We start from the raw sequence: 57,262 nt of genomic DNA on the forward strand, positions 1-57,262 counted from the left end.
ATTGACTGCGAGAGCGCAACGCGGCTATATAGTCGCCGAATCAGATTTTTTGCACATCAAATCTACGTTCCGCGTTTCCACACAGCCTCGGTCGAACTGAGCCGCTCATCGTCCGGCTGAGTTCGGTCCTGAGCGGCTCCTCGTCGCCGGTTCGCAAACGTCCACTCGCCGCGCAAAGCTGGCCCTCAGTTCAACAAAGAGGATCGGCATGCCCTCCCTGAGCCGGCTGTTACCAGCAGGCGGCCGGCAACAGCGAACGCAGGCGCGTGCCAAGAAAAAATATTCAGCCTCACTGTAACCGCGCATCCATCCCTGACGAACTACAAAGAGAGCGGGCGATGCATACCCCACCTGCATCGCCCGTTGTTCTTTGCTAACGTTTATCAGGAGGCCTTGCGCATGAACACTGTCCGCTACCTGCTTCGTTTCACCGATCCCACCTGGCTGACGGACCGCTGGAGCCTCGCGCGATGGGCACCCTTGCCATTGCGGCTGATCGTCGGTTCCGGGTTCATGGCGCACGGCTACTCAAAAATCGTCAAGCATCCGGATGCATTTGCTGGAATTTTGCGCGCGCTCGGTGTGCCGGCACCACACTTCATGGCGTGGGCGACCATCGCAATCGAACTGGTCGGGGGTCTCGCGGTCATTGCCGGCGCATTCGTGCCGCTCGTCAGTCTGCCAATGATCGCGGTACTGATGGTTGCGACGCTGACTGTGCATCTTCCATACGGGTTCTTGTCGATCAAGCTGATGGCTGTCACGTCAGCCGGCCCGCAGTTCGGTCCGCCGGGCTACGAGACCGATCTGCTTTATCTTGCGTGCCTTGCCGCGCTAATGATGGGGGGATCGGGACCGTTCTCCGTCGATGGCTGGCTTAGTCGCGGCAGGCGGCAATAGGAAGGGCGATGGAATTTGAGGGCGGCATTGCGGACCAGGTACCTGATCTTCGTCGTTATGCGCGCTAGTGCGACGAAACATACATCGCATCATCGAACGCAGCCGGAACGGCGAAACTCTCACGCATACGCTTCGCCTCCGCCGCTGGCGTCAAGCCAAAAAGCCGCTTGAACTCTCTGCTGAACTGGGACGCGCTCGTGTAACCCACTGCGTGGCTCGCGCCCTCCGCAGTCAAATCCTCACGGACCATCAACAGGCGGGCCTGATGCAAACGCGTTGACTTCACGTACTGCATCGGCGAAACGTGCGTGATCGTCTTGAAGTGGCTGTGGAAACTCGGAAGGCTCATTCCCGCTTCCTCTGCCAACTGCATCACGTCCAGCGGCTGCGCGTAGCCGGCATGGATGAGGCGCAGTGATCTGCCTATCCGGCCGAACTGCCCTTTCATCGCCAAAGCCTCGCGCATCGAGCTTCCCTGCTTTCCGGTGAGCACACGGAAATAGATTTCGCGCAGCAGGCCCGGACCCAATACAGTGGCTTCGAGCGGCCGATGCATCGCCTCCAGGAAGCGCAACACGGACGCCTGCATTGCGTCATCCATCGGCGTCGACATCATGCTCTGAGGCGCCTGCACGTGTTCCGTTGCGCCTTCACGATCGATCTGTACGGCGAGTTCAGCGGCCAATGGGAAATCGAGGTGCAGATACAGCGCGAGCAACGGGCGCTCCGGGCTTGCCTCGGTTTCCATGCTGAACGGTACGGGCACCGACACGGCCAGGTAGTGACGCTCGTCGTACAGATAGAGCTGGTCGCCAAAATAACCTCGCTTGCGGCCCTGACAAACGATCACGATGCCGGGGTCGTAGAGAACCGGCGTGCGTGACAGAGGCCGGTTTGAACGCAAGATCCGCACGCTCGGCAGCGCTGTGAGGTTGTAGCCCTCCTGCGGTGCCAACGCGCGAAGCAACGCAATCATGCGTTTCTGGGTTCCCGAGGAAAGATCCGGATTGTGCGTGGAGGTCCGCTTCATACTCATAGTTTTAGGCAAGAAAAATAGCGGAATATGGCTTAGCCAGCCTCGTCCCTCAGACTAGTATGCATTCTCCAGACACCATTTGGGAGAAGCTTCAATGGCATCCAGCAAAATTCTGCTCATCACCGGCGTCAGCAGTGGCTTCGGCCGTGCACTCGCGGGAGAGGCGTTAGCGGCGGGACACAAAGTCGTCGGTACGGTGAGAAGCGCGGAAGCAAAGCGTGATTTCGAATCTCTGTCCGCGACAGCTGCTTTTGGACGTGTACTTGACGTGACCGACTTCGATGCCATCGACGGCATCGTGGCGGAAATTGAGGCGACCGTCGGACCCGTGGACGTTCTGGTCAACAACGCCGGCTACGGACACGAAGGCGTCATGGAAGAATCGCCCTTATCGGAGATGCGCAGACAGTTCGATGTGAACGTGTTTGGCGCTGTCGCCATGATGAAAGCCGTGCTGCCCTTCATGCGCGAGCGCAGACGTGGCCACATTCTGAATATCACGTCGATGGGCGGCCATATCACCATGCCCGGAATCACCTACTACTGCGGAAGCAAATTCGCTTTGGAGGGCATTTCTGAGGCGCTTGGCAAAGAGGTCAAGTCTTTCGGCATCGCCGTAACAGCCGTCGCGCCAGGCTCGTTCCGCACCGACTGGGCGGGTCGCTCGATGACGCGAACGCCCCGTTCGATCGCGGACTACGACTCGATCTTTGAGCCCATCCGCAAAGCGCGCGAAGAGAAGAGCGGCAAGCAATTGGGGGATCCCCAAAAGGCGGCACGCGCGATGCTGGCAGCAATCGCCGCGGACCACCCTCCCACGCATCTTTTGCTCGGTAGCGATGCACTCGGACTCGTGAGGGACAAGTTGTCCGCGTTGGGAAATGAGATCCGTGACTGGGAGTCTGTCACGGTCTCAACTGATGGCTGAAGACCGCAGGCGCCAGGAGGACATGAGCGCCTGCATCTGCACGCTGGGGCGCCGTGCTCAGCGCTCGAGCAGATCCTGCGGCTCGATGCCCGCCTCGCTGCAGTAGCGTTGATAGTCGGCAAGGCGATCGGCGGTTGTGATGCGGAGTTTGACCTCGCCATTGTGGCCAAGATACTCGACAGTGCCCATCACCACCACCATCACGACCAGTGGTTTGTCACCGACCGCCTCCCACCAGTCGACGTTGCCGGTAGACTCATGCACGTAGTCACCGGGTTCGACAATTTCGCCAGTACAGAGGCGACGCTGCCCTTCAAGGTTGAAAGCGTGCACTTCACCGGTATGACGGTGCAGGCCGAGCTTGATACCAGGTTCCAGACGCATCAGTTCCACCCAGCCGCGGCCATCTTTCAGGAAACGCAGCGGCCGCGACCACTTGCCCGGACCTTCGGGGATCCACAACCCGTCTGCGGACAAGGGGCTGGCACGGGTGACCGTATGTCGTTCATTGATCATGCGATGGCTCCGAATAGATTGTGATGTCGTTGTTCGCGCGGCGTTGTTCGGTTAGCTACGCACCGAGGTGCGTAGAAAAGTCTATCACCCGTGACAGGCAGGCATCTCCGCGAGTTTCCGTAGTCCGGAGATTGAGCAAGAACGGCTAGGCGCGATGTTCCGACCATGAGCGACCATAACGCCAGTCGCACAATCCAGATATCCAGACCATGCGAGCTCATGTTGACGCCACTCATGCTTACACGAAGCGCTTCAATGCCGTACTCGCGTACATCGAAACGAACCTCGATGGCGACCTGTCAGTGGAAGCGCTAAGTCGCATTGCGAACTTCTCGAAGTTCCATTTTCATCGGCAGTTTGCCGCCTATGTGGGGGTGCCGGTCGCACGCTACGTGCAACTGATGCGCTTGCGTCGGGCTGCCCACCGCCTGGCTTCGCGTGAGTTCTGCTCGGTGCTCGACGCCGCGTTCGACGCGGGCTTCGACAGTCCCGAAGCCTTCAGTCGTGCATTCAAGCGCGCATTCGGCACGGCGCCGAGTTCGTTTCGGCAGCATCCGAACTGGCAGATCTGGAGTGCGACTTTTGTCGTCCCCTATCTTTCAAGGAAACTCACCATGCAAGTACAAATTGTCGATTTTTCTGAAACCCGTGTCGCCGCGCTTGAACACTGCGGACCGCCTGGGCTTGTCAACGAGAGCGTGCGCAAGTTCACCGACTGGCGCAAGCAAAGTGGGCAATCTCCGGTTGCGTCGAGCAGAAATTTTGGTATCCCGCGCAATAACCCGGACACGACACCGGCCGATGCATTTCGTTTCGATATCTGCGGAGAAATCGACGAGCCGGTCGCGTCGAACGCCTACGGTATCCGCGAACTCGTCATTCCGGGCGGCCGATGTGCCGTGGTTCGGCATACCGGATCGACCGACCACGTCGGCGAGACTATCTATCCGATCTATCGCGACTGGCTTCCTGCAAGCGGAGAGGAACTTCGGGACCATCCCTTGTTCTTTCACTATCTGAGCATTTTTCCGGAAACGCCGCAGGATCAGTGGCAAACCGACATCTACATTCCCCTCGTGTGACCGGGTGATCTGCGACAGCGACCTTACGGTCGCTGGACCGCTGATCAGAAGTTGGCGACAATGCGACATCCATCGACTTCTACTACCTCAGGTAACGGGTGCGACCGGCTATGCTTATCGACTCTCTCTGGCGCATCGCACTTCGCATCGCATACCCGCTCGCTCGCGCCTGGTGGCACCTTCGGCGGCCTCACCATGAGGGCGCGCTAGTCGCAATCTACGTCGGGCAGTCGCTGTTGCTTGTGAAGTCATCGTACCGGGCCGAGTGGAATTTTCCCGGCGGCAGTGTCCATCCCGGTGAGACGCCTGATGCCGCGGCGCAGCGCGAGATGGAAGAGGAGATTGGTCTGCCGTCGTACACACTACTCCCCGCAGGCAGCGTCTATGGCACCTGGGACGGGCGAAGAGACCGCGTGCATTTCTTTGAACTGCACCTCGATTGCATACCCGAGCTGCGGCTTGATAATCGTGAGATTATCGCCACGCATCTGGCATCGCCTGAGGAATTGCACAGCATCGCGCTGACAGGGGCGGTCATTGCGTATCTCCGCAAAGATTTCTGCAGTTAGTTGGCACCTCTCCTTTCGGGACATCTTGGCTCGAAAACGCTGTGCACACCGTGCTTGACCAACACACACATACGCTCATGTCTTTGCCAAGCCCGACACTGCATACCCCTCGCCTGCTATTGCGCCCTTTCACGGAGGCCGATACGGACTCCATCTACGCACTGCAGAGCAATCTGCGCGTGCTGCGCTACTGGGACGCACCGCCCTGGAAGGAGCACGCGCAAGCAGAGCGCTTCATCGCGGTTTGCAGGCAGATTGAGCAGGAAGGCACCGGCGCGCGGCTGGCCATCGAGCGTGCCGTCGACGGTGTATTCATCGGCTGGTGCTGTTTGATGAAATGGGATCCAAACAACCGCAGCGCGAAGATGGGCTACTGCTTCGATGAAACGGCATGGGGCCAAGGCTTCGCCACCGAAGCCGCAAGCGCTTTGTTGCAGTGGGCCTTCGACACGCTGGACCTGAACCGTGTTCAGGCCGAAACCGACACGCGCAACACGGCGTCGGGCCACGTGCTGGAGAAGCTCCAGTTTGTCCGCGAAGGCACACTGCGAGAAGATTGCATTGTGGACGGCGAGGTATCGGATTCCCGCGTGTATGGGCTTCTCAGGCGGGAATGGAAGCCGTTGCAGTCAGGATCGGCGACAGGCCGAAACGGGCTCCCCTGCCCCCATCCGCACGCGTCGCCACCGACGAGATAGCCAACGCGGTCGGTGCCTTCCTATCCGGGTGGACAGGTCATCGGCTTAACGTGCAAGCTTTGGCAAGGATAGGATTCAGGTAGCTGCGGGTTCTGCGCGGCACTCAAATTTGAGCCGTCGCTGCTCACGGTGCAGCCGGCAAGCATCATTAGCAGACCGGATACCACGGCGACATTACGCCACACGGTAAATTGCATATGTATTCGACACAACGGGAATGGGTTGCGGTACGGGAAACCCGTCGCAAACGCTGTTAGGCATGGAGTTGCAACGCCAATCAACACCGTGTTGACGCGTAGATCACGCATTGCCGGTCGTCAAGGTCAAGGTCCGATCACCGAAAGGTAAGCCGCAGCCGCTTCGATCTGTGCGTCGTTCAGCGTGGCCGCGACGGCTGTCATTGTTCCCGGCGCCGGCGTTTTCCCCTTCGCGCGCGCCTGAAATTCGTGTAGCCGGGCAACGACAAACGCCGCCGGTTCGCCCGCAATGCCAGGAAAGCGCGCGCCGTTGCCTTTGCCGCCGGCCGCGTGGCAGCTGAAACAGGCGGGAATGCCGGATCCCGCACCCATCTCGGCGAGCTGCTTGCCGGCCAGCACTAGGCTTTGTTGCGGCGGCGCACCTTCGGCAAGCGGCGGGTGCTGCTTCGAGAAAAAATTTGCGAGCTCGCGTATCTCGCTATCGGAAAGAGTGAGTGCAACCGTCTGCATGACAGCGCTTGCGCGCGTACCCGCCTTGAACATTGACAATGCGTGCGCGAGATAATCCGGATCTTTGCCGGCGAGCCGCGGCCCACCGGTTACAGTGCCGGCGCCCAATGCGCCGTGGCACGCGACACAGGTTGCGATGGACGGAGCCTCCGTCCCATTGGCAGTGCCATGCACACTCACTGCGGATTGTGCATGACAGGTACTCGCGAAACCGACGAGCGCCGCAACCGAAAGCGGACGCAAGCCGGCGCGCAACATGTTGACAGAACGTGGACCGATCATCGTGATTTTCCCGCTATGCTTTGAACAAGCGTCCCGTGAACGACGCGATGGGACGATTCTGCCGGGATGATTCTGACCGGCGAGCGTCAAGCGGATTACGGATCTGTTATCTAGGGCGATGACCGGCCTGTCTGCAAGCGTCGCCTTACTTCTGCTCGCCGGTCGCTTCGAGGATCAGATTTGCCACTTCAGTCGGATGCGACAGCAGCGACACGTGGCTCGACTTAAGCTCGATCGTATGCGCGTGCATGCGGTTCGCCATGAAGCGCTCCAGATCGGTGTTGATGGTCCGATCTTCAGTCGACACCGCATACCAGGTCGGCTTGTCGTGCCATGCAGCGACGGTCGTCTTCGCCATCGTGATCGCCTTGCCAATCGGCTGCTGAACCGCATAATACTTCTCTGCTTCAGCCCTCGGCAGATCGCCGGCAAAGTCTTTCAAAAATGCCTGCTCGGATAGCTGGCCGTAGCCGTCGGCCGACCACTGAAGCCCCGCCGATGCGGGCGCGGCCGGAAATTTCTTCGTCAGTGCCGGATAGTCCTCGCCGGCATCCGGCGCACGCGCGGCAATGTACACGAGACCGGCCACCTTCGGATCATCGCCAGCCTGGCTGATCACCATCCCGCCGTACGAGTGCGCGACTAGCAGCGTCGGGCCATCCTGTTGCGCAAGTGCGCGCTTGACCGCGTCCACGTCCGCGTCGAGCGAAGTCGTCGGATTCTGCACCGCCGTCACGTGCAGGCCCTTTACCTGCAGTAGCGGAATCACTTTCCCCCAGCTCGAACCATCTGCAAACAGCCCGTGAACCAGCACGACGTTCTTGATCGGTGCGGACGAAGCAGCGGTGCTGTCCTGCGCGAATGACGTCGTTGCACTCAGCAGCGCGGCGCAGGCGAAACCGGCCAGGACAAACGAATTCAACTTCATGAGACTTCTCCGAGGTATGTGAAGGATGAGATTCGCGAATTTCGCTCAGCCGCAATGGCGAGTCGAAAGACGAGCCATACCCAGTCAATCATCCCGTCGATGCGTACGACTGCAAGCGGGCGCTGGATTCTGGTGTACGAAGGTGCAAACACAGTCCCTGCACAAACATTCCGTTCGCTGCAAAGTTTTTTATGAGTCGACGTCTGCAAGGAGCCATGCATCTGGACAAGCACGAACGGCTGATGCAGGTCGAGCTGGGAAGCTGACTTCCTGATCGAACCGTCACGGACTCGTTTTCTGAAAAGTCTGCGGAATAAATTGGGCCGGCGCTCGTTTCGTCCATTGCCTTTGATTTTTCTTTCTTCCGCTTCGGCATTGTCGGACCTGCTTGCGCTCTCCACGCGCTGCGGGCGACGCCGGCATCCTGCGAGTTCGTTAATGAAAAAAGTCCTGGTGACGTGTGCTTTTGTTGTATCTGTCCCTGCCGCGCATGCGCAAAGCAGCATTACGTTGTACGGCATCATTGATGAGGGCTTCGAAGCAATCAGCAACGCGCCTGTTGCCGGCAGCAAAGGCGGCGGCAGGCTGTTTCGGCTCGATGCCAACAACGGTCTGAATGGGTCCCGTTGGGGACTCAAAGGATCCGAAGATCTCGGCGGCGGCCTCAAAGCAATCTTCACGCTCGAGAGCGGCTTTGAACTCAACACCGGAAATCTCGCGCAAGGAGGCGATGAATTTGGCCGACAGGCCTTTGTCGGTTTGTCGAGCGACCGGTATGGCACCGTGACGCTCGGGCGGCAATATGATCCCGTCATCGACTACGTCGGAATATACGAGTTCGGCGATTCAAATCTTGGCTCGGATCACGCCGCACATCCCGGTGACCTCGACAATTTCAACTTCACACGTCGCCAGAACAATTCGATCAAGTATCAAAGCCCCGACTACGGCGGTTTAAGATTCGAAAGTCTCTATAGCTTCGGCGGCGTGCCAGGCTCGCTTGCAACCAACCAGGCCTACTCTTTCGGAGCCCATTTCATGAGGGGTCCGCTCGGCATGTCCGTGGCATATTCACACGTCAACAATCCGGCGGCGTCCTTGTTCGGGAGCAACCCAACCGATACAGCGACGTCGAACGGGCTAACCGCGAGCCCGATCTACAGCGGCTATGCATCGGCAAGAACGTACCAGGTCGTAGCGGCAGGCGGTTCATATACGTTCGGACACGTCGTCGTGGGCGCGACCTATTCGAACATTCGCTATTCGAACATTGCCGCGCTGAGCGAAAGCAGTGCGGATTTCAACGACGCGGAAGTCAGCCTGCAGTATCTGATTGCCCCGGATTGGTCGGTTGGAGCGGCCTACAACTTCCTGAAGGGGAACGCAGTGACTGAAACCATTGGGGGCGCCAAATACAATCAGCTCTCCGCCGGTGTGAATCACAAGCTGTCCAAGCGCACCGATGTCTATATTTCAGGCGCATGGCAGACGGTGAGCGGAGACGACTCGACCGGGCATGCGGCGGTCGCGAACATCGCCGATTTGTCGCCTTCTTCGAATCGTCATCAAGCGGTCGCTCGTGTCGGAATCCGGCATCAGTTCTAGTCTTACTGTGTCAACCCAAGCACACCCTCCCCTGCGCACGCACGCTTTTACAAGCGTGCGTCCGGTCAATTTGCCAGGCCACCTCGTACTACGCGTTCACCTGATCGTGTGACGCGGGGGAAGGGGGCGAGAAACTGGACTCCGGATGGGCCGTAAGAAAAACAGGCAGATCGGTAGCGGGCGGTTTGGCGGGAACGTCGAAGAACATTTCGCAAACCCACCCGCGATGATACGAAGCGTGATTCACGAGATGCATGAACATCGCGCCGCGCGACATTGCCGAACGCTCGCCTGATATGAACGCGAACGACAGCACTTCAGCCAGCGACGCGTCGGTCTGTTCATCCGCCCAGCGTTCGAACCACGCGTTCATGTCCTGTTGCGCGCGACGCAGGTCGCGCAGATCGGCATGCACGACCACGTTGCGCGCCGTGAAGCCGTGCTCCTTGCGTTCGAGGTGCGCCTTCCAGATCAGATCGACCACGTAAATGTGATTCAGCGTGCCGATCATCGACTTGAACAATGTCTGCCGCGTTTTGACGGCTTCATCCGGCGGCAGTGCTTCGATGCAATCGAATAGCACATTGTCGGCCCAGGTTTTATAGCGCGAAAGAATGCGGGTGGTTTGCGTATTAAGCATGACTCGTTTCCTTGACTATTCGCTCGCGTCGTTCAGCACGTCCAGCGCCGCACGACACGCGCCGGCCAGCTGTTCGCGCATCAACTCCTGCACGTTCGACGAGCGGTTAACAATGGCATCGCGAATTTTGACCGATTGACTGAACGACGCCTGCATACGGCCGCCACGCGCCATCGCAATGCGCCGCAAGCGGCGCACAGGTCCGATCAATCCTGCGTGACTGTCCTGCAGCGTGCGGTTGTCGGCGATCGTCATCACGATTGTGTAGAAGCGGTCTAGCGCTTCGACGTAACCCACCGGATCGCCGGCATCGACGCTCATTCGCATCGCCTCGATCACGTCGTCGAGTTGCGCGGTGCCGAGCGTCGTGATGCGCTCCAACGCGAGTTGTACGGCAAGACATTCGAGCGCCGCGCGCACCGTGTAAATCTCCTCGACGTCACGCAGCGTCACGGCACGCACGTACGCGCCGACACGCGGCAGCACCGTCACCAGTCCCTCGCGTTCGAGTTGCGCGAACGCCTCGCGCATCGGCGTGCGGCTTACGTTCAACTGCTTCGCGACCTGCACTTCTGAAAGACGGCTGCCCGGCGCAAGCACGCCCTCGATGATCGCCTCGCGCAACGCGGGCACCACGACGCCTTCGCTCAATGAGTCACTAGTTGCATCGACGGTGCGCATGCGCGAGTGATATTTGCTCGCGATCTTGTCAAGCGAATGTGCGCCTGCGTGTGCCCCTTTCGCCTGCTTCGGTGCGGCGGCTTCGGCGGTTTTCATTGCAGTTTTACTGGAAGGCATTGACACCTCGTGATCATGTGAATACGCTGTATACAGATTATACACCCGCAATGACTTGCACGACACAGGCGTAAGCGCTGAAGCGTCCACGCCGGTCGATACAGGAGAAGCTATGGATCGCAGTTCATTCCCGCAGCCGGTTTTGATCGAGCGAACGGGCGACGTGCTGAGTTTTACGCTGAATCGCCCGGACGCAGGTAACGAGGTTTCCGGCCTGATGTTCGAGGCAATGACGGCGGCGTTACGCAGCGAAGCCGCTGAGCCGAGCGCGCGTGTGCTGCGCATCCGCGGGACCGGCAACGTGTTTTGCACCGGACGCGAGCGCGCCGGGCGCGATGCCGTGTCGATCCGTTCGGAGGTCGCGCGGCTGATCGAACTGAAGCGCCTCGTGCGCGGCACGTCGATGATTTCGATAGCGGAAGTGGATGGCGATGCGCACGGCTTCGGCTTCGGACTCGCGATTCTGTGCGACTTCACGCTCGTGTCGTCAAGCGCGACGCTCGCGTTTCCCGAGATGCGCAAGGGCTTGCCGCCCGCCGCGATCATGGCCTATGTGGGCCGCTACGCCTTGCCGAAGACGCTGTTTCCGATGGTGTTGTTCGGCGACACGTTGACGCCCGCCGCCGCGTTGCAGGCGGGGCTGATCACGCAGGTCTGCGAGCCTGCTGCGCTGCGCAGCGACGCCGACGCCCTCACCGATCGCATCCTCGCGCTCGACGACGCGGGCGTGCGCCAGTGCAAGGCGTTCTTTCAGGCGGCGGAAGAAAGCCCGATCGAACAGAACTTCCGCAGCGCGACCGACATGCTGACCGTCACGAGCCTGCGACTGATGCACGGCCGCTGAGCGCGAGCTCACCCAGCGAAGTCCGTACATGGCGCGCGCGGACTTGTCCTGGGAAAGCTCGCGTTTCTTCAGCACGCCGGCAGCATGCATCTTGCATGGGACAAGAGTAAGTGCCAAAGCGCTAACTCGGTCGACAGGAGACAGACATGAACGTCAACGCAGGGCCACGGCTCGACCGTTTGCCGATGTCGGGATTTCATCGGCGCATCATGTGGTTGATTGGCATCGGCATGTTCTTCGACGGCTTCGACATCTACGTCGCGTCGACCGTGCTCGGTGCAACGCTCAAAACCGGCTTCTCGACACTCGGCCAGAGTGCGCTGTTCGTGTCGCTAACCTTTCTAGGCATGATGCTTGGTTCGCTTGGCACCGGTTTTCTCGGCGACCGCTTCGGCCGCCGTTTCACGTATCAGGCAAATCTTGCGGTGTTCGGACTCGCGTCGCTCGGTGCGGCCCTCGCGCCGAACATGAGCGTGCTGATCGCGTGCCGCTTCGTGATGGGCCTCGGACTCGGCGCGGAAAATGTCGTCGGCTATTCGACATTGACCGAATTCGTGCCGCCACAAAAACGCGGCAAGCTGCAAGGACTGATGGCCGTGTTCGTCGTGTCCGGATTGCCGGTCGCCGGGCTGATCGGTTTGCTGCTGATCCCCACGTTCGGCTGGCGCGCGATGTTTGTGCTCGGCGGCTTCGGCGCGCTAGGTGTCTGGTATGCGCGCAAGTCGCTGCCCGAGTCGCCGCGCTGGCTCGACTCCGTCGGCCGTCATGAGGAAGCCGACGCGATCCTGAATCGCATCGAAGGCGAAGTCATGGAAGCGCGCGGCGGCAAGTCGCTGCCGCCGCCTGCTGTCGCGAAGACCCCGGGGCAAGCGGCAACCTTGCTATCGTTTGGATCGCTTTTCAGCGGCACGATGCTGCAACGGATGATCGTGGGCTGCGTCACCCTCGTCGTCATCAATACGCTGCTGTACGGCTTCGTCACCTGGTTGCCGACCTTTTTCGTGCATCAGGGCTTCAGCATCGCGAAGTCGTTCGGCTTCGCGCTCGTCATGTCGCTCGGCGCGCCAATCGGCTCCGCAATCGGCGCATTGACGGCGGACTCGTGGGGCCGCAAACCGACCATCATCGGCGCGTCGTTCGCGGCAATCGTGTTCGGCGCGATCTATCCGTTCGTCTCGGATCCGCTACTGCTGCCCCTTGTCGGCCTGTTACTGACCATTCCGATCTACGTGCTGGTCGCGCTGCTGTTCGCGATTTACGTACCCGAACTCTTTCCGACCGAAGTCCGGCTGCGCGCATCGGGCATCTGCAACACGCTGGGTCGCGGCGCAACTATCGTCACGCCGTTTATCGTCGTCGCACTGTATGCGCAGCACGGCATTGTCGGTGTGCTGGCATTGATGATCGGCCTGCTCGTCATTCAGATCGTCGTGGTTGCGTGGCTCGGCGTCGAGCCGACCGGCCAGCGTCTCGAAGACCTACAGCCCACCGACCTGCAGGCAAGCGATGCGATGCGCACCGACGCGCCGGGCGCCGACGCGCATGCATCGTCTCTCAAGTGAACCACCTGGAATTGATCTCTATGGACACAGTGAACCAGACACATCTCGATGCACAGCTTTTCATCGACGGCGCATGGACAGACGCCGACACCGGCCGCACGCTCGACATCGTTAATCCAGCGACGGGTGAAGTGATCGGCGCGCTCGCGGCCGCGTCGCAACAGGACGTGGACCGCGCGGTGCGCGCGGGCCATCGCGCGTTCGAAAGCGGCGCGTGGCGCGACATGCCGATCCAGCAACGCGCGCGTGTGCTAAACCGCTTCGCCGATCTGTTCGAAGCGGACCTCGAACAGTTTTACAAACTCGAAACGCTGAACAACGGCCGGCCGATCTCGGAGACGCGCGCGCAGATTTCGCGTCTGCCGCAGTTCTACCGCTACTTCGCGGCGCTTGCGCTGACGCGCCGCAGCGACGTGATTCCGATCGAAGGGCCGTACCTGTGCTACACGCAGCGCGTGGCGCTCGGCGTCGTCGCGTTGATGACGTCGTTCAATCATCCGCTGATGATTCTGTCGAAGAGTCTTGCGCCCGCGCTCGCTACGGGTAACAGCGTCGTCATCAAGGCATCCGAGCAGACACCGCTGACCACGGTGCGCCTTGTGCGCCTGCTGGATGAAGCGGGCGTGCCGAAGGGCGTCGTCAACGTCGTGAACGGCGAAGGACGCGAGGCAGGCGCGGCGCTCGCGCAGCATCCGCTGATCCGCAAGGTCGTGTTCACGGGTGGCACGGAAGTCGGCCGCTCGATTGGCGAAGCGGCGGCACGCACCTTCGCGTTGACGACGCTCGAACTCGGCGGCAAGGGCGCGGTGATGCTGTTCGACGATTTCGACATGGAGCGCGCGGTCAACGGCGCAGCGTTCGCCGCCTTCATCGGTGCGGGGCAGACCTGTGTGTGCGGCGCGCGGATTCTGGTGCAGAAGTCGATCTATGCGGAGTTTCTCGAACGTTTCCGCGCGAAGGCCGCGGGCATTCGCGTGGGCGATCCGGCCGACGTGAAGACCCAACTCGGGCCGGTGATTTCGGACCGCTCGCGCCAACGCATTCTCGCGATGCTAGAGCGCGCGGAGGCGGCGGGCGCGAAGGTGCTGACGGGCGGCGGCGTACCGTCCAACCTGAAGCAGGGCTTTTTCATCGAGCCGACCGTGCTGTATGACGTCGATCCGTGCTCGGAGATCGGTCAGGATGAAGTGTTCGGACCCGTCACCGTCGTGATGCCCTTCGACGACGAGGCGGACGCGATCCGCATCGCCAACGACACGCAGTTCGGCCTCGCCGCTTCCGTGTGGACGCAGGACGTCGCGCGCGCGCATCGCGTTGCGAGCAAACTCGAATTCGGCATGGTCTGGGTCAACGATCACCACCGGCTCGACCCGGCCTCGCCGTGGGGCGGTTTCAAGAACAGCGGCGTGGGGCGAGAGACGGGCGTCGAATCGTTCGATCAGTTCAGCGAGCCACGCGCGGTGACGATCAATGTAAGCGGCAAAACCGTCGACTGGTATGCGGACGATGGTGAGCTGAAACGTCTTAATTGATTCTTCCGAAATGACGCAAGAGGCTAGTGTGGGCGACCGGATTGTGCGAAGCGGTTCCTCGCGGGTCACGTAGCATGCATCGCGCAATGCCGAACCACGCCGTCGCCGCACTGTATGTCATCAATACAGTGAAATACCGGTCTAGGAAGCCCTATCGCGCGCCGCTATCGCCTGTAGTTGGCTAACACGGCGCGTATCGCCGGGTCATTCAAGTTTTCGCGTGTCACCGTCACCACGTCGACAAATATCTTGGGACGAGGCGGCTGGCCCTGCAAGGCAGCGACCAGCGTCTCGACCGACCGATAACCCATACGGTAAGAATCTTGCACAACGTCCGCGTGTATCACGCCGTGCTCAAGCGCATGCAGAAATTCCGGGCGCCAATCGAACACAACCAGACGAGGACGAGTACTCACGGGCATCTCTTCGACGACGTGCAAGGCCCCATAGGCTATCGTCTCGTTCGGAGCGAAGACCGCGTCGAGGTGCCCTACGTCACCGGACAGTGACTTGCGCACCTGTGCTTCCGTCTCACGAAACTGATACCCGACGTAAGGGGCGATGACCACACGCCACCCCATTTCACGCGCGACAGCCAAAAACCCCTCTTCTCGCGCGGTTGTCGAACTGATATTCGGCGCGAGTCTTAGCACTGCAATTCTGGCGCCCTTGTGCAGAACGGGTACCAGACTCAGGGCCGCCGTTCTACCTGCTGCGAAATTGTCAGTGCTGACTGTGGAAATCGCGTTGTAGTCCGTGCTGCTCCGGTCGACGAATACCGTAGGAACGGCGATCGGAATCGGCGTCGCTACGTCTTGCAGTGGTTCGGGCGCCAACACGATACCCGCTACGCCGCTCTTCACCAGGTAGTCGATCATTCTCAACTGGATATTGGGTTCTGCGCCGAGTGACATTCCGTCGGAGGGACTGCGCATTAGCAGTTCGACATGAAGATCGTCAGCGGCACGATGCATACCCCTGCTCATCGGCCCCCAGAAATCCAGGCCCGAGCCGGCGAGCACCACACCGATCTGGGTGGCAGACGCCGCCTGCACTGCCCCCACCAATACAGTAACCACTATAAGAAGTGAAAGCGTTCTGCGCATTGAGTATTGCCGTCGTACCGAATATGGGTTTTGCTGTGTACGCAACGCGGCCCAAAAGGGCCGCAACTGATTTAGCCCGTGTCATCGCGGAATAACCCGGATGACTTGTCCCAGGCATTGGGAAATTAATTGCACCCGAAGGAAGTGTCAATGCATTTCGGATATCAATCCCTCCGCCTCCAGCTTGCCTCGGCGACCTGAAAGGCCCGTGGTCATTCCCTTAGCGGATTAGGGGTAACCCCAAAAACCGAAATACATCCTTGCGAACAATGCGCTTAATTATCAGCGACCGCTTTCCTAAACTTTGTTTTACCTGCTATGGCCCTAGGCGGCGATCTGTGGTTTGCGTCATGTTATTACCGTGAAAGGTCGCGTGAGTTTATTTGATCGCCACGAGCCAGGCGTGCAACGACGCTACGGAAAAATATGAATGAGTCGTTTGCGTCGAAATTCCAGTCAAAACAAGGAGGAACCGGTCATGAAGAAGACAACCAGTACATTAATCGCGGCCATCGCCGCACTCACGCTGTCGGGTGGCGCTTATGCACAGGCCAACAACACGCTGGCAACCCCGAGTGTAGTGTCGCCGGCCGCCGTGCCGCCAGCTAATACAACGAGCGGTTACGGCACGCCTGGCGCCCCCAATTCGGACAGCGGCATGAGCGCCGCGTCGCCGAACTCAGGCATGCCGAATAGCACGAGCAATAGCTCGACGTCCCTCACCAACCTTCCCGGGAGTCACAACACGCTGGCGACTCCGAGCGTAACGTCGCCGGCCGGCCAGTAGTTCGAGTCCCTCGTTCGCCACCCATCATAAGAAAGACCGCTGTCCGTAAGGGCAGCGGTCTTTTGTTTTTCTCCCCGCCCGCTCCCTGCCCTCATCCTGGCAGCGGTCGGGAATGGCCCTGGGTAGCCTCGATGCGTCAGATAAGAGCGTTGCTGGCGGCGGCTGCGCGACCGCGCAGCCAGTTAATGCTCGCAAAGAGCAGCACGGCGAATACGATCAGCATCGTCGCCACGGCGAGGATCGAAGGGTCGATCGAGTCGCGAATACCGCTCCACATCTGTCGCGGCACGGTTGTTTGATCCGGGCCGCCGATAAACAGAATCACGATGACTTCGTCGAACGAGGTCGCGAAAGCGAAGACGCTGCCCGTCGCAACCGCCGGCGTAATGAGCGGTAAGGTCACGCGCCTGAACGTGACCCAGGGCGTCGCGCCGAGCCCGGAAGCCGCGCGCAACAGACTCTGATCGAACGAAAGCAGTGAGGCCGTCACGGTGATCACGACGAATGGCGTGCCGAGCGCCGCATGCGCCAGCACCACGCCGGGATACGAGTTCACAAGACCAAGCGGCGCGAAGATCAGATAGAAGCCCGCGGCGACGACGACAATCGGCACGATCATCGGCGAGATGATGATCGGCATGATCAGCGAACGCAGCGGAAACTGCGCGCGCGAAATGCCCAGCGCGGCGAGTGTGCCGAGACACGTGGCGATCAGCGTCGACGCAGCGCCGATGCCGATGCTGTTCAGGAGCGATCGCTGCCAGGCCGCGCTCGTGAGCGCCTGCTCATACCAGCGCAGCGAAAAGCCCTGCAACGGGTAAGAGAAATACGAGCCCGAATTGAACGAGAGCGGGATGATCGCGAGAATCGGCGCAATCAGGAAGAATAGGACAAGCGCTGTATGCAGCCGCACCCAGCGCGCGGCGACGCGTTCCGTCAGCACCGTGTTGCGTTTATCTGGCATATCGCTCCTTCATCGTATCCGCGTGTGTCAACCGGGTCTCAACCGAAGCGCAAACGGTCGATGCCGACAATGCGGTTGAACAGGAAATAGAAGATCGCCGTGAAGATCACGAGATAGGCTGAGAGCGCACCGGCGAGGCCCCAATTGAGTTGCGTGTTGGTCTGGATTGCGATGAGCTGACTGATCATCTCGTCGCCTGCACCGCCGAGCAGCGCGGGCGTGATGTAGTAGCCCAGCGCGAGCACGAACACGAGGAAGCAGCCCGCCCCCACGCCCGGCAGCGTCTGCGGCATGTAGATCCGCACGAACGCAACGAACGGGTGCGCCCCAAGCGATTGCGCGGCCCGCACATACACGGGCGATACGCTCTTCATCACCGAGTAAATCGCGAGAATCATGTAGGGCAAAAGTACGTGCGTCATACCGATGAGCACACCCGCGCGATTGAAGATGAGCGGCAGTGGATGGGTAGTGAGACCAAGGCCCATCAGCAGGCTGTTGATTACGCCACCAGGTTGCAGCAAAACGTACCACGCAGTTGTGCGCACGAGCACCGAGGTCCAGAACGGCACGATCACAAAGAGCATCAGGCGGTTACTGCTTTTTGCGGGCAAATTCGCGAGCAGCCATGCGACCGGATAGCCGAGCACAAGGCACAGTAGCGTGACCGTGGCGCTGATCGAAATCGTGCGCACGAACGCCTGCCGATAGATCGAAGCGTTGTCCGGCACGAACGCGACCGAACCTTGCGGCGTCACTTGCGCATCGACGGCCGCAAGCAGAAAGTCCGGCGTCGGCGACGTGGCGGCGCGCTTCAGCAAGCGCCAGATTTCCGGCGAATTCCAGCGTGCGTCGAGTTCGACGAGCGCCGGTTTCCACGCGGGCGGCGCATCGGGGGGCAACTGGCGCGCGGTGCGCATCAACAGGCTACGAAACTCGGCCTGATCGAAGTTCAGCCGCCGCGCGACAGTCCCGAGCTGCCCGCTTTGCTGCGCCTCTTTGAGCCCCGCAGCGAGCAGAGCGAACATCCGCTCGTCCGGCACGCCCTGCCCGTCCCATGCATTGAGCGCGCGTGTGAGCGCGGGCATGCTGTCGGGCACTTCATGGTTCTCCACGCTGCGCGCGAGCAGGAGCGCAATCGGAGCGATGAACGTCGAAAGCAGAAACACGATCAGCGGCAGCGCGAGCAAAAGCGCTTGCACCGACGCACGGCGGCGCGCATTTTGAAACGAGGCGCGGCCGTCGGCTCTCGTCGGAGAGCCCGGGGCCGTGGCTCGGGCCGAAGCGGGCATGTGGGTAGTCACGTTGGGCTCTCGTTGGACGATCGTGTTACTGCGTCAGCCACACCTGGAAACGCTTATTGATCTGGTCCGCGTTGTCGGCCCAGAAGTTCGCGTTGATCTGCAAGGCGCGCTTGAAGTTCTCGGGGGCAGTCGGCAGATCGGCGAGGCGTTGCTTGTCGACCAGCGCGATTGCATCCTTGCGCGGCGGCGCATACGCGATGTACTTCGACAGATCCGCATACGCCTTCGGCTGCGAAGCGGAGACGATGAATTTCGCCGCGGCGTCGGCGTGCTTCGCACCCGTCGGAACGGCCCACCAGTCGAAGTCATAAACCTGCGCGTCCCAAACAGTCTTGAACGGCTTGTTGTCCTTCTTCGCGGCGTCGGAAATGCGGCCGTTGTAGGCCTGCGTCATCACGACCGCGCCGTCTGCGAGCAACTGCGGCGCCTGGGCACCCGACTCCCACCACACGATGTTTTGTTTGATCGTGTCGAGCTTTTTGAACGCGCGATCCACGCCGGCGGGCGTAGCGAGCACCTTGTAGACATCCTTCGGGTCGACGCCGTCCGCAATCAACGCCCATTCCATCGTTACCTTCGGCGACTTGCGCAGGCCGCGCTTACCGGGGAATTTCTGCAGATCGAAAAAGTCGTTGACGGTGGTCGGCGCGGTCTTGAGCTTGCTCGTGTCGTACGCGTAGACCGTGGACCAGACCATGCTTGCAACCGCGCAATCGCTGATCGTGCCGGGGATGAAGTCGCTCGTCTTGCCGAGCGTCTTCTTGTCGAACTTTTGCAGCAGGCCTTCGTCGCAGGCGGTGATCGCATCGTTCGTTTCGAGGTCGATCAGGTCCCACGTGGTGTTCTTCGCCTGCTCCATCGCGGAGAGCTTCGCGAGGCCGCCGTCATACGATTCGGTCGAGAAGCCAATGCCGGTGGCTTGCGTGAATGGTTCGAAATAGGCTTTCTTGGCAGCCGCTTCGTACGCGCCGCCGAAAGTCACGACGGAAAGCGTCTCCGCTGCCTGGACGGTTACGGTAGCGAATGCGAGTACGGCGAGTGCGGCGCTTTGTGCTTTGATGAGAGTGCGCATGTCAGTTGGCTCCTGCTGGTGCGGTCGTGATGATGGAAGGTGAGAGCGGTGTGGATGCGGGAATCACGGGCGCGCTGCGTGGCACGCTCATCGCGAGAATCTTGCAGTCGTCGTGGCGCCATGCGATATCGATCGCGCTGCCGGGCGAAGGCAGCGCATGGCGCTGCGTATTGGGCACTTTCACGACAAAGGAATCGCGTGAACCAAGCGCGAGGTGCACGCGATGATGATCGCCGCAATACACCAGTTCCTCGACGCGTGCGCGCACCACGTTGCTGTGTTCGTCGACGGGCGCGCCCTCGGCGCTCGGGATATGTGCGCGCTCGGGGCGCAGCGCGAGCATCGCTTCGTCGCCCGTGCTCAGGCCGGGTTCGCAACGGCCACGAATGACGCTGCCGTCCGAGAGCGCGAGCGTCGCCCACTCCTCGTTCGCATTGACGACGCGCCCGGTCAGCCCGTTGTTTTCGCCGACGAAGTTGGCGACGAAGGCGTTCTGCGCGTTCTCGTAGAGTTCGCTGGGCGTGGCGGCTTGCTGAATACGGCCATCGGAAAACACGGCGACGCGGTCCGACATGGTCAGCGCTTCGGCCTGATCGTGCGTCACGTAGACGATCGTAAGCGACAACTCGCGATGCAGGCGCATGATTTCGTACTGCATGGTTTCGCGCAGGCGCTTGTCAAGCGCGCCGAGCGGCTCGTCCATCAGCACGACGCTCGGCTCGAACACGAGCGCGCGAGCGAGGGCCACGCGCTGCTGCTGCCCGCCGGAGAGCTGCGCGGGACGCCGGTTCGCCAGATGCGGCAGTTCGACCATCTCGAGCGCGCGCTTCACGCGCGTCTTCTGCTCGGCGCGGCTGACGCGCCGCACAGAGAGTGGAAACGCGACATTCTCTGCAATCGTCAGATGCGGAAAGAGCGCGTAGTTCTGAAACACCATGCCGATGTCGCGCTGATGCGGAGGCTTGTCGTCGAGCCGCCGTCCGTCGAGACGTATCTCGCCGCGCGTGGGCGATTCGAATCCCGCAAGCATCATGAGCGTCGTCGTCTTGCCTGAACCGGACGGCCCCAGCAGCGACAGGAATTCTCCCTTGCTCACGTCGAGGTTCAAGTCATCGACGACGTATTGCGCGCCGTCATACGACTTGCTTACGCCCGAGAACGAAATGAAGGAAGGGTTTGACATCGTGATCGCGTCCTGTCGATGATGCGTCTTGATCAATGCGTTTTCTCGAACTGCATCGCGGCGATTTTGCTAGCGACATAGCGTGCGAAATCATAGTTGGGCCGTTCGAGATGGCTCAAGTGACCGGGCTTCGCGAGCGGTGCATGCACGCCGCGAAAGACAGCTTCCACGCCGCGTTTGTCTTCCGCGTTCACGTCGTCGAGCAGCTTCTTCAACGTCGTCATGTGCGCGTTGGCCTCGGTATCCGCGACGAACTCCGGCGCAAGCCCGCCGCCGAAGCGGATATGCACACGGTCAACGCCGTGAGGCTGCAGCACGAGATACCAGAAGTAACCCGGCGTGAGCGTGACGAGATGCGTCGGGTAGATCGCGAGCAGCGCTGTGGTCTTGCGCCAATGTCCCGTGAGGCGCGTATTGTCCGGATGCGCGTTGCCGATGGGCAAGGACGCTTCCTTCGTGATCCAGTGATAGTTAAAAGCTGGATAGCCCGGCGGGCATTCCATTTCATCGAGCCGCGAATGCGGTCCTACCGTCGCGCGATGCAGCATGGGCAGGTGATAGCTTTCCATGAAGTTTTCCGCGAGGATCTTCCAGTTCGTGTCCCACACGTGCTCTTCATAGAAAGTTTCGATGTAGTCCGACATGCCGTACGCACCGATGAGCTCGTTTAGTTTGGCGAGTTGCGCGTGAACGGGCGGCGCGTTTTCGTCGAGTGTCACGTAGATCCAGCCTTGCCATTCTTCGCAGCGCACGACGGGCAGCTTGTAGCTTTCCTTGCAGAAGCCCTCTTGCCGATCCATGAGCGGCGCGCCTTGCAGGGCGCCATCCAGCGAATAGTTCCAGGCGTGATAGGGGCAGACGATGCGGCGCACGTTGCCACGTCCTTCGAGCAGCACCGACATGCGATGCAGGCACACGTTCGACATCGCCTTGAGCTGCATCTGTTCGTCGCGCAGTACGACGATCGGTTGCGCTCCAAGTCGCGCCGTCATGTAATCGCCAGGCACCTTGAGCGCACTGGCGCGGCCGACGCATTGCCATTCGCGCTCGAAGATAGCGCGCTCTTCCAGCGTGAGGAATTCGGGCGACGTATAGACACCGGGCGGCATCGCATGCGCATCGCCGAATGACCGTTCGCAACCCGTCTGCAGTTCGTCGACCAGCGCTTGCACTGCGATCGTCCTTGCCGGGTTGGCCATGGTGTCCCCCTTGATTCTTCACGGTGAAAGCGCGGCAACGCAAGGCTTTACGGCGTAGCGCTCAACATGGACACCAATCTATCAAGCCAAATTGCAAGCCAAAATATTGTTTTTAGATACAAAGCAAAGGTTTTGCCTATGCAGCGCGCGCGGGCTTAAAGCAGACGATCGCGCTTTCCTGATCATGCGTCGATATGCAGGCGCCGTATATAGGTTTCGCAGAATGATGTGAAGCGATGGACGACCTGGCGCGGCTTCATCGTGCGCGATTGCGCGATGCCGAGCATCGTGGCGTTGACGTTGTCTTTGAAACGCTTAATGACGAACTCTTCGCCATCCACAGTGCGATTCGATTTGAGCGGAAAGTTCAGGAGGCTATAGCCGAGACCGTTGGCCACCATGCCGCGCACAACTTCCGGCTGCGACGAGCGGAACGCGGGCACGGGGCGGCTGCCCACCGCATCGAAGAGCGCGGCGAAATACTCGCGGCTGTGCGGCAGGTCGAGCATCACGTAGGGCTCGGGCAAGAGATCCGCGAGCGATACCTTGCGTGCGCGTGCCAGACGATGCGTCCTCGGCAGGATTGCGTAAGGCGGCAGCGAGAGCAGCGGCGTGAAGGCGATTTCCTCTGTCAAATCGAGGCTGTAGGTGAGCGCAATGTCGAGCGAGCCGTCGTGCAGGCCACGCAAGAGGCCATCCTGATGCGCCTCGACAGTGCGAAACGAGATACCCGCGTGCTCGTCGACGAATCGGCTGATCAGCCGCGGCATGAGCGGCGGCGCAAGCGAGACGAGGCAACCGAGCGTGATGACGCCCGTCATGCCGCCGTCCATTTCCTTCGCGGTCGTCTGCAATTCCTCTGCAATCTTCAGCAGATTGCGCGCTTGCCCGAGCAGATCGCGACCGGCTTGCGTGAGCGAGAGACCGCTCGCGTGATGCCGTATGAAGAGTTGCACACCGAACGACACTTCGAGGTCCGCGAGCGCCGTCGAGATCGACGGCTGCGAAATGTGCAGACGCTTCGCGGCGGCAGTGAAAGACAGCGCTTCCGCGGTGACCACGAAATAGCGCAACTGGCGCAACGAGTAGCGCAACGGTTGACTCTCCATCTGCAACGCTCCGTGTTCAAAGTCCCCAATGGGCGGCATTGTGAAGCGATCAAAAAGGCTTGCATAGGTAAATCCGATGCTATGCATTTTTTAAATATATTTTTCAGATTCTGAATGGGCGCGTAGATTTTCACGAAAGACGAACGGACCAGGTGGCGACGCGCTGTCGGAAAACACTACCGGGTCCGCCACGATCGCGAGCCCTCGAAGGCCGCTACGCCGTGACACCGCGATCGAATCGAAACATTCCGCGTTTTCAGAAGGACACAGCTATGACAGTGGAAACAACGTCAATCGACACGCTCGTCGTCGGCGCCGGCCAGGCCGGCGTCGCCATGAGTGAACATTTGAGCAAGCTTGGCGTGCCGCATCTCGTGCTCGAACGCGCTCGTATCGCCGAGCGCTGGCGCACGGGACGCTGGGATTCGCTGGTTGCCAATGGTCCTGCGTGGCACGATCGTTTCCCCAATCTCGAGTTCGCCGACTTTGACCCCAACGCATTCGCGTCGAAGGAGCAGGTCGCGGACTATTTCGTCGCTTATGCGGAGAAGTTTGAAGCGCCGATCCGCACCGGTGTGGAAGTGAAAAAGGTCGTGCGCAATGCGGGGCGCCCAGGCTTCACCATCGAAACTTCGGAGGGCACGATCGAGGCCAATCGCGTGGTGGTCGCGACGGGGCCTTTCCAGCGCCCCGTCATTCCGCCAATCGCGCCGCAAGATTCGAGTCTCACGCAGCTTCATTCCGCCGACTATCGCAACCCCGCCCAATTGCCCGAAGGGGGCGTATTGGTGGTGGGGGCCGGATCGTCAGGCGTGCAAATCGCGGACGAGTTGCAACGTGCGGGCAAGCGCGTCTATCTGTCGGTCGGCGCGCACGATCGTCCGCCGCGCGCCTATCGCGGCCGCGACTTCTGCTGGTGGCTCGGCGTGCTCGGCGAATGGGATGCAGAGGTCATGAAGCCCGGCAGAGAGCACGTCACCATTGCAGTAAGCGGTTCGCGTGGCGGCCATACGGTGGACTTCCGGCGTCTCGCGAATCAGGGCATCACGCTCGTGGGCCTCACGAAATCGTTCAATGACGGCGTGGTGACCTTCGAAGCAGATCTCGCGGAGAACATCGCGCGCGGCGACGAAAACTATCTGTCGCTGCTGGACGCGGCCGACGCGTACGCCGAGCGTAACGGTCTCGATCTTCCCGAAGAGCCTGAAGCCCGCGTCATTCCCGCAGATCCGGAATGCGTGACGCACCCGTTGCACGATCTCGATCTGGCGAAAGCCGACGTGACATCGATTGTTTGGGCGACCGGATACGCAGTCGATTTCAGCTGGTTGAACGTCAACGCCTTCGATGAAAAGGGTAAGCCGAAACATCAGCGCGGCGTATCGAAGGAGCCCGGCATCTATTTCATCGGTCTGCCCTGGCTATCGCGCCGAGGGTCCGCATTCATCTGGGGCGTGTGGCACGACGCGAAGCACATTGCCGATCACATCGTCACGCAGCGTAAATACCTGGCTTACTACGACGACTCGCAAGGCCAGGCACCGAGCCGCGGCGAGGAAAGGGTTGAAAGCGTTGACAACACCTCCGCCGGCTCACGCATCCACAAAGTCAGCGAGATGGGCGTGAATTGATGCGTACGCCTCTTTAATCCGCGATCCATTTCTTCCTACATTAAGGTGCATTGATGAGCCAACCTACGCATACCCGTATCCGCATGTTCAACACGAAGGATACGTATCCGAACCAGACGCTCGACAACGATCTTTGTCAGGCCGTGCGCGCCGGCAATACAGTCTATGTCCGCGGCCAGGTGGGCACGGACTTCGAAGGTCGCCTGATCGGTATCGGCGATCCGCGCGCCCAGGCCGAGCAAGCGATGAAGAACGTCAAGCAGTTGCTCGAAGAGGCCGGCAGCGACCTGTCACACATCGTCAAGACCACAACGTTCCTGACTGACATCCGCTACCGCGAGCCGGTCTATCAGGAAGTCGGCAAGTGGTTGAAGGGCGTGTTTCCTATTTCGACCGGCCTGGTGGTGGTCGCGCTGGGTCAGCCGCAGTGGTTGATGGAAATCGACGTTATCGCGGTCATTCCGGATGGATGGACGCCGCCGACGGCCTGAGGAGCGGGACATGACATTTTCTATTGTTGGACGTTGTCCGGAATCCGGGCAGCTTGGCATCGCGATCAGTTCGTCCAGCATCGCGGTGGGCGCTCGATGCCCATGGTTGCGCGCAGGCGTGGGCGCGGTGGCGACGCAGAACGTCACGCTGCCCGCGCTCGGCCCGCAAATTCTCGATCTTCTGGAGAACGGGCAACTCGATCCCGCCACTGCATTGGACCGTGTGCTCGGCGCGAGCGAGTGGAGCGAGTACCGCCAGGTGACGGTGATCGATAGCCAGGGGCGCACGGCGTTCTTCAGCGGTAAGGAAGCGTTGGGCACGTATCACGCTGTCGCCGGCAAACAGTGCGTAGCTGCGGGCAACATGCTCGCCGGCATCGAAGTAATCGAGGCAATGCTTCCGGCGTTCGAGCAAGCATCCGGCACACTGGCCGATCGCCTGCTCGCGGCCATGCATGCCGCGATGGCTGCCGGCGGCGAAGCGGGGCCCGTGCATTCAGCGGCGCTCAAGATCGTAGGCGACGTGAGCTGGCCGATCGTCGATTTGCGGGTCGATTGGATTGATGAAGACCCCATCGGCCATCTCGATGGACTATGGCAAGCGTATCGGCCGCAGATGCAGGACTACTTGACCCGGGCGTTGAATCCGACCGCCGCGCCTAGCTACGGAGTGCCCGGCAATGAATGACCGATCCAGCCGGGCGCTGCTCGAACGGCTGATCGGCTTCGCCACGGTCAGCCGGGACTCCAATCTGGACATGATCGAATTCATTCGGGCTTACCTGCAGGAACTCGGTGTCGAAAGCGAGCTGTTCTACAACGCCGAGCGCACCAAGGCGAATCTGTTCGCGACCATCGGCCCGCGTGAGCACGGCGGCATCGTGCTGTCCGGCCACACCGACGTGGTGCCTGTCGATGGCCAGGCGTGGACCGTCGATCCATTCCGTCTCACTGAACGCAACGGGCGGCTGTATGGCCGCGGCACGGCCGACATGAAGGGCTTCATCGCTTCGGTGCTGGCAGCGGTGCCCGGGTTTCTCGAGCGCGAGCTGAAACAGCCGGTGCACCTCGCCTTTTCGTACGACGAGGAAGTCGGCTGCCTCGGCGTGCGGCCGATGCTGGCGGAACTGGAGCGGCGTGCGCACAAGCCCGCCCTGTGCCTGATCGGCGAGCCAACCGAGCTTAAACCGGTGCTGGGCCACAAGGGCAAGCTGGCGATGCGCTGTCAGGTGAAAGGCGCGCCTTGCCATTCGGCTTATGCGCCGTATGGCGTCAACGCGATTCAATACGCGGCGCGGATGATCGGCCGCCTGGAAGAGATCGGCGAGCAGTTGGCGCAGCCTCAGCATCACGACGAGCGATTCGATCCACCCTTCTCGACCGTGCAGACGGGCGTGATAAAAGGCGGCCGTGCGCTCAACATCGTGCCGGCCGAATGCGAATTCGACTTTGAAGTGCGCGCGTTGCCTGGTTTCGACGCAAACCAGGTAGCCGACGAGTTGCTGACCTACGCCGAGGCTGAGCTGCTGCCGAAGATGCGCGCCGTGCAATCCGACACTGACATCCGCCTTCAGCCGCTCTCCGCCTATCCGGGATTAGCCACGTCGCCTGACAGTGAAGCGGCGCGTCTTTTGGCGCTGCTCAGCGGTTCCAACGAGTTCGGCACGGTTGCATTCGGCACCGAGGGCGGACTGTTCGATAAGGCGGGCATTCCAACGGTTGTCTGCGGACCCGGCAGCATGGACCAGGGGCATAAGCCGGACGAATTCGTCACCGTCGAGCAATTGCACCAGTGCGATGCGATGCTGGCTCGGTTGGGAGATTACATTTCGGCCACGGCCGCGTCGCGAGACGTATGCATCAAATAGCGAGACCACTGTCTCGCGCCGAAGTTAGACGATCTGCAAGACCACGTAACTCAAATACTTTCGAATGCCAGGCATGGCGATTCGGTGGACCGAACACGCCTGATTACGCAAGGCGCAGAGCATGCGACAGGAGTAAGAGCTTTGCATGGGACCAGAGTAACGCGCTAGCTCCTGTCAACACTGGAGACAAACTTGAATACTTCCGAACGCGACGCTTCGCCGTTGATCGAAAAACACACCATCGGCTACGTGCCGCCAGAAGATCGCCATGGCAAGGTGCGCGACCTGTTCACGCTATGGTTCGGCGGCAATATCGCGCCATTGCCCATCGTTACCGGCGCACTCGGCGTGCAGATATTCCACCTGAACTTGCTGTGGGGCATCGTAGCGATCATCGTCGGTCAGGCGGTCGGCGGCGTGCTGATGGCGTTGCATTCGGCGCAGGGCCCGCAGATGGGCATCCCGCAGATGATTCAAAGCCGTGCGCAGTTCGGTTCATGGGGCGCGCTGCTCGTCACCGTGATCGCAGGCGTGATGTACGTGGGCTTCTTCGCGTCCAATATCGTGCTTGCCGGGAAGTCCCTGCATGGCATCGAACATGGCATTCCGGTTCCTGTCGGCATCGTGATCGGCGCGATGGGATCAGGGCTGATCGGGGTCATCGGTTACCGGCTAATTCATATTTTGAATCGCATCGGCACCTGGGTGCTTGGAATCGGGATTTTCATCGGGTTCGGCTATATCCTCACGCATATCTCTACAGGCGATTTCCTGACGCGCGGCGGATTCAACTTCGCCGGCTGGCTCGCGACCGTTTCGCTGTCGGCGCTCTGGCAAATTGCGTTCGCCCCGTACGTGTCCGACTATTCGCGCTATCTGCCGCAAAACGTGCGCGTCGCATCGACGTTCTGGGCGACCTACCTCGGCTGCACGATTGGCTCAACGCTCGCGTTCGTCTTCGGCGCAGTAGCCGTGCTCGCGGTGCCGCCCGGCGCCGACGCGATGGACGCCGTCAAGCAGGCCACCGGACCGCTCGGGCTGCCGATGCTCGTCCTCTTCCTGCTGAGCGTGATCAGCCATAACGCGCTGAATCTTTACGGCGCGGTGCTCGCGGCCATCACGTCGCTGCAGACATTCGCTTATCGCTGGATTCCCACGGCGAAGGCGCGTGCCGTGCTGTCGATTGCGATTCTCCTTGCATCCTGCTACGGAGCGATCGGCGCTTCGACGAACTTCGTCGGCAATCTGGTTGATCTCGTGCTCGCGCTGCTGGTCGTGCTGGTGCCGTGGACTGCGATCAACCTGATCGACTTCTATGTGATCCACAAGGGGAAATACGACATCCAGTCGATCTTCCAGGTGGACGGCGGCATCTACGGCCGCTTCAATCCGCAAGCGCTGATTGCCTATGGGATCGGCATCGTCGTGCAGATTCCGTTCATGAGCACGCCGATGTATACGGGTCCCGTGCCGAAGTATCTCGACGGTGCGGATCTCTCGTGGGTGATCGGCTTGCTTCTGACATCGCCGCTGTATTACTGGCTCGCGTCGCGGGACACCGACTATCGGCGCAGACAGTCCGGTGCAAGTGTCACGCGTGGTCCGGCGAGACAGTCATGAGCATATTGCGCGGTCACGACGACCGTGCCGATTTTCTAGCCGGTATCGATCTCATGCTTCGCGGGATCGGGTCAGCGGGTGGTCGCTAATCTGCCATAGCGGTACCCTGCTGCTTACTTCCCGCCAGTGACATCGAGGAATGTGCCGGTGATGAAGGAAGCCTCGGCGCCTGCTAGCCATAGGATCGCCCGCGCAACCTCTTCAGGTTGACCGCCTCTTCCCATGGGGATCGAGTCTTTAACGCGATCCACCCGTCCCGGCTCGCCGCCGTTAGCATGCATCTCAGTGTAAATGTGCCCAGGGCGAATGCAGTTGACGCGTATCCCATCCCGCGCGACTTCTTTGGCGAAGCCGATAGTGAATGTCTCAAGCGCACCCTTCGACGCCGCGTAGTCGACATATTCGTTTGGACTGCCAAGCCGGGCCGACGCCGATGAGATGTTGATCACGGCGCCGCCCCGCCCGTTGTGACGATACGACATCCGCTTCACCGCCTGCTGCGCACAGAGGATGGGGCCGATCGAGTTGATCGCGAAGATACGCTGCATCCGCTCGAATTCGAGATCTTCCAGCCGGGACTGCTGCGCAATGATCGCAGCGTTGTTCACCAGCACGTCGATCCGGCCAAACTTCCGGTCGATCGCGGCGAATAGCTCAGCGACCTGCTCTGGATCTGCGCTGTCTGCGCGCATGGCTAAAGCCCGGCGCCCGAGCGCTTCCACATCAGCCGCCACCGCAAGGGCGGCAGACTCGTTGGAGACGAAACTGATCGCTACATCGTAACCTTGTGCGGCGGCAAGCCGCGCAGTCGCCGCGCCTACGCCGCGACCTCCACCCGTTATCAGAATCAACGGGGCCTGCGGAACAGCATTCATTTAGTGATCCTCCACGTGATAGTGCCGGTATAAAAGAGCGCAAACGCGCAATGTCAAAGGCCCAAACAAACCGCCCCACCCGCGACGATCACGCACGCGAGCCAGCGTTTTCCACTGACCGTTTCACGCAGAAACCCACGCCCGATCAGCACCGCGAACACCACGCTGGTCTCGCGCAAGGCCGATACCGCACCCATCGCGCCCGACTGCAGCGCCCATATCACGATGCCATACGCCGCGATCGACACGAGGCCCCCGAAGAGCGATGAGCCGATTGCTATTGGCACCGTCTTTACAGGAGTCCACAGCGCCGCAATCCCACGCGTTGCGACGAACAGCATCGGCATCAGCCAATAAAACAGGAACATCCACGCGGTGTAGGCGAGTGCCTCGCCACCGGATAAACGCACGCCGATGCCGTCGATCACGGTATAGATGGCGATCGTCACGCCGGTCGTCAGCGCGGCCAGCAAACCTGTACGCGACACGCGCCCCCTCTCCAGGGCGATTGCGACGATGCCACCCGATATCATCACGATCCCGAGCACATGCAACGGACCGATCGACTCATGCGCAAAGAGCGCCGCGCCGAGCGTGACGAGCAGGGGCGACGAGCCGCGCGCGATCGGATACGCCTGCGCCAGATCGTTGCTGCGATACGACCGTACGAGCGTCACGTTGTAGACGATATGCACGAGCCCCGATGCGACGATGTACGGCCAGGCCGTGTCGGACGGTAACGGCGTGAACAGAATCACGACCGTAGAGGCTGCCGCGATGGCGATGCTCATCCATGTCATGGACAGGAACCGGTCGTCGTTGCCGTGCAGCATCGCGTTCCAGCTCGCGTGAAGCAGAGCGGCGAGGAGAACGAAGCCGCCGGTATAACTGAGCATTCGAGTTCCGGAAAGAGAAGGTATTAAGAAGAATATCTATCTTGTGGCGGACCATCAAACCAGATAAATTGGCCATTCGCGTTAGATAAACTATTTCGAATGAAGCGGACATTGCCTCCACTCAATGCATTGCGTGCCTTCGAGGCCGCAGGCCGACTCGGCAGCTTCAAGGAAGCCGCTGCGGAATTGCACGTCACTCACGGTGCGGTGAGTCAGCACGTTCGACTGCTCGAGGAGTGGCTCGGCGCATCCTTATTCGAACGGCACAACCGGCGCGTGGTGCTGACCCCGGCGGCCGAGGCGTACCTGGCGGAAGTCGGTCCTTTGTTCGAGCAGCTCTCGCAGGCAACCGCCCGATATGGTTTGCTCGAAACGGTCTCGCGAACACTGTCCGTGAACGCGCCCGCGACCTTCACGTTGCGCTGGCTGGTGCCGAGACTGGCGCAATTCCGCGCCGAGCATCCCGACGTGGACGTCAAGGTGGAGACGTCGAACGAGTCGGTGGAGAGCTTGAAAGAGATCTATGACATCGTTATCCGGGGTGGCCCGGACACGTTTTATGGCTACTCGATGCAGCTTTTCCTGTCCGAGGAGAGACTCCCGGTCTGCAGCCCGGCACTCTTGCAACGACTGCCGCTTCGGACGCCAGACGACCTACGGGAGCATACGTTGCTGCACACGTCGAGTCTGCCGCGACTCTGGCCGGACTGGCTGGCGAAAGCACAGATTTCCGCACTCCGCCCGGCTGCCACCCTCACCTTCGATCACTTCTACCTGACGTTGCAGGCTGCCATCGATGGCATAGGCATCGCGATGGGACCGACTGCGCTTGTCTCAGACGACCTTGCTACCGGCCGGCTTGTCGCGCCGTTCGCCGGCCCTCGCCTACCGTCGCGGAGCTATTGCACTTACGTTCCGGATGGGAGGTCTGCAGATGACGTGATCGTGCTGTTCCGCTCATGGCTCGAGCGCGAGGGGATGCGATCAGGACCGGAAACGGCCCCTTCGATGTGAGCTCGCTGCGCGCTATCGGAGCGGGGCGACTGAAGCGCTCCGACGCCTAGCTTATCGAGTCGACTGAAAACGCGATGTCCTTTTGCGCTTCGAGCACCCTCAGACGCTCAGCCAACGCAGCCCTGATCGAGTCGTAGGCACCGCCGCCAAGCGTCAGGCGTAACGGCGGATGTGCCGAGTCCGCCGCGACGATCATTGCGGTGACCGTCTTGCCGGCATCGCCCCGAATTGCAAAGCTGTTGGACGCGATCGCCCGCCTGACGTCGCCCGCCGGGGTATCGTCGTACTCGGGCATCGGCACCGCGTGATCGAGACCAGCGCCGAACTGCGTGCTCGTCGGCCCGGGCTCCACGATCACGAAGTCGATGCCGAATGGCCCCACCTCCTTCGCTACCGACTCCACGAAACCTTCGATGCCCCATTTCGTAGCGTGATAGAGGCTGAAATTCGGGTAAGCGATCTGTCCACCTTCGGACGAAACCTGAACGATCCGGCCGCCGCCCTGGCGGCGCAGGTGAGGCAGCGCCGCACGGATGACCTGAATCGATCCTGTGAGATTGGTGGCAATCTGCCGCTCAATCTGTTCATCAGTCACTTCCTCGGCCGCGCCGAATAACCCGTAGCCCGCGTTGTTCACGACCACATCGATGCGGCCCATCGCTTCAAATGCGGCGGAGATATTCGTGTGCACCTCGCGGATGTCGGTGACATCGAGTGTCAAGACATGCAACCGGTCGTCGTACTGTTGTTTCAGCTCATCGAGCGCCCCCTCGTGCCGCAGCGTCGCGACGACCCGATCGCCGCGTTGCAGCAGGCGCTCCGCGAGTAGCCGGCCGAGGCCTGACGACGTGCCGGTGATAAACCAGGTCTTCACCATGGTGTGTCTCTCCATAGAGTGGATGGAATGGCATTGCCTGATCACCAGTCTAGGGACCCGTCATTGGTCAGAGAAGTCTCTATAGTACGTATGACCCCGTGAAAATTCGCCACCAATGACCAAGCCGACACTTGCCGATCTCACCGTGTTTTCCGCTGTCGCAACGCATCGGAGTTTCCGCCGTGCCGCCGATGCACTCGGCGTTTCGCGCTCCTCGCTAAGTCACTCCATGCTCGCCCTAGAGCGCGAATTGGGCGTACGCCTGCTCAACCGCACGACGCGCAGTGTGTCGCCGACAGAAGCCGGCGAAGCATTGCTCGCCCGGCTTGCGCCCGTGCTCCGCGATCTCGACGAGGCACTGGACGCCGTCGCCGATGCGCGCGGCAATCCGAGCGGCACGCTCAGGATCAACGCCAATGAGGGTGCGGCTCGACTGTTATTGAAAACGGTGGTGCCGCGTTTTCTGAAGCGCTTTCCCGGCATGGCGCTCGATCTGGTTGCAGAGGGGCGGCTCGTGGATATCGTCGAGCAAGGTTTCGATGCCGGCGTACGGCTTGGCGAGTCGGTCCCGCGCGACATGGTGGCGGTGCGCATCAGCGACGATCTTCGCTTCGTAGTCGTTGCGGCGCCTTCGTATCTCGCGGGTCGAACACCACTCATCACGCCCGACGACCTTCGCAGCCACGACTGCATTCGCCAACGTCTGCCGAGCGGCAAACGCTACCGCTGGGAGTTTCGCAAGCACGGGCAGGAGGTGGCGATCGATGTTCCCGGCGTGCTCACGCTGGATCACAACGGTCTGATGGTCGAGGCCGCGTCCGATGGTTTGGGCCTCGCGTATGTACCGGAGTCCACGGCCCGCGACTGGCTGGACGACGGCCGGCTGGTTACCGTGCTGGAAGATTGGTGCCCGTTCATCCCGGGGCTCTGCCTGTACTATCCCGGGCATCGCCACGTGCCTGCTGGCTTGCGGGCGTTCATAGACGTGCTGAGAGAGGTCAATCACTAGCGCATGTGGATGTCCGTTGTCGAGGAGACTGGCCGACCGCCCAGGTCGCATGCCGTCTGCGCCGCCGTTGAAGACGGCGGCGCAGCTCCTTCAACTGAAGCTATTGCGCTGTCGGCGCGCTAACGCCATCGATGTCCGGCGCCCAACCCGAAGGGTTCGAGAAAATCAGCGCGTTCGTGTTGCCCGCCTTGAACGTGCCCGTTACAGCGAGCGTCGAGACGGTGCCCCAGCCACCGCTCGGCGGAAACGACACCGTGACAGGCGTTGATCCGTTAAAGCTGATGTCCGCGGAGCGCGGCGCCGAGTCGCCGTTCGCATAACCCACCAACACGGTGTAGGTACCGTCCGCGGGGACACTAATGTCGTTGATCGTCAACGTCCCGCCGTTGCCGATATAGCCGACGTCCGAGCCACCCGAACAAGCGCTGCATGTCGAAATACGCGCGCCACCGGCGAGTACGCTGGTCGACGCTTCTGCCTCGTAGGCGGCCTTGAACGGCGGTAGCGTCACCGGGCCGGCGACGACAGTGACTGTGCCGATCTCGGGCGTGGGCGCGCTGCTGTCCGCGCTCGACAACGTCAGCGAGTTAGCCCCGCCGGCTTGCAGCGGCACGTAGACCGTGACCGTGCCAATGCGCCCTTCGCCGCCGGTCGGCGGAAATGCCACGGTGGTCGGCTGGCCGCCGTTTGTCGAAAGTTGCGCGGTCAGCGTTTCGCGAGAGCGGTTCGCATAGGCAATCGCAACGTATCCGCCGGTGCCGGTCGATGCGACGTTGCCGAAGGTCACAGTGCCAAGTCCCCGAACGATCTTGCCGCCGTCGCAGTCCGAGCAGTGCGTGTACGACGCGCCACCGCCAAGTGAGGTCGGCTGGTAGGTCGTCGCGGCGACGTCCTGTCCGCTTACCAGGAGCATCACCGCGCCGCCCGCCGGCACCGTGGGGGCCGTATACGAAGTGACAAACGAGCCGAGTTGCTTGCTGGCCCAGAGATCACGCACACTCGCGTGCGCGTTCGGCACCAGGCCGAGTTGCTGCCACGTGACCGTCATCGGCGCGTCCGTCGCGCCGTTGTTGAACAGCACGACAGCACGCTGTCCCTGCCCGGCCAGAAGCTTCGCCCACACCTGCTGTGCGCCGGACTGCGCTACCTTTACGCCTTGTGTGCCAAGCAGGTCCTGGTCGACCGCAATGACGCCGGTATTGGTCATCAACTGCGTGGCATCCGCGGTCAGCGGCTTCGACAGGTCGTTGCCGAGAATCAGCGGTGCGCCGGCGATCGCCCACAGGCTCATGTGCGCCTGATCGTGAACCGCCGTCATGCCCATGCCGACCACCATCATGTCGGGGTCGTTGTAGAAGCCGGTGTGCTGGCCCTCGGGGTGATAGTTGCCCAGAAAGTTGCCGGTCACGCTGCCGAAGTTCGGCGCGCCGCTGTTCGGCCCATAGATGTCGCCCGTGGTTCTCCACATCCGGCCAACCCCGGCGGCCCACGCCCACGGTCCCTCGTTGAAGTCGGGGTACGTGCTGTTATTGGCGATGGTGCCCCAGTCGCAGATGCTGAGCGTCACGCGGTGACCGGTCTGCACGTACGCCTTGTCGATCGCATCGGCAATGGCCGTATAGGCTTGCTGCGGATCATAGCCGGCTGCGCTGCCCCCGCAGAAGTCGACCTTCACGAAGTCGAATCCCCACTGCGCGAATTGCAGGAAGTCGTGATCGTAATGCGCGAAATCGCTACCGACGAAATGCGTGCCGTTGGTTCGGGTGCCGCAACCCTGCGGGCCGGCGTCGATGTAGATGCCCGCTTTCAGCCCTTTGCTGTGGATATATTGCGCGATGGCTGGCATGCCGCCCGGCCATTGAGTGTTGTCGATGACGAAGTTGCCGTTGGCATCTCTCGTTCCTGAGGTCCACCAGCCCTCATCGGTATTCACGTATTCGTATTGCGCGCCGGATTTTATTTGCGCGTTAAGTGCGGAAAGTCCATCGGCTTCGGCCTTGATCGTGTTGTAATTCACGTTCTCCGCAAGGCTGTTCCATGACGACCATCCCATTGGCGGCGGCACCACGGCGATCTGACGCGAGAGGCGGCGGTTTTGCTGCGCCGCGGATTCGCTTTGCGCGGCAGAGACCGCCGCGGCGGTCTGTTGACTCTTCAGCGAGACGGCGGCGCCACTACCGTCCGACGCATCTCCGCCACAACCCGACAAACCCAACGACACACTCACGGTTAATGCGGTTAACAGCGAAATGACACAACGTCTGTACACGAGCAGGTTCATGTCTGTCTCCTGGTTGAACGCTTGACTCTTGCGGCAGGGCTGTTTTGGGAGTGACTATATTCAGGTCTGCTCTGGAACTCCAAAAATTTTTTGTTATCCCAGCACGTGGGAATGTTTAGGGATACAGAAATTTATGCATAAAAGATAAAATCGAAAATCCGTTATTAGACGGCAATGCGATTTGCTAGAGCAGTTGCAATTTCAAGCCTCATCCCGTTGTTTCTGCAGTGCGGAAAAAGTAACGAGTTCGACCTGACCATAGCAATTGGGAAGCGGTCGCGATAATCTCCAGCATGCGCGCCGCGCTGACCGTCGCGCCAAAGAGGTTCAGAAACATAACCGGGAGACGTTTCACAATGTCTGACCAACGCGGTAGTCAAACTGTCACGATGTCTGACCCAACCGGTAGCCAATCTGCATTGCGTCAAGTTGCAGCTTCGAGACTTTTTCTCGGCGCAACGATTGCGATGTTTCTGTCGGGTCTCGGCGCGTCGGCGGCTGCGCCACAGATTGTTCTGTTCCTCGCGAAAGAACTCGGCGCCTCGCTGCCGTTGGCGGGATTCTATTATTTGACGAGCCTTGCCGCGCCAGTCGCGGGGTATTTCGTCGGCCGCTACTCCGATCGCACAGGGAATCGTCTCGGTCTTTTTCGCCTTTGCGCTGTGGCGGGTTTTGTGGGCTGGGCGGGGCTCGCCCTCTCTACTTCGGTCTGGATGCCCTTCGTCATCGCCATCGCTTTGCTGGCCGTTTCCGGTGCGACCGCCTCGCAAATTTTTGCGGCAGTGCATGATGAACTCAGCGACAGGCCCGGCGAGGCAAATGAAAGTGTCGTTGCCATCATCCGTATGGCGCTGACCGGCGGATGGATCATCGGGCCTGTGCTGGGAGCGTGGGTGGCGGCTGCCTATGGCCTGCGCCCCATGCTTTGGATGACTGCCATCTGCATGCTTTTACAGATCGTACCTCTCGGAACGCTGAACCCGACCGCCAGGATCAAGCCAGAGTCGGCGAGTGAGCACGCGCATCACTCCAGCCTACGTGCCATGCTTCCACTGCTGACGTTCACAGGACTCTTCGTTCTGGTCTACGCAGGGGAGCCGGTGAAATACGGATTCCTACTGATCTACATGGAAGAACACTTAAAGCTGAGTCCGGCCCTACGGGGAGCGGTCATCGGAATACAGCCGTTCATCGAATTGCTCATCATGCCCTTCAGCATCGGCCTCGGCCGCAAGCTCGGCAACGTGTGGTTGATGTGTATCGCGGCCGCCATGGGAGTGTGTGCCAATCTTTGCTTTGCGCTCTGGTCGTCCGCAGCGGGCATGTTCGCCGGACAGATTCTCATGGGCGGTGTGTGGGGCATATTTATGGTTCTGGGCATCATCGTCGCTCAACGCCTGCTTCCCAATGCAGTAGCGACGGCCTCGGCAATCTTCATGAGTTCGACTGCTCTCGCCTCGGCGTTAGGAGGCGTCGCGGGCGGTTTCGGCGTGGCGTTTCTGGGCCTTCCCTATGTTTTCCTGCTGCCGGCGCTTTTCGCGGGTTTAGCAGTTATTGGGCTGGCATTGATGGCCCGCACTAGCCGAGTTACTCGTCGTGCGGCGGGACTTTGATGAGCACAAACCACAACACTGCCAAAATGATAAAGAAGGGAATCGAATGCACTTTGAGTCTTCCGGTGGAGATGACTCAGAGCATAGCGATTACAGCCCCGGATAGGTGTTTCCATCGGTTTCGCTGCCTTACGCTCCATGACTTTCATGGTCTGCACATACTCGAAACACAGCGCAGGACACCTCATTTCTACCGCGGTAATGAAGCGTAAGTTCGCCGCCGCGGCGAAAACCTCAACGCTCAGCTCTTTTCCCCTTCCTTCACCGCCCGTCCATTGCCGTCAGCAATTGGCCGGCTCGCTCTGGCGACTCGCTATACGCGATCCCGTACAATAAGTCGTTTCGAATCCCGCGACAGATCGCACTTTGCTCCAGCCTTCAGCGCCATGAATCACGATATTGAACACGCTCTCGCCGCCGCGCAGGAGAACCTCCAGGCCGGTCGGCTCGACGATGCCGCAGGTCTGCTGCGCGGCATTCTGGCGAGCGTCCCCGACCACGGCGAAGCCCTTTCAGGTCTCGGTTATATCGCCGCCAACCAGGGCGATCATGCACGCGCAGCGGAGTACCTGGTGCAGGCATCGGCGCACGTGTCAATGTCTATGGATCAACTGAACTTCGCCGCACAGGTGTGTCAGTTGGCGCAGCGTCACGATGCTGCGATAGCGCTGTTCGAGCGCTGCCTGACGCAGTTTCCGCACCATGCTGCCTCGTTGTATGGTGTCGCAATGTCGCTGATACAGCTTGGCGAATTGCAGCGGGCACTCGAGGCGTTGGTGCATCTGTGCAAGATCCAGCCACAATCAGCCGAAGCGCATTACAACCGTGGCACGCTGCTCGGCACGATGGCCCGCTATGAGGACGAACTGGATGCCTATCAGCAGGCGATCACGCTCAAGCCGCGGTTCGTACGCGCATACGTTAATCTCGGGGTCGCGTTGCGAGATCTCGGGCGCTTTGATGAGGCACTGCTTCAATTCAAGAAGGCGCTCTCGATCGATCCGAACGACGCCGGCGCACGCACCAATCGAGCTCAGACGAATTTGCTGCTCGGCGAATTCGAACACGGCTGGCGCGAATACGAATGGCGTTGGCGTGATGGCACCTGCAGCCACGGTTTTCCGCAGAACACCCTATGGACCGGCACCCAACCGATAGATGGCAAGACAGTGCTCGTTCATCATGAGCAGGGGTTCGGCGACACGCTGCAATTCGTGCGCTTTGTGGATCGGCTCAGTGCAGCTGGCGCTCACGTCGTGTTGCGTGTTCAGGATGCCCTGTTGCCGCTCCTCCAAAATTATCGGGGTGCGGCGGAAGTCATCGGTGAGAGATCGCAAGTGCCACATTTCGACTATCACATTCCAACCCTGAGTCTGCCGTTTGCGCTCAAGGTTCGTGCACCCGATCTCGCGCTATCCGGTCCATATGTGCAGGCAGACGGTGCGCTTGCCCCTCAATGGGACGATCTTTTTACAGGCTCCGTTCGACGGCCGAGCGTTGGGATCGTGTGGTCGGGAAGCCGTACGCATCTGAACGATCACAATCGGTCCATTTCGCTTGAGCAACTGAAGCCGGTGTTCGATGCAAACGCGGATTTCTTCGCGTTGCAACCGGATGTACGCGACAGTGATCGCGCGTGCCTCGCGCAACTTGAGCAGCGCGGGGTGCTGCGTGATGTTTCCGGGCGGCTCACTACGTTCGCTGAGACTGCTGCGCTGATCGCTCGCCTCGACCTCGTCATCAGCGTCGACACAGCCGTGGCGCATTTGGCTGGGGCGCTTGGGAAGCCGGTATGGATTGCTTTGCCGTTCATGCCGGACTGGAGATGGCAACTCGACCGAAGCGATAGTCCGTGGTACGCAAAGGCGCGGTTGTTTCGACAAACGACGCGAGACGATTGGACTGGCGTCGTTGCTGCGCTTCGCGCGGAGATCGACGCATTGCCGGGTCCAGACAACGGAGAATACTTGCCGTCGATCGAGGGTCCAGTTTGAAGCCCTCTTACGGACATTCGTCACGGTGATTCGACAGGCGGTTGCGGGTCGTTCACGGAAATTCGGCACGGAACCGGGTTGGCCATGAACCGGCATTCTCCCGCACAGTCGCATGGACATTTTCGCGGCCGTCACCCGACCCACTGCAAATGACGGTTACACTGGATAACCCATGTTCAGGTGCAAGGAGACTTCTATGAGCAAGCACGCCCTCGTATCGATTACCACCACCTTACTGTGCGCGGTTGCCCTGACGGGTCTGACCGCCACCCCTGCTCAGGCAGGCAGCGCGTCAGTGAAATGCCATCTGACCTACAGCATGTCCGGATGGTCGGCGATTTATCAGCATGCCGAAGGACGCGGCAAAGTAAGCTGCAGTAATGGACAAAAGGCCGCTGTCACCATCAGCGTGCACGGCGGCGGCCTGACCGCCGGCAAGTTCCACGTCAGCGGCCGCGGCGAAATCACCCATGTCTACAGCATCAAGGATGTGTTCGGCAGTTACGCGCAGGCCGGCGCTTCGGCCGGCGCGGGGAAGAGCGGTACTGCGCAGGTGCTGACCAAGGGAACCACGTCGATGGCGTTGAGCGGCAGCGGTGAAGGCGTGGACCTTGGTGTAGCGGTCGACGACTTCAAGATTGAACCGGTGCACTGAGACCGGGCACTGTCCGGTCAGGAGCCGGCGTTCAATCACGGCTCTCAGATAGTTGACAGAGAGCGTCGGGTCTAACTGACTTCAGTCTGAACCGACTCCGCGCGATCGTACGGGCGCGTTCGCCTCGAACTTAGCGCAATGCGTCGAGAAAAACGTGCGGACGTTGCGAATGTTCGATGAGCTCGTGAACAGACGGCGAGCAAGCTCATCGTAAGCAGCCATGTCCATGACATCTGCGACCACGACGAAGTCCGGCCCTGGCGACACGCGATAACACTGCGTGACGGCCGGTTCCGCACAGATATACGACTCGAAACGCTGATGGTCTTCCGCCGTTTGCCGGTCGAGACTCACCTCGATGATCGCGGTCAGCGTCGGGCCGAGCTTCGCGTGATCGAGGATCGCAATCTCGCGCTTGATCACGCCGCTCTCCCGAAGCCGGTTCACGCGACGCAGACACGTCGGCGGGGACGTATGCGCGCGTTCCGCGAGTTCGATATTCGACAGCGAGCAATTGGTTTGCAGAATGCCAAGAATGCGCAGGTCAAGCTCGTCAAGTGTGATGCCGGGCACGCGGACCTCGCAGCGAGTAAAGAGTGAAATTAAATTTCACCACACTTCATCACCGATTCAAAATTCTATTTTATGATGAATTATGAAATTTACTTTCATATGACCACCCTTACTATCGCAGCATCGGTTCCCTGTGAACCCTTTGCGGAGAAAAGTGATGTGTGGAATTGTCGGTGCGGTCGCCCAACGAAACATCCTGCCTGATCTCGTCAACGGCCTGAAGCGACTCGAATATCGCGGCTACGACTCGTGTGGCGTAGCGCTCTATCAGGACCGGGAGCTCGTGCGCGCACGCAGCGTAGACCGCGTCGCCACCCTGCAACAGGAGATATCCGATCGCGGCCTGTCCGGCTATACCGGCATTGCACACACGCGGTGGGCAACGCATGGCAAGCCCGTCACGACCAACGCCCATCCGCACTTCTCGCCCAATGCCGAGTCACCGCGAATCGCGCTCTCTCACAACGGGATCATCGAGAACTATGAGGAATTGCGCGAGACGCTTCGGGATCACGGTTATGTATTTTCGAGCCAGACCGATAGCGAAGTCATCGCGCATCTGATCGACTATCTGTACGACGGCGATCTGTTCGACGCGGTACGTGAAACAGTCGCACGGCTGCGCGGCAGCTACGCCATTGCGGTGATTTGCCGTGACGAGCCGCATCGGTTGGTGGGTGCGCGCGATGGCATGCCGCTTGTGATCGGCATCGGTGAAGGCGAGAACTTCCTCGCGTCTGACGCGATTGCGCTGTCGGGGGTGACGGATAAGATCGCGTACCTCGAAAACGGCGACGTCGTGGACGTCCAGCTTCATCGCCACTGGATCGTGGACGCTGCCGGGCGACGCATCGAACGTCCCGTTCACACAGTTGCCGCGCACAGCGGCGCGGCCGACCTAGGCTTGTACCGCTACTACATGCAGAAAGAGATTTTCGAGCAGCCACGCGCGGTCGCGGACACCTTGCAGGACGTGTCGTCAATCATGCCGGAACTCTTCGGCGACAACGCCTGGCGCGTGCTGAATTCAGTCGACTCGGTCGTACTGCTCGCGTGCGGCGGCAGTTTTCATGCGGCGCTGACGGCTAAATACTGGATCGAGAGCCTCGCGCAATTGCCCGTCAACGTCGAGATTGCAAGCGAGTACCGATACCGCGAAAGCGTCGCCAATCCGAACACGCTAGTGGTGGCGGTATCGCAAAGCGGCGAAACAGCGGATGTACTCGGCGCCATTCACGTCGCGAAACAGCGTGGCATGCTGAAGACGCTCGCAATCTGCAATGTGCCGACCAGTGCGCTGGTCCGCGAATGTGCATTGAATTTCATCACGCGCGCCGGCATCGAGATTGGCGTTGCGTCGACCAAGGCGTTCACGACGCAGCTTGTCGCGCTCTTCATGCTGGCGCTGACGTTGGCGCAAGTGCGCGGCCGTCTGTCCGAGGACGACGAAAGAACCCATCTGCGTGCGCTGCGTCATCTGCCTGATGCGATGAGCAAAGTGCTCGCGCTCGAACCGCACATCATGGCGTGGTCCGAGATTCTCACTCGCAAGGAAAACATTCTGTTTCTCGGGCGCGGCATGCACTATCCGGTTGCACTCGAAGGCGCGTTGAAGATGAAAGAGATCTCATACATTCACGCTGAAGGATACGCGGCGGGCGAATTGAAGCATGGGCCGCTGGCACTGATCAGCGACCAGATGCCTGTGGTCGCCGTCGCGCCGAACGATCGCCTGCTCGAAAAGCTGAAATCAAATATGCATGAAGTGAATGCGCGTAACGGCAAGCTTTTCGTTTTCGCCGATATCGATTGCGGGCTTTCGCCGAGTCCCGATATCGAGGTGATCCGGCTTACCGAATACTACGGCTTGCTCTCACCCATCCTGCACACGATCCCAATGCAACTGCTCGCTTTTCACACGGCGCTCGCGCGCGGCACGGATATCGACAAGCCGAGGAATCTTGCGAAGTCCGTGACTGTTGAGTAAACGACACGCCAGCGTTGAGCGCGCTCTCGATTTATTCGGCGCACGCATTGGGCGCCCTCTTTGGAGGTCCAAGGAAGATCGTTTCGGGTCAACCAGGGTGGTGGGCTGTTCCACCTCGTTCTTCCGACGCCTCAATAGCTCTTCCTAGCTTGATCAGATAGCGCTTTGCTTTTTGAAAGTCGCCGCGCCATAGCCACTTCAAGCAGCTGAAGAGTTCCCATGCCAGGAACCGGTCACCATAGCGAAAGACGGTCAGGTCCTGCTCAGTCGGTGCGGGCCTCGACGACGTCCTCGACTCAAGACAACGATCCCGATTGACTATCTCGACAAAAGGCTGCTCCAGGGTGAGCTCGGTATCAGGCGAGATGACGTGAAACTCGATAGAAGTTAAGTCGTTGAAGATAAGCTTTTGGAATGGACTGTCCGGATCATGCGCGCCATTAAACGTGATGAATACGTTCGTTGGGGCGATCTGCTGCTGTATCGTTTGGAACAGTGAATGCCCGGCTCCTCCAGAGCAAAAGGCAACGAGGTCGATATCAGAGAGGCGATCTGCCGTCCCTTTTGCAAATGAACCGACGACCACGGCGCCGGTGCAATCTGGAGAATCTCGGACCGCGGCCGCGATTCGCATGAGAAGCGTGATCTGGGATGTTGTGGAAGGATTGTCTCTCCACCTTTTGAGAAAATCTTCGAAGCGCATCGGGTGGTCACGGATGGTTTGTGGAATGTCTATAGGATAGGACAACAATGCGTTCGAACGGCTGCTTTCGGCGAACCGCCAGGGCCGGTTAGGGCCACGTGCTGCCGATCGCTACCTTGCTAGACTCGGGCGTTGCACGCCGTTTACATGAGGCAGCGACCGGGTAGAAGCAGACCTTTCAAATGCCCATCGACCACTAATGCCGCGTAAGCATCAGGTTCAAGTTCTGAACCGCAGCACCGGATGCGCCCTTGCCAAGATTATCGAAAACCGCGGACAGCAAGACGTGCCCATGTTCCACGTTAGGAAACACGCTTAAGCGCATGTCGTTCGTACCGTTCAGCACTTGCGGATCCAGGTGCTTCAAGACGGACGATTCGTGCAGCGGCAAGACACGTACGTGGGCCGCCTCGGCATAGTGGCGTGCGAGGCATGCGTGTAGCGTGGCGCCATCCACATCGGGTGCCAGCAGCCGCAACTCCAAGGGCACCGTCAGTACGATGCCCTGGCGGAATGCGCCATACGCAGGGACGAAGATGGGGCGCTGCGCGAGCCCGGCGTGCTGCTGGATCTCCGGGGTGTGCTTGTGCGCGAGTTCTAGACCATATACCTGGTATGAAGGCGCGTTGGCAGCACCCTGCCCCTCATGCTCCTCCACGCCGGCACGCCCCCGTCCGGAGTAGCCGGACACAGCATGAATGTTGACAGGGTAGTTGCCTGGTATGAGCCCAGCCTGCGACAGCGGACGCAGCAAGCCAATGGCACCGGTCGGATAGCAACCGGGATTGGTGACCCGACGTGCGCTCACAATGCGCTCAGCCTGTCCCTGCGTCATTTCCGGAAAGCCGTATGTCCAGTCTGGCTGCGTGCGATGAGCGGAACTTGCGTCGATAACTCTGACGGCGGGATTAACAATGGCGTCCACTGCCTCGCGCGCAGCAGCGTCGGGCAGACAGAGGATGGCGATGTCGCAGGCGTTGATAGCCTCTGCGCGACGCCGCGGATCTTTGCGTTCTGCCGCGGGAAGCGTGACCAGTTTCAGATCGGTCCGGTCGCGCAGCCGTTCATGGATCTGCAACCCGGTGGTGCCTTGGTCGCCGTCGATGAAAACAACGGGAGAGCTCATAGTTGGAATACTCCGCTGAATATAGGTTGTAACAGGTAGAACGAGCCCCTATGTTCCATGGACGGCTAGAATAGAGAAAGTTGAATTTCATAACGTGAATATTCAGTTTTTCTGAATCTGGACGCCGACATGAGAGAGATCAGCCTGGACCGCTTGCGCACTCTGGTCGCCATTACCGACCGTGGCTCATTTGCCGATGCGGCGCGTGCATTGAACCTGGCGCCGCCAACGGTCAGCCTCCACATCGCTGAACTCGAAGAACGAATTGGGGCTCCCCTCCTGTCACGCAAGCGCGGACATGTCCGGCCGTCGGCGATAGGAGAGGTGCTGGTGGAGCGCGCGCGTCGACTGCTGGCCGATGCGGAGCAGGCGTTAGACGATATTCAACGCCAGGTGCAGGGGCTCGAAGGGCGCGCGCGGCTCGGTGCGTCGACTGGCGCGATCGCGCACCTGTTGCCGCAAGCGCTTGAGGTGCTGCGCCAACACCATCCCGCTATCGACATTCAGATTGCAGTACTCACGTCGCACGAAACACTGTCCCGACTGGCGGATGGAACGCTGGATGTCGGGCTGGTCGCACTGCCTCAGCCCCCGGTGGCTGGACTCGTGATAAAGCCTTGGCGCCGCGACCCCGTGTTGGCCTTCGTGCCGGCGCATTGGCGGTGCCCGGCCCGCGTCACGCCTGAATGGCTCGCCGCCCAGCCTCTCATTCTCAATGACGCGACCACACGTCTCTCGCGTCTGACCGCGGAGTGGTTCGCGGCCGGGGGGCACCATCCTGTGCCGCGCATTCAGCTCAACTACAACGACGCGATCAAGAGTCTCGTAGCGGCAGGTTACGGCGCAGCGCTGTTGCCCCATGAGGCCACCACGCCCCTACCCGACAAGCGCATTGTCATGCGTCCGCTGCGCCCGGCGTTGTGGCGTCGACTCGGCATTGCACATCGCGCGGGGTACGTTGAGCGTTCCACGCAACACGTACTTGATGTGTTGTGGGACCTGCGATTGGCGTAGGTGTTGCCATTTGCCGCTTCGGTTCGTTCTCGCTGGGACAGTAGCCTTATTGCACGCCACGACGAGCGAATGGCCGGTTTGTAGAAATTTGACTCAGAGGACTGTGTCGATCTGAGCCGCTCGTCGTCCAGCTGAGTTCGGCCAGGAGCCGTCACTCACCGTCTGGCCCCGCATCCGGATCGCCCGGTGCGCCAGTGCCCGCCTCGCTTTGCGGCCGGCGGGCGCCGCAAAGCGCAAGCGGTTCTTCACTCGTTCGGCCAGAAAAGAAACGGCCCTGTACGTCTGGTGGGCTATCATGCCTATCCTCTCCGAAGTAGCTCCTTATGATTTCCGTCCGTAATGTCACGCTGCGCCGTGGCGTCAATGTCGTACTCGACCGCGCGTCCGTCACCTTCACCCCCGGCGAAAAGATTGGCCTTGTCGGCCGCAATGGCGCCGGCAAGTCATCCTTCTTCGGCCTTCTCAACGGCACGCTGCACGAAGACGGTGGCGAGTTCTCGATTCCCGCTGCGTGGAAGATGGGCCAGGTCGCGCAGGAGATGCCAGAGACCGAGCAGAGTGCGACCGACTTCGTCATCGAGGGTGACACCATCCTGCTGGCAGCGCAGGCCGAAGTAACCGCCGCTGAGGCCAGCGACGATGGCATGCGCATGGCGCACGCCTACATGGCCCTGCACGACGCCGGTGCACACGATGCTCCCGCACGCGCCCAGGCGCTGATCCAAGGCCTGGGCTTCAGTGCTGCGCAGCTTGGCCAGCCGGTCAACAGCTTCTCTGGCGGCTGGCGCATGCGACTGCAGCTGGCGCGCGCGCTCATGTGTCCGTCCGACTTGCTGCTGCTCGACGAACCGACCAATCACCTCGACCTCGACGCGCTGGTCTGGCTGGAAGCGTGGCTCAAGCGCTACGAGGGAACCATGGTTGTGATCAGCCACGACCGCGAATTCCTCGACGCGGTGACGCAGGTGACCGTGCACGTCGACAACGCCAAGCTGGTGCGTTATGGCGGCAACTACAGCAAGTTCGAAGAGATGCGCGCCGAGCAACTGCTGTTGCAGCAGGCCGCGATGGCGAGGCAGGCGGACAAGATCGCCCATCTGCAGAAATTCATCGACCGTTTCAAGGCCAAGGCCTCGAAGGCGAAGCAGGCGCAGAGCCGGGTCAAAGCGCTCGAACGCATGGAGAAGATCGCACCGGTGCTTGCCGACGCGGAGTTCACCTTCGAGTTCAAGGAGCCGCTCAACGTCCCGAACCCGCTATTGTCGATGCTGGACGCGAGCTTCGGCTACCCCGCGCCGGCCGACGCAGCGCCGGACACGCCGCCGACGGTCATCGTGCGGGGCATCAACCGCTCCGTGCTGGCCGGGCAGCGCATCGGCATTCTCGGTGCCAACGGTCAGGGCAAGTCGACGCTGGTGAAGACGGTGGCGCACGAGCTGGCGCCGATTGCCGGCGAAATCAGCGAAGGCAAAGGCCTGAACATCGGCTACTTCGCACAGCAGGAACTCGACGTGCTGCGTCCCCTCGACACGCCGCTGGAACACATGATCCGCCTTGCGAAGGACACGCCGGCGCACCTGCGTGCCCCCGGCCAGAGCGGCACCGAACAATCGCTTCGCACCTTCCTCGGCACCTTCAACTTCAGTGGTGACATGGTCCATCAGGCGGTCGGCACGATGAGCGGCGGCGAAAAGGCGCGGCTCGTGTTGTGCATGATCGTGTGGCAACGTCCCAACCTGCTGCTGCTCGACGAGCCGACCAACCACCTCGACCTGGCCACGCGCGAAGCGCTAGGCATGGCACTCAACGAATTCGAAGGCACAGTGTTGCTGGTCAGTCACGACCGGTCGCTGCTGCGCGCAGTCTGTGACGAGTTCTGGCTCGTTACCAAGGGTGGCGTCGAGCCCTTCGACGGTGATCTCGACGATTACCAGCAGTTCCTGCGCGACGAAGCCCGTCGCATGCGCGAGCAGGCTGCCGGGGAGCAGAGGGTCGTCGCCTGAACTACCTCCTGGTAGTTCCAGTTTGGAAGCTGCCATAGCGCTCGCATCGAGTCGGACGGCCGCTTAGGGTCGTCCTGAGCGGGTCATCGTTGGCCTCATTGCGGCCAGTTTCGGTCGTTCGTCTCCATGTAACTTCCGGCTTTGTCCTCTCTTGCCAACTGTATTGCTTTTAAACTGTCGCGTGAGATAGTCAAACCTCGCTGAGTGGAGCCTATGGCCACAAAAAATCCAGCACACGTGGCGCACTGCCAATGTGGCGCGGTCGAGATCAGCACTTGGGGTCAACCCATGATGGTCAATGCGTGCTACTGCGACGACTGCCAGACCGCAGCCCAACGTCTCGCCGCATCCGCCAATTCAGGGCGAGTGTCCAGCGTCGACGGCGGCACGGAGTTCATGGTGTTCCGCCGCGATCGCATTGCCTGCACGCGGGGCGCAGACCGACTCCAGGCGATGAGGCTGACCGCCCCCTCGAAGACCAGACGGATGATCGCGAGTTGCTGCGCAACACCGATGTACATGGCTTTTGACGACAAGCGGCCCTGGGTGTCAGCGTTCCGCTCCCCTTTCGGAGCGGATGCGCCGCCGGTGGAAATGCGGATCTGCACCCGATTCAAACGCTCGGAAGTGGAGGCCGAAGACGGCTTGCCCAGCCATCCCGGATACCCTCCGGCAATGATGGTCCGGATCCTGGCCGTCTTGCCGTTGATGCTGTTCAGCAAGCCGGTCGGCGCTTTGCCGTAGCGCGATTGTTCGATGCATCTTGGATGCGCCAATGGCCGGCTGGGGTCAAGCTGTGCCGACCGTGTCGGTCGGCGCTCATCCAATAAGCGACACTCGACGGTCTTGTCAAAATTGACGACAATCCGTTGCCTGGCGCGCGCTTCGGACAATTACACCGTGTCAATGACGACGTGCTCGACGCTTTTTGCTGCTGCCAGTCCACTTTCCTGCTTGTAACTCGTTCCTGGCTAACTGACTGATCTGAATCGATCCACTTTTCAGCCGTCGTTGTTTTCCTTCCATGCATACCGCCGTCATGCTCGCATCCCAGATCGGTTCTGCGAGGGAATCAATAACGGTTTCGGATCGCACTTGCACACGCACCAGTCATAGCTCAACGCCTGCTCGCGGCCATTGGCCCCCCTGTTCGGAAGACGCTCGCCGACGCATAGAATCCAGCCCATCGAGTCGCATTTGGGACATGAAACCTGATCGCCTTCATATGCGACCGCGCGACCGTTGAGGAGATCCGCGCGAGAACCGGCGAAGACTCGGCCGCCCGCCGTGGTTGTGTCGCCATCGCAGATATCAAAACGTTGATTCACTGATGATAGGTTCCTTGGAAAGACTGTGATGCGTTGAGTAAATCTCTAAGAGGCCACCGCTAAGGTGTGTCTGTGAAGGGGACGAAATGCCACTGCTCAAACTCAGGATTGAGCAGGGCATGTCGATATGAGAATTTACTCCCCAAATTCCGCAAGGCGTTTTCGAATATCCGCTGCGGTTTTAAATGGATACTCGGTCTGTTTGCCGTTTACTATTCCGTCAAACCCTTCCCCGAACCGTTCCGACAGGCGGTCCAACCGCACGAAAGGCGTGTCGGAGATGTCACCAACATAGCGATAGGCAAACACCTTATAGCGTGTTGTTACTGAATCCTGCGTCTGATTTTTCCACCTTACAAGAACGACCACGTCCCGTTTTTTCGTATAGAAGACCGTAACCACTTCTGGAGAAACATTATCCACAGCATATGAATCAACAATAGAGGGATTCGAGTCTGCACATTGCCAGTTTAGGCTCAATCCATATTTTTTAACATCTGATGGGTCATACCCATATCTGACAATTTTTAGATTGCAACCAGGCTGTATATTGCCGGCTGAAAGCGCATCGGGATATTGCTCCCCTGCCCAAACCAGAGCAGGTTGCAAAAAAACAAAAGCCAGGCAGAACCGAAGAAATTTAATTAAATTAATCATAATCAAAAACATCAGAAGTTTAATCGAATTTCGCGACGCCCGCGAACTCACGGATTACGCGCACCCACGACGGATAAATAGATCACTCCCTGGTTGTCCAGTCCTTACAACGACTCAGACTCTTTCGAATCGCCGCAGCATCCTTAAATCGAAAATGCACCACCTTACCTTCCTGCTTTCCGTCAAATCCGGAACCGAAAAAATCCGATATCCTCCTGTTTTCAGAGAAAATAATTTCCCCGCGCCCACCTCCTTTAGCCTCATACGCATGCACCTCATAATAATCGCCTTCTGTGCCAACCCCAGATAAATAGTATCGCCACTTGACAATTACAAAAAGAATCTTCCTCTCGCCAACTTTATTCTTAAAAATGCTAACCAACTCCGGAAAGGCAGGGCCGTCTTGATTAAATGCGGCAATGGGAAATATGCCTCCCCCTCGCGCAAGTTGAATCACAAGCTTTTCGGGCACCTCTTCGACATTGTGTATTTCGATCCAATCGGGAGCGGAAACGAAATCAATACGCAGCCTTTTAATACTCGGCGCATCAGAAGAATACTCCGCGCATACTGAAGTCGACAAAAATATCAACGCAACAGCTACATTGAGCTTTGCAAGAATGCGAAGAACGCCCTTCATGCTCCGATATCTTTAAATACCCCTTCTTTCATGATTCTGTGATAATTATCTCGTCGAAGCCCGTAGCTATCAGTACCTCTATTTATCTGAGCAGTAATTGCATCAACCTTCGAGTTGGCATTCCCTTCAGTTGTTATATCAGCAATGTCGTAAAGTTTGTGCGAAATCCAATAATATACGCCGGATCGCGTCCCGTATTTTGTAGTGGCCAGCAACTCGGGATTTTCTTCAAAATTTTGATAATCGGAAGTCCAGTATTTCACGTAGCCATTAGTGAAGGCCTTATAGTTTCCTCGGCCGGTAGTCTGCTTCAGCCCTCTGCCCCGATATTTCCAGCCTTCGCCGCTATTTACATCCGAACTATTTCCATTTTTTCCAGCATATGCACGATTGGCAATAGCTTCAGCATTTGCTGGCGTCGGCGCGCGATAACCGTAGAGTTGGGCTTCCGAAGGATGACGTTGAAAGTATCCAAAAATATGCAGGCGCTGAGGGGTGTAGTAACGGAGGTCTTCTTCAAGAGCGCATCCTGGTCCAGCCTCCTGAAAAACCTGTGCGAAAAAATGTGTTAACCGCTGTTCGGTATCAAGGCGATACTGTGCCGCATTCTCGTTTATCTCATCGGCGATTCCTTGCAGTCTCTCGTCAGGCACAGCGGCGTTCTTCCAGATCTTTCTTAACATTGCCAAAGTAATCAGCCCTCGTCTTGTGGCGAAATTCGCAACCAGCGCAATCGGATGAATGTGATGCACGGTCGCACTAACAGGAAACCCCGCAACCTTGCCCTTCACATCGTTCCACCATTGAAGCTTGTGGATGCGCTGCAACTCGACCAGCCAGTTATCTTTCGCATTCCGCATCAGCGGCGTGATCGCGTTCCAACGCGACATGTCACCGCCCCATTCGCTTTCGTAGCGAAGGATCACACGTGACAATGCCTGCGCGAGCCACGGCGTACGCATGGCGGCCTGCATGGCCTTGCCCGTGACCTTGCCGGCCGGATTCTCTTTGGGCTTGCTACTGGCACCATAGCTCGGCGGGGGCGCCAGCTTTGCAATCGTCCGCTCCAGCTTCAGCAACAGCGGACTGCCATTGACTGCTGTGACCGACGGCTCGAATTCCGTCTGCTCCTTCCAGTCTGCAGAACCGGTGAGAACCAGATTGCGCCTAAAGGCATCCGCGAGATCGATACCCGTCGCGTCCACCTTCTCAAAGCCAGGCCACGCCCACGGACTCTGCCACTGCGTATCTGGATGCTTCTTTTCGCAGACCCAGCCCGAAGCCGGATGCCCGTCCGCGTCGCCAAATTTCACGCGCCACCATTGCGTCTTGGCATCATCCACAGCCTTTTCCCGCGCACTCAATCCATCGAGTTGACTGCGTGAATACACGAGCGTAAACGCGTTCGCCGGGTCAGCCACCTTTTGCAGGCTTAGCGGAAACTGAGTCCAGGCGGGTGTTGTCGCCGTTGCAGTCGCAAGTTTCTCCCGCTCAATCCAGACAGGCGCCCCCTCGGGCATAAGCAGGGTCGTGGTTGGGTCCTGATATCGCGGCTGCACCTTGATCCAGGGACCGCTTGCCGGACTATCCGGCGTCACGTCGGCGCGGTACAGGGGACGCCACTCACACAGCTTGCGATCCGCCGGAAGGACGTCCTTCACCAGTTTCGCGCCGGCATTTATCACGAGAAGTGGTAGCTGATCGGGGCGGAGGAACTGTGCCGCCCGCGCACGGCTTTTGTCGAGAAACGCGCTGAAGCCATCGTCGGCAAATACTTCAAGGTGCAAAAGCTGGCGTTTCGGTACAGGTGGCAGCGGCGTCGCGCGCTCGTAATCGTGATACTCACCGATCTGCCCGAGCGGCGTTCCGGCCTTGACGAATACCGGTGCCGGCGGAATCACCACCTGACCCACCGGGTCCGGTTCCTTGATCCCCTTCAGGTTCGGCTTGTAGAGCCAGCCCCAGTCGTTCTCAGGCGTGACCTTTGCGTTATTGGTTTCGGTTTTCCACGGCACATTCTCGTCCTCACCCCCGAAATAGCCGCCATTGACCGGACTGGTCATATGACCCGCAGTGATGCGCTTGATGTGCACCCACTGGCCACGCGTCTCGCTGATGATGACCTCGCTGCCTTCAGGCAGGAAACCAACCCGCTCACCCGCTGTGAAGCTTCCTGGCTTCTTGCCAGCCTTCGGCTCCGTCCAGACAAATGCGCCTGCCGCCCCGGTCGTGCCGTCCTTGGGCGCGGCCATCTGGCGATCCCTGCCCTGAACCCGAAACGCGTCAACGTTCAGCCACCACCACGGACGTTTCAGTTTCTCATCGGCCAGGTAGGTTGCCCAGTCCGCCGTGTGCATGTAGAGACTGTAGATATCGTGTGATTCGTCAGCGGGCTGTACGCCGGTGCTGTTGGGCGCAGGTGGCAGCGTCAACCTATGGCGTACCAGTACGAAACCGGTCGAGTACATGGCCCATTTGCCGTCCTTGAATTGCAGATGCGGATACGCGTCATCGATCTTGTAAGCGACGATGTACCCGTCCGCAATGCAGCGCACGCCGTCCTTGGTCCCGAACATGCCGACGCTGTTGTTCAAGTGGATACCGCCGTGCGGAAAGCCGTTGACTCCAAGGGGGAAAAAGCCGTCATCCATTCCGGCCAGTGCCTGATAAAAGGTCTGCGGGCTGGTCACCTCCTTGTAGTCCTTGTCCGGAAACGGGTAGCGCCACGTTAGCGGCGTAGTCGCCGAAGTCGGCCCGGGCGGCGCTGATGTGGGTGTGGGAGCTGGCGCTGGATGCGGGTGAGTCTGTGCGGCCATGCTTGTAACGTGTCGTATTAGTTGTGGTTAGTAATCCGGAGTAAGACGCAACATTGTCAGCCAGAGAACCGCGAACCGTGAGCGCCCGTATCCGGCAGGTCGGTCGTGTAAGGCAGGGATTCCTTCCTCAACTGCGAGTCCGGCGAATTCCTCTGCCAGGACACCGCTTTCTCGATGTAGTCGCCAGGTGTGGCATTCGTGATGTTGCACGGCGTAATACGCAGGTAGGAGCCACCCGCGCCAATCCAGACCTCCTCCTTCGCCGAGAGCACAAGCCTGCCGTTCGTGCTGGTAATCGTGAGATCCTTAAGCGCTGACATGGCGAGCTCATCGCTTTGCGCCTGGATCTGGACCTTTCCGCGCGCAGCAAGCATTTTTATTCCGAGCGTATGCGCGAAGAGCGAGAGTGCGCTTTCAGCCGCCATAACGATGCTCTTCAAGGCGCTGACGTTGAAACCCGATCCTGTCGTCACATTCACGTCCTTGCCCGCACTAACCGACACGCGATCAGACGTCAAAACAGCAACGCCCTTCGGCGAGGACAGCAGCACGACGGCCTCCTTCAACTCGTTCACGCTGTTCTTCAGCCATTCGTTTTCGGCCTTCAGATCGGCAATCTCGGCCTTGGCCGTGTTCGCCTGATCAGCGAGGCTCTGAGCCTGGATCTGTAGTGTCTGGAACTGCGTCATGGCTTCCGCCATGTCGGTCTGCTTGCCGTCCGCCTGTGGCTGCATATCGCTGCACAGCATCAGCCCGCCACCGGCACGCAGCACGCCGTGCTGATCAGTGCGCAGTTCAAAACCGCTGCCTCGGTGCTGACGTTTGCCGTTGACGATATGGCCCAGGGTCAACTGGCTCTTGCCTGAATGCTCGGTCGAGAGCCTGACGTGCTCCTCACCTTCCCAATCTTCGAGGTCGAACTCGTTGCCGCTCTGCGTATAAATGCGATTGCGCGACATCAGCCGATCCTGATTGGTAATCAGATCGACCTGGTGGTTCGTGTGATGGAAAGCGCTGATATACGGCTTGTTCGGATCGCCATCGCGGAACTCGATGACGGCTTCCGTACCTTCCACTACAGGAAAGTGGAAGCCGGTTTGCAAGCCGCCCGCGAATGGTTTCGCAAGCCGCAGCGGCACGCTCTCACCGCCGGCAGGCCATTCGCCGTAGTCACAGTCGAAGCGAACGACGTAATAGCCCTGCTGTGTCAGATAGGCATATTTGTACTTGCCCGGGGACGTGACACGGGCACTCAGCGTTCCCGTGATTTTTGGCCACTTGTGATCTTCGATTTTTAACCGGAAACGCCGGTCCGAAGGAATGGCCTTGTAGGTATTGCGATAGGGCTGGGCACGCCCGCCCGAGTGCGTGATTTCGATGATGACCTGACCGTGCGGTGCATCCGGAAAATTTTCGTCGGTCGTCAGGATGCGGCCGGGACGCAGTTCGCGCAGGTTGCTCTCGCCGGTGTAGACGACTTGCCAGGCGAGCGCAGCCTCATGGCGTAACTGCGCTTCCCACTGTGCGCCGGACTGGTCAAGATGGCCCGTGCCGTAGATATACGGCTGGCCGTAAGTCGTTTTGTCGCTTCGGGCGACGTTGGCTTCTGCCTTGATACGCTCCCAAGCCTGGTCAGGATTGTAGTCGGCGACGACATACGCCATGGGCACCATTTCGGTATCCATGCGCAGCGCTGATACGGATTCTTCGCCCGTCATCAGCCCCGAGATGGGCCGATGCAGGGACGTGAGCTTGGGCTGATACACATAGTGATCGATATCATCGCCAAAGATGACGACATCACCGTGTTCGCCCTGGATGATGTAACTGTACATGCCCTCCTGCTGCATGAGCATGTTGACAAAATCCCAGTCTCCCTGCTGGTACTGAAACCTGAACGGGTGCCTCGGGTATTGGCGACGCAGCTTGAAAATGAACTGATGCCCCTTCAGCTCGTTGCGGCGTAGGATCGCATCGATGATCTCGGGCGCACTGCTGTTCTGGTAGGTCTGCGTCGTGTGGGGATTCAGGCAGCCGATGTGCGCCTTGAGAACAAGCTCGTAGCTGCTGAGGTCCTTTGTCGTCTTCGTATGTGCGAAGCCTGTAATGCGCCCCCAGTACACGACCGGCTCGCCGCCATCGTCGGGCACGAGCCTGAACTTCGCCTCATGTCCCAGGATCACATCGCGCGTCAGCTTCTGCGGGCAAGCCGCGACGATATCAACGCGATAGGACTGCCCCATTTTTTCGACGGCACGGTATGACACCACCGAAATATCGCTGATCCTTTCCGCCCCGAACACCTCGATGAAATATTTCGCCTGGTCACTAGCCCCTGCGAGCTTCTTTGCATCCCGTTTAAGCTCGTCCCCATACTCAACTGTCGAACTCACAAAGTACTCCACAGTGACTGACCTGATCGCCGAAGCAGTAAACTAAACGTTTGAATCTGATCAGGTCAACCAAATATTTTTTGAGATAAAGTCGATGTCAATCTGAAGAGTGGAAAGCATGCTCGGCGATCGCACCAAGGGATGCACGGTCGATCGAAGTATTGAGCAATGAATCCGCTGTGCGCGAGCTGTTCGAACAACTCGGACATTTCGATCATCTGATCTATAGCGCGGGAGACGCGTTGCTTGCGAAGTATTTGACGCCGATGACGGAGGAAGGCACGAACGCCCTCCTCCTCGCCCCAGTCCGCCTTATCCTTTCGGCCAAATCAAACATTTTGCCTATAAGGTTGAAGTCAACCGCGGTGACCTCCCTTATAATTACCAAGCCGTCGGGAAACACCCAACGGCCGGGTTTGACAGCCCGTGGCAATAACCGCACACCCGCTCACGCGGGTCGTGCGTCTACCCCTGCACGTCTATATTTCAATGGGCGGGCCGTGGTAGGGGAGCCGCAAGGCTCGCCGGTTTGTTATTGCCCCGGTCTGTCAACCCTATTACGTGCCCGCTCACCCCTTCCCAAGCGAGTGTCGGGCGATCCGAGAAGTAACAGGGAGATCGCATCATGAGCAAGTCCAACAAAAACCAACCCGCTTCACGTCCGCCTGTCGACGCAACCCAGTACGAAAAGCTTGCGCTGTCTGCCTTCGATTTATGCGACCGGCACCTGGCTCAACTGGATACTTTGATCACACTTGCGTCCTCGATATGTAGGAATCCTTCCATCACGCTAGAGGAAAGACGGCGTCGTCAGACGCTTCTTGAATTGCTGGTGGACACGGCGGAGCAATATCAGCAGGAATTTGAATGCGACCGCGAGTTGTACAAGGTGATTGCGCTCGATGCGAAGGGTGTTCCGCAAAGCCGCATCACGGCACGCCATGCAGCGAGCCTGCTTGCAGAGGAGGTATCGCAGCGAGCAGGAGCAACCATAGTTACCGCAGACGCGCGGCAGCGCAAAAGCCCGTCATCGGAAAACGCCGCGGCTTTAAGAGCCGACGCTGCACAGCAACCGGTTGTCGCACCAAACTAGGCGATCGAAAAAACCACTGAGCGGTAAGGCGGCGCGTCCCAGTCCTTCAGCGATTCGTGCACTGAGACGGTTTTCGTCCAGACATCTACGACGACTTGGCGCGCGCCCGCCGCGCAGATACAACCGGCTTTGACCTGGCGCGAAAGTTCTGCTGCTCCTCGCCCTGCCCCAACGTCTCCTGGAGAAACGCGATGAAACTTTCCAGCTTCGGTGGCATGTGCGCGTCGGGCAGATGCACCACATGGATGGGCCAGGTCGGCGCCGGCCAGTCGGGAAAGAGACGAACGAGCCGACCCGCATCCAGATCTTCCTGCAGCATCATCTGAGGTTGGAGAATGATCCCCAGTCCCGCGAGCGCGGCCTCACGAAGCGCGAGACCACCATTGACATCAAGACGACCACGCACGGCGATGCGCTCCACGCCGTTACCGTCAGGTCGTGGAAAACGCCATTCACGTTCGGGACCAGTCGCTGTAGTAAAAGCCAGGCAGTTGTGCTGCGCCAGATCGGCGGGCACCTGCGGATGCCGGTGGCGAGCCAGATAGTCCGGCGACGCGCAGGCGATACGCGGTGAATGGGTTAACGGCCGCGCAATCAAGCCCGAATCCGGCAGCACGCCGGCGCGGATCGCGGCATCGAAACCTTCCTCCGCCAGATCGGCGAAGCGGTCGTTGAGGGACAGTTCAACCTGGACCTCGGGATAGCGGTCGAGATACGCAGCAAGCGCCGGCACGAGCACACGTGTTCCATAGAT

51 protein-coding genes (1 of these 51 cut by a window edge) are annotated in these 57,262 nt (G+C 59.9%); 25 read left to right on the forward strand and 26 right to left on the reverse strand.

Annotated features, from left to right (window positions below; translation table 11 throughout):
* Positions 1 to 399: 399 nt before the first annotated feature.
* A complete protein-coding gene (locus BM438_RS39850) occupies positions 400 to 900 on the forward strand; it encodes a DoxX family protein (RefSeq protein WP_093646089.1) in 501 nt (166 codons plus the stop codon).
* A gap of 64 nt (positions 901 to 964) precedes the next feature.
* Here BM438_RS39850 and BM438_RS39855 read toward each other — a convergent pair whose 3' ends face one another.
* On the reverse strand, positions 965 to 1,876 hold the full coding sequence (locus BM438_RS39855) for an AraC family transcriptional regulator (RefSeq protein ID WP_208620753.1): 912 nt from the start codon (positions 1,874 to 1,876) through the stop codon (positions 965 to 967).
* Positions 1,877 to 2,030: 154 nt separating this feature from the next.
* Between BM438_RS39855 and BM438_RS39860 the strand changes: the two genes are divergently transcribed.
* The gene (locus tag BM438_RS39860) at positions 2,031 to 2,864 is read left to right on the forward strand and encodes an oxidoreductase (protein WP_093646093.1); all 834 of its coding nucleotides are present in this window, start codon (positions 2,031 to 2,033) and stop codon (positions 2,862 to 2,864) included.
* 57 nt (positions 2,865 to 2,921) lie between these two features.
* Here the strand turns inward: BM438_RS39860 and BM438_RS39865 are convergent, their stop codons facing one another.
* On the reverse strand, positions 2,922 to 3,380 hold the full coding sequence (locus BM438_RS39865; RefSeq protein WP_093646096.1) for a cupin domain-containing protein: 459 nt from the start codon (positions 3,378 to 3,380) through the stop codon (positions 2,922 to 2,924).
* 209 nt (positions 3,381 to 3,589) lie between these two features.
* On the opposite strand from BM438_RS39865, the gene BM438_RS39870 reads away from it, so the two are divergent.
* The 3 genes from BM438_RS39870 to BM438_RS39880 all read left to right on the forward strand — a co-directional run bounded on the left by BM438_RS39870 (position 3,590) and on the right by BM438_RS39880 (position 5,729).
* Positions 3,590 to 4,462, forward strand: coding sequence for an AraC family transcriptional regulator (locus BM438_RS39870; RefSeq protein WP_093646098.1), 873 nt, complete (start codon positions 3,590 to 3,592; stop codon positions 4,460 to 4,462).
* A 110-nt stretch (positions 4,463 to 4,572) separates the two neighbouring features.
* Entirely contained in the window at positions 4,573 to 5,031 is a 459-nt protein-coding gene (locus BM438_RS39875) for an NUDIX domain-containing protein (protein ID WP_093646100.1), read from the forward strand.
* Between the two features lie 41 nt (positions 5,032 to 5,072).
* Positions 5,073 to 5,729, forward strand: a complete 657-nt coding sequence (locus tag BM438_RS39880) for a GNAT family N-acetyltransferase (RefSeq protein WP_208620754.1) — start codon at positions 5,073 to 5,075, stop codon at positions 5,727 to 5,729.
* A 323-nt stretch (positions 5,730 to 6,052) separates the two neighbouring features.
* On the opposite strand, the gene BM438_RS39885 is transcribed toward BM438_RS39880, so the two are convergent.
* Positions 6,053 to 6,718 (reverse strand): c-type cytochrome, encoded by a 666-nt coding sequence (locus tag BM438_RS39885; protein WP_143131837.1) that lies wholly within the window; start codon positions 6,716 to 6,718, stop codon positions 6,053 to 6,055.
* Between the two features lie 145 nt (positions 6,719 to 6,863).
* Positions 6,864 to 7,646, reverse strand: a complete 783-nt coding sequence (locus BM438_RS39890) for an alpha/beta hydrolase (protein WP_093646103.1) — start codon at positions 7,644 to 7,646, stop codon at positions 6,864 to 6,866.
* 438 nt (positions 7,647 to 8,084) lie between these two features.
* Here BM438_RS39890 and BM438_RS39895 point away from each other — a divergent pair, with 438 nt between their 5' ends.
* The gene (locus BM438_RS39895; protein ID WP_093646106.1) at positions 8,085 to 9,251 is read left to right on the forward strand and encodes a porin; all 1,167 of its coding nucleotides are present in this window, start codon (positions 8,085 to 8,087) and stop codon (positions 9,249 to 9,251) included.
* 88 nt (positions 9,252 to 9,339) lie between these two features.
* Here BM438_RS39895 and BM438_RS39900 read toward each other — a convergent pair whose 3' ends face one another.
* Positions 9,340 to 9,891 carry a DinB family protein gene (locus tag BM438_RS39900; RefSeq protein WP_093646108.1) on the reverse strand — a complete coding sequence of 184 codons (552 nt, stop codon included), beginning with the start codon at positions 9,889 to 9,891 and terminating at the stop codon, positions 9,340 to 9,342.
* Positions 9,892 to 9,906: 15 nt separating this feature from the next.
* Positions 9,907 to 10,689, reverse strand: coding sequence for a GntR family transcriptional regulator (locus BM438_RS39905; RefSeq protein ID WP_200653325.1), 783 nt, complete (start codon positions 10,687 to 10,689; stop codon positions 9,907 to 9,909).
* Between the two features lie 112 nt (positions 10,690 to 10,801).
* Here BM438_RS39905 and BM438_RS39910 point away from each other — a divergent pair, with 112 nt between their 5' ends.
* From BM438_RS39910 to BM438_RS39920, 3 genes are all read left to right on the forward strand, one after another.
* The gene (locus BM438_RS39910) at positions 10,802 to 11,533 is read left to right on the forward strand and encodes an enoyl-CoA hydratase/isomerase family protein (RefSeq protein ID WP_093646112.1); all 732 of its coding nucleotides are present in this window, start codon (positions 10,802 to 10,804) and stop codon (positions 11,531 to 11,533) included.
* A gap of 146 nt (positions 11,534 to 11,679) precedes the next feature.
* Complete coding sequence (locus tag BM438_RS39915) at positions 11,680 to 13,095, forward strand: MFS transporter (RefSeq protein ID WP_093646114.1); 1,416 nt, start codon at positions 11,680 to 11,682, stop codon at positions 13,093 to 13,095.
* 20 nt (positions 13,096 to 13,115) lie between these two features.
* Positions 13,116 to 14,627, forward strand: a complete 1,512-nt coding sequence (locus BM438_RS39920) for an aldehyde dehydrogenase (RefSeq protein WP_093646116.1) — start codon at positions 13,116 to 13,118, stop codon at positions 14,625 to 14,627.
* Positions 14,628 to 14,791: 164 nt separating this feature from the next.
* Here the strand turns inward: BM438_RS39920 and BM438_RS39925 are convergent, their stop codons facing one another.
* Positions 14,792 to 15,733 carry a substrate-binding domain-containing protein gene (locus tag BM438_RS39925; RefSeq protein ID WP_093646119.1) on the reverse strand — a complete coding sequence of 314 codons (942 nt, stop codon included), beginning with the start codon at positions 15,731 to 15,733 and terminating at the stop codon, positions 14,792 to 14,794.
* 478 nt (positions 15,734 to 16,211) lie between these two features.
* On the opposite strand from BM438_RS39925, the gene BM438_RS39930 reads away from it, so the two are divergent.
* Positions 16,212 to 16,520, forward strand: a complete 309-nt coding sequence (locus BM438_RS39930) for a hypothetical protein (RefSeq protein WP_093646121.1) — start codon at positions 16,212 to 16,214, stop codon at positions 16,518 to 16,520.
* A gap of 136 nt (positions 16,521 to 16,656) precedes the next feature.
* Here the strand turns inward: BM438_RS39930 and BM438_RS39935 are convergent, their stop codons facing one another.
* The 6 genes from BM438_RS39935 to BM438_RS39960 form a co-directional block, all read right to left on the reverse strand.
* Positions 16,657 to 17,484 (reverse strand): ABC transporter permease, encoded by an 828-nt coding sequence (locus tag BM438_RS39935; RefSeq protein ID WP_093646123.1) that lies wholly within the window; start codon positions 17,482 to 17,484, stop codon positions 16,657 to 16,659.
* Between the two features lie 38 nt (positions 17,485 to 17,522).
* Positions 17,523 to 18,776 carry an ABC transporter permease gene (locus tag BM438_RS39940; protein WP_093646125.1) on the reverse strand — a complete coding sequence of 418 codons (1,254 nt, stop codon included), beginning with the start codon at positions 18,774 to 18,776 and terminating at the stop codon, positions 17,523 to 17,525.
* Positions 18,777 to 18,813: 37 nt separating this feature from the next.
* Positions 18,814 to 19,860, reverse strand: coding sequence for an ABC transporter substrate-binding protein (locus BM438_RS39945; protein WP_093646128.1), 1,047 nt, complete (start codon positions 19,858 to 19,860; stop codon positions 18,814 to 18,816).
* Position 19,861: 1 nt separating this feature from the next.
* Complete coding sequence (locus BM438_RS39950) at positions 19,862 to 21,043, reverse strand: ABC transporter ATP-binding protein (RefSeq protein ID WP_093646203.1); 1,182 nt, start codon at positions 21,041 to 21,043, stop codon at positions 19,862 to 19,864.
* Positions 21,044 to 21,075: 32 nt separating this feature from the next.
* On the reverse strand, positions 21,076 to 22,242 hold the full coding sequence (locus tag BM438_RS39955) for an SRPBCC family protein (protein WP_093646130.1): 1,167 nt from the start codon (positions 22,240 to 22,242) through the stop codon (positions 21,076 to 21,078).
* Between the two features lie 182 nt (positions 22,243 to 22,424).
* The gene (locus BM438_RS39960) at positions 22,425 to 23,351 is read right to left on the reverse strand and encodes a LysR family transcriptional regulator (RefSeq protein ID WP_093646132.1); all 927 of its coding nucleotides are present in this window, start codon (positions 23,349 to 23,351) and stop codon (positions 22,425 to 22,427) included.
* Between the two features lie 272 nt (positions 23,352 to 23,623).
* Here BM438_RS39960 and BM438_RS39965 point away from each other — a divergent pair, with 272 nt between their 5' ends.
* From BM438_RS39965 to BM438_RS39985, 5 genes are all read left to right on the forward strand, one after another.
* Positions 23,624 to 24,982: a flavin-containing monooxygenase gene (locus BM438_RS39965; protein WP_093646134.1), complete on the forward strand. Its 1,359-nt coding sequence runs from the start codon at positions 23,624 to 23,626 to the stop codon at positions 24,980 to 24,982.
* Between the two features lie 53 nt (positions 24,983 to 25,035).
* Positions 25,036 to 25,473 carry a RidA family protein gene (locus tag BM438_RS39970; protein ID WP_054041383.1) on the forward strand — a complete coding sequence of 146 codons (438 nt, stop codon included), beginning with the start codon at positions 25,036 to 25,038 and terminating at the stop codon, positions 25,471 to 25,473.
* A gap of 10 nt (positions 25,474 to 25,483) precedes the next feature.
* Positions 25,484 to 26,161 (forward strand): DUF1028 domain-containing protein, encoded by a 678-nt coding sequence (locus tag BM438_RS39975; protein WP_093646136.1) that lies wholly within the window; start codon positions 25,484 to 25,486, stop codon positions 26,159 to 26,161.
* A complete protein-coding gene (gene argE / locus BM438_RS39980; protein ID WP_093646138.1) occupies positions 26,154 to 27,341 on the forward strand; it encodes an acetylornithine deacetylase in 1,188 nt (395 codons plus the stop codon). Before BM438_RS39975 ends, argE begins: the two co-directional genes overlap by 8 nt.
* Before the next feature lie 192 nt (positions 27,342 to 27,533).
* Positions 27,534 to 28,961: a purine-cytosine permease family protein gene (locus BM438_RS39985; protein WP_093646140.1), complete on the forward strand. Its 1,428-nt coding sequence runs from the start codon at positions 27,534 to 27,536 to the stop codon at positions 28,959 to 28,961.
* A 113-nt stretch (positions 28,962 to 29,074) separates the two neighbouring features.
* On the opposite strand, the gene BM438_RS39990 is transcribed toward BM438_RS39985, so the two are convergent.
* Entirely contained in the window at positions 29,075 to 29,836 is a 762-nt protein-coding gene (locus BM438_RS39990) for an SDR family oxidoreductase (RefSeq protein ID WP_093646142.1), read from the reverse strand.
* A 53-nt stretch (positions 29,837 to 29,889) separates the two neighbouring features.
* Positions 29,890 to 30,732, reverse strand: a complete 843-nt coding sequence (locus BM438_RS39995) for a DMT family transporter (RefSeq protein WP_093646144.1) — start codon at positions 30,730 to 30,732, stop codon at positions 29,890 to 29,892.
* A 99-nt stretch (positions 30,733 to 30,831) separates the two neighbouring features.
* Here BM438_RS39995 and gcvA point away from each other — a divergent pair, with 99 nt between their 5' ends.
* Positions 30,832 to 31,746 carry a transcriptional regulator GcvA gene (gcvA, locus tag BM438_RS40000; RefSeq protein ID WP_093646146.1) on the forward strand — a complete coding sequence of 305 codons (915 nt, stop codon included), beginning with the start codon at positions 30,832 to 30,834 and terminating at the stop codon, positions 31,744 to 31,746.
* A 46-nt stretch (positions 31,747 to 31,792) separates the two neighbouring features.
* Here gcvA and BM438_RS40005 read toward each other — a convergent pair whose 3' ends face one another.
* Complete coding sequence (locus BM438_RS40005; protein ID WP_093646149.1) at positions 31,793 to 32,623, reverse strand: SDR family oxidoreductase; 831 nt, start codon at positions 32,621 to 32,623, stop codon at positions 31,793 to 31,795.
* A 115-nt stretch (positions 32,624 to 32,738) separates the two neighbouring features.
* On the opposite strand from BM438_RS40005, the gene BM438_RS40010 reads away from it, so the two are divergent.
* A complete protein-coding gene (locus tag BM438_RS40010) occupies positions 32,739 to 33,632 on the forward strand; it encodes a LysR family transcriptional regulator (RefSeq protein WP_093646151.1) in 894 nt (297 codons plus the stop codon).
* A 100-nt stretch (positions 33,633 to 33,732) separates the two neighbouring features.
* Here the strand turns inward: BM438_RS40010 and BM438_RS40015 are convergent, their stop codons facing one another.
* Positions 33,733 to 35,913 carry a carbohydrate-binding protein gene (locus tag BM438_RS40015; protein ID WP_244179568.1) on the reverse strand — a complete coding sequence of 727 codons (2,181 nt, stop codon included), beginning with the start codon at positions 35,911 to 35,913 and terminating at the stop codon, positions 33,733 to 33,735.
* Between the two features lie 356 nt (positions 35,914 to 36,269).
* On the opposite strand from BM438_RS40015, the gene BM438_RS40020 reads away from it, so the two are divergent.
* The 3 genes from BM438_RS40020 to BM438_RS40030 all read left to right on the forward strand — a co-directional run bounded on the left by BM438_RS40020 (position 36,270) and on the right by BM438_RS40030 (position 40,175).
* A complete protein-coding gene (locus BM438_RS40020) occupies positions 36,270 to 37,526 on the forward strand; it encodes an MFS transporter (protein WP_093646154.1) in 1,257 nt (418 codons plus the stop codon).
* A 386-nt stretch (positions 37,527 to 37,912) separates the two neighbouring features.
* Positions 37,913 to 39,520 (forward strand): tetratricopeptide repeat protein, encoded by a 1,608-nt coding sequence (locus tag BM438_RS40025; protein ID WP_093646157.1) that lies wholly within the window; start codon positions 37,913 to 37,915, stop codon positions 39,518 to 39,520.
* Between the two features lie 196 nt (positions 39,521 to 39,716).
* Entirely contained in the window at positions 39,717 to 40,175 is a 459-nt protein-coding gene (locus BM438_RS40030) for a hypothetical protein (RefSeq protein WP_093646159.1), read from the forward strand.
* An 81-nt stretch (positions 40,176 to 40,256) separates the two neighbouring features.
* Here BM438_RS40030 and BM438_RS40035 read toward each other — a convergent pair whose 3' ends face one another.
* Complete coding sequence (locus tag BM438_RS40035) at positions 40,257 to 40,748, reverse strand: Lrp/AsnC family transcriptional regulator (protein WP_093646162.1); 492 nt, start codon at positions 40,746 to 40,748, stop codon at positions 40,257 to 40,259.
* Between the two features lie 157 nt (positions 40,749 to 40,905).
* Between BM438_RS40035 and glmS the strand changes: the two genes are divergently transcribed.
* A complete protein-coding gene (glmS, locus tag BM438_RS40040) occupies positions 40,906 to 42,735 on the forward strand; it encodes a glutamine--fructose-6-phosphate transaminase (isomerizing) (RefSeq protein ID WP_093646165.1) in 1,830 nt (609 codons plus the stop codon).
* Between the two features lie 88 nt (positions 42,736 to 42,823).
* Here glmS and BM438_RS40045 read toward each other — a convergent pair whose 3' ends face one another.
* Positions 42,824 to 43,483 (reverse strand): nucleotidyltransferase domain-containing protein, encoded by a 660-nt coding sequence (locus BM438_RS40045; protein WP_143131838.1) that lies wholly within the window; start codon positions 43,481 to 43,483, stop codon positions 42,824 to 42,826.
* 151 nt (positions 43,484 to 43,634) lie between these two features.
* The gene (gene argC / locus BM438_RS40050) at positions 43,635 to 44,564 is read right to left on the reverse strand and encodes an N-acetyl-gamma-glutamyl-phosphate reductase (RefSeq protein WP_093646170.1); all 930 of its coding nucleotides are present in this window, start codon (positions 44,562 to 44,564) and stop codon (positions 43,635 to 43,637) included.
* 129 nt (positions 44,565 to 44,693) lie between these two features.
* Here argC and BM438_RS40055 point away from each other — a divergent pair, with 129 nt between their 5' ends.
* From BM438_RS40055 to BM438_RS47125, 3 genes are all read left to right on the forward strand, one after another.
* Entirely contained in the window at positions 44,694 to 45,578 is an 885-nt protein-coding gene (locus BM438_RS40055; RefSeq protein ID WP_093646172.1) for a LysR family transcriptional regulator, read from the forward strand.
* Between the two features lie 323 nt (positions 45,579 to 45,901).
* Positions 45,902 to 47,581: an ABC-F family ATP-binding cassette domain-containing protein gene (locus tag BM438_RS40065; RefSeq protein WP_093646178.1), complete on the forward strand. Its 1,680-nt coding sequence runs from the start codon at positions 45,902 to 45,904 to the stop codon at positions 47,579 to 47,581.
* A 291-nt stretch (positions 47,582 to 47,872) separates the two neighbouring features.
* Positions 47,873 to 48,325, forward strand: a complete 453-nt coding sequence (locus BM438_RS47125; RefSeq protein WP_372450158.1) for a GFA family protein — start codon at positions 47,873 to 47,875, stop codon at positions 48,323 to 48,325.
* 293 nt (positions 48,326 to 48,618) lie between these two features.
* Here BM438_RS47125 and BM438_RS40075 read toward each other — a convergent pair whose 3' ends face one another.
* The 5 genes from BM438_RS40075 to BM438_RS40090 form a co-directional block, all read right to left on the reverse strand.
* On the reverse strand, positions 48,619 to 48,909 hold the full coding sequence (locus BM438_RS40075) for a PAAR domain-containing protein (protein WP_093646182.1): 291 nt from the start codon (positions 48,907 to 48,909) through the stop codon (positions 48,619 to 48,621).
* 135 nt (positions 48,910 to 49,044) lie between these two features.
* The gene (locus BM438_RS45110) at positions 49,045 to 49,578 is read right to left on the reverse strand and encodes a hypothetical protein (RefSeq protein WP_143131840.1); all 534 of its coding nucleotides are present in this window, start codon (positions 49,576 to 49,578) and stop codon (positions 49,045 to 49,047) included.
* Between the two features lie 70 nt (positions 49,579 to 49,648).
* Positions 49,649 to 50,206: a hypothetical protein gene (locus BM438_RS40080; RefSeq protein ID WP_093646184.1), complete on the reverse strand. Its 558-nt coding sequence runs from the start codon at positions 50,204 to 50,206 to the stop codon at positions 49,649 to 49,651.
* Positions 50,203 to 53,022 (reverse strand): glycoside hydrolase family 19 protein, encoded by a 2,820-nt coding sequence (locus tag BM438_RS46500; protein ID WP_244179569.1) that lies wholly within the window; start codon positions 53,020 to 53,022, stop codon positions 50,203 to 50,205. Before BM438_RS46500 ends, BM438_RS40080 begins: the two co-directional genes overlap by 4 nt.
* Positions 53,023 to 53,078: 56 nt before the next feature.
* Entirely contained in the window at positions 53,079 to 55,415 is a 2,337-nt protein-coding gene (locus tag BM438_RS40090) for a type VI secretion system Vgr family protein (RefSeq protein WP_093646188.1), read from the reverse strand.
* A 625-nt stretch (positions 55,416 to 56,040) separates the two neighbouring features.
* Between BM438_RS40090 and BM438_RS40095 the strand changes: the two genes are divergently transcribed.
* On the forward strand, positions 56,041 to 56,508 hold the full coding sequence (locus BM438_RS40095) for a hypothetical protein (RefSeq protein WP_093646191.1): 468 nt from the start codon (positions 56,041 to 56,043) through the stop codon (positions 56,506 to 56,508).
* A gap of 85 nt (positions 56,509 to 56,593) precedes the next feature.
* Here BM438_RS40095 and BM438_RS40100 read toward each other — a convergent pair whose 3' ends face one another.
* A protein-coding gene (locus BM438_RS40100) for a LysR family transcriptional regulator (RefSeq protein ID WP_200619135.1) crosses the window boundary here: on the reverse strand, positions 56,594 to 57,262 show its 3' portion. It continues 300 nt past the right edge of the window; only the last 669 of its 969 coding nucleotides appear in the window; its start codon lies off the right edge, out of view; its stop codon occupies positions 56,594 to 56,596.

Origin of the sequence: Paraburkholderia aspalathi, assembly GCF_900116445.1 — a bacterium.
GTDB lineage: Bacteria > Pseudomonadota > Gammaproteobacteria > Burkholderiales > Burkholderiaceae > Paraburkholderia > Paraburkholderia aspalathi.

Excerpts from the sequence above, each read along its gene's own strand:
- BM438_RS39850 (WP_093646089.1), top strand. The coding sequence starts at position 400 with ATGAACACTGTCCGCTACCTGCTTCGTTTCACCGATCCCACCTGGCTG.
- BM438_RS39855 (WP_208620753.1), bottom strand. The coding sequence starts at position 1,876 with ATGATTGCGTTGCTTCGCGCGTTGGCACCGCAGGAGGGCTACAACCTC.
- BM438_RS39860 (WP_093646093.1), top strand. The coding sequence starts at position 2,031 with ATGGCATCCAGCAAAATTCTGCTCATCACCGGCGTCAGCAGTGGCTTC.
- BM438_RS39865 (WP_093646096.1), bottom strand. The coding sequence starts at position 3,380 with ATGATCAATGAACGACATACGGTCACCCGTGCCAGCCCCTTGTCCGCA.
- BM438_RS39870 (WP_093646098.1), top strand. The coding sequence starts at position 3,590 with ATGCGAGCTCATGTTGACGCCACTCATGCTTACACGAAGCGCTTCAAT.
- BM438_RS39875 (WP_093646100.1), top strand. The coding sequence starts at position 4,573 with ATGCTTATCGACTCTCTCTGGCGCATCGCACTTCGCATCGCATACCCG.
- BM438_RS39885 (WP_143131837.1), bottom strand. The coding sequence starts at position 6,718 with ATGATCGGTCCACGTTCTGTCAACATGTTGCGCGCCGGCTTGCGTCCG.
- BM438_RS39890 (WP_093646103.1), bottom strand. The coding sequence starts at position 7,646 with ATGAAGTTGAATTCGTTTGTCCTGGCCGGTTTCGCCTGCGCCGCGCTG.
- BM438_RS39895 (WP_093646106.1), top strand. The coding sequence starts at position 8,085 with ATGAAAAAAGTCCTGGTGACGTGTGCTTTTGTTGTATCTGTCCCTGCC.
- BM438_RS39900 (WP_093646108.1), bottom strand. The coding sequence starts at position 9,891 with ATGCTTAATACGCAAACCACCCGCATTCTTTCGCGCTATAAAACCTGG.
- BM438_RS39905 (WP_200653325.1), bottom strand. The coding sequence starts at position 10,689 with ATGCCTTCCAGTAAAACTGCAATGAAAACCGCCGAAGCCGCCGCACCG.
- BM438_RS39910 (WP_093646112.1), top strand. The coding sequence starts at position 10,802 with ATGGATCGCAGTTCATTCCCGCAGCCGGTTTTGATCGAGCGAACGGGC.
- BM438_RS39915 (WP_093646114.1), top strand. The coding sequence starts at position 11,680 with ATGAACGTCAACGCAGGGCCACGGCTCGACCGTTTGCCGATGTCGGGA.
- BM438_RS39920 (WP_093646116.1), top strand. The coding sequence starts at position 13,116 with ATGGACACAGTGAACCAGACACATCTCGATGCACAGCTTTTCATCGAC.
- BM438_RS39925 (WP_093646119.1), bottom strand. The coding sequence starts at position 15,733 with ATGCGCAGAACGCTTTCACTTCTTATAGTGGTTACTGTATTGGTGGGG.
- BM438_RS39930 (WP_093646121.1), top strand. The coding sequence starts at position 16,212 with ATGAAGAAGACAACCAGTACATTAATCGCGGCCATCGCCGCACTCACG.
- BM438_RS39935 (WP_093646123.1), bottom strand. The coding sequence starts at position 17,484 with ATGCCAGATAAACGCAACACGGTGCTGACGGAACGCGTCGCCGCGCGC.
- BM438_RS39940 (WP_093646125.1), bottom strand. The coding sequence starts at position 18,776 with ATGCCCGCTTCGGCCCGAGCCACGGCCCCGGGCTCTCCGACGAGAGCC.
- BM438_RS39945 (WP_093646128.1), bottom strand. The coding sequence starts at position 19,860 with ATGCGCACTCTCATCAAAGCACAAAGCGCCGCACTCGCCGTACTCGCA.
- BM438_RS39950 (WP_093646203.1), bottom strand. The coding sequence starts at position 21,043 with ATGTCAAACCCTTCCTTCATTTCGTTCTCGGGCGTAAGCAAGTCGTAT.
- BM438_RS39955 (WP_093646130.1), bottom strand. The coding sequence starts at position 22,242 with ATGGCCAACCCGGCAAGGACGATCGCAGTGCAAGCGCTGGTCGACGAA.
- BM438_RS39960 (WP_093646132.1), bottom strand. The coding sequence starts at position 23,351 with ATGGAGAGTCAACCGTTGCGCTACTCGTTGCGCCAGTTGCGCTATTTC.
- BM438_RS39965 (WP_093646134.1), top strand. The coding sequence starts at position 23,624 with ATGACAGTGGAAACAACGTCAATCGACACGCTCGTCGTCGGCGCCGGC.
- BM438_RS39970 (WP_054041383.1), top strand. The coding sequence starts at position 25,036 with ATGAGCCAACCTACGCATACCCGTATCCGCATGTTCAACACGAAGGAT.
- BM438_RS39975 (WP_093646136.1), top strand. The coding sequence starts at position 25,484 with ATGACATTTTCTATTGTTGGACGTTGTCCGGAATCCGGGCAGCTTGGC.
- argE (WP_093646138.1), top strand. The coding sequence starts at position 26,154 with ATGAATGACCGATCCAGCCGGGCGCTGCTCGAACGGCTGATCGGCTTC.
- BM438_RS39990 (WP_093646142.1), bottom strand. The coding sequence starts at position 29,836 with ATGAATGCTGTTCCGCAGGCCCCGTTGATTCTGATAACGGGTGGAGGT.
- BM438_RS39995 (WP_093646144.1), bottom strand. The coding sequence starts at position 30,732 with ATGCTCAGTTATACCGGCGGCTTCGTTCTCCTCGCCGCTCTGCTTCAC.
- gcvA (WP_093646146.1), top strand. The coding sequence starts at position 30,832 with ATGAAGCGGACATTGCCTCCACTCAATGCATTGCGTGCCTTCGAGGCC.
- BM438_RS40005 (WP_093646149.1), bottom strand. The coding sequence starts at position 32,623 with ATGGTGAAGACCTGGTTTATCACCGGCACGTCGTCAGGCCTCGGCCGG.
- BM438_RS40010 (WP_093646151.1), top strand. The coding sequence starts at position 32,739 with ATGACCAAGCCGACACTTGCCGATCTCACCGTGTTTTCCGCTGTCGCA.
- BM438_RS40015 (WP_244179568.1), bottom strand. The coding sequence starts at position 35,913 with ATGAACCTGCTCGTGTACAGACGTTGTGTCATTTCGCTGTTAACCGCA.
- BM438_RS40020 (WP_093646154.1), top strand. The coding sequence starts at position 36,270 with ATGTCTGACCAACGCGGTAGTCAAACTGTCACGATGTCTGACCCAACC.
- BM438_RS40025 (WP_093646157.1), top strand. The coding sequence starts at position 37,913 with ATGAATCACGATATTGAACACGCTCTCGCCGCCGCGCAGGAGAACCTC.
- BM438_RS40030 (WP_093646159.1), top strand. The coding sequence starts at position 39,717 with ATGAGCAAGCACGCCCTCGTATCGATTACCACCACCTTACTGTGCGCG.
- glmS (WP_093646165.1), top strand. The coding sequence starts at position 40,906 with ATGTGTGGAATTGTCGGTGCGGTCGCCCAACGAAACATCCTGCCTGAT.
- argC (WP_093646170.1), bottom strand. The coding sequence starts at position 44,564 with ATGAGCTCTCCCGTTGTTTTCATCGACGGCGACCAAGGCACCACCGGG.
- BM438_RS40055 (WP_093646172.1), top strand. The coding sequence starts at position 44,694 with ATGAGAGAGATCAGCCTGGACCGCTTGCGCACTCTGGTCGCCATTACC.
- BM438_RS40065 (WP_093646178.1), top strand. The coding sequence starts at position 45,902 with ATGATTTCCGTCCGTAATGTCACGCTGCGCCGTGGCGTCAATGTCGTA.
- BM438_RS47125 (WP_372450158.1), top strand. The coding sequence starts at position 47,873 with ATGGTCAATGCGTGCTACTGCGACGACTGCCAGACCGCAGCCCAACGT.
- BM438_RS45110 (WP_143131840.1), bottom strand. The coding sequence starts at position 49,578 with ATGTTTTTGATTATGATTAATTTAATTAAATTTCTTCGGTTCTGCCTG.
- BM438_RS40080 (WP_093646184.1), bottom strand. The coding sequence starts at position 50,206 with ATGAAGGGCGTTCTTCGCATTCTTGCAAAGCTCAATGTAGCTGTTGCG.
- BM438_RS46500 (WP_244179569.1), bottom strand. The coding sequence starts at position 53,022 with ATGGCCGCACAGACTCACCCGCATCCAGCGCCAGCTCCCACACCCACA.
- BM438_RS40095 (WP_093646191.1), top strand. The coding sequence starts at position 56,041 with ATGAGCAAGTCCAACAAAAACCAACCCGCTTCACGTCCGCCTGTCGAC.